The organism is uncultured Veillonella sp., from assembly GCF_963522475.1.
Classification (GTDB): Bacteria; Bacillota; Negativicutes; order Veillonellales; family Veillonellaceae; genus Veillonella.
This window is the reverse complement of record NZ_CAUQYW010000007.1, coordinates 1-57671: the sequence shown is the minus strand read 5'-3', so window position 1 is coordinate 57671 and position 57671 is coordinate 1. Positions and strand designations below refer to the sequence as shown.

Genomic DNA, 57671 nt, shown 5'->3' with positions numbered 1-57671 from the left:
GCAAATAAAGCTCAAATCGATACAAATACAGCAGCTATCGCTCGTAAGATTTCTTTAGGTGGTAACACTGGTTCTACTGATGAAAAATCCTTGAGCACAGACAATGTGAAATTCAACATTAAAGGCGACAACGGTTTAACAACTGTAGCTAATGGTGAAGACGTAACTGTTAAGATTGATGATGCAACTAAAGCAAAAATCGATAATGCAGGAAACCAAGATTTGAGTAACTTAACAGATGCTGGTAAACAACAAGTTAAAGATCTTTCTGCATGGAATGTAACTGCAGCTGGCGGTACTGTAGAAAAAGTACAAGGTGGCGATACTGTTAAATTCCAAGCTGGTGATAACCTTGAAGTTAAACAAGATAAAGCTACTTTCACATACAGCTTGGCTAAAGACTTGAAAGGTCTTAATAGCGTAACTGTAGGTGATGAAAATGGTGAATCCACTAAGATTACTCCTGCAGGTACAACTGTAAAAGATGCAGCTGGTAACTCTACAACAGTTAACGGTGCAGGTATGACTATCACTCCTGCAAATACGGCAGCTAGCCCTGTATCCCTTACTGTAGACGGCTTGAACAACGGAGGCAACCAAATTCATGGTGTAGCACCTGGTACAGCTGATACAGATGCAGTAAATGTTGGCCAATTGAAAAATACTCAAGCTGGTTTACAAGAAGCTATTAACCGTGTTGGTGTTGAAACACAACGTGTTGGTGCTCATGCGGCGGCTATGGCAGCATTGAAACCAATCCAATATGATCCATTAGAGCCAACACAAATTATGGCTGGTATTGGTAATTATCGTGGTGAAACGGCTGGTGCAATTGGTATTGCTCATTATAAAACTGAGGATACTATGTTCAATATAGGTGTTACTCTTGGATCCAATCATAATATGATTAATGCAGGTGTAACTCATAAATTTGGTGGCAGTCGTGAGAGAAAAGATGCTATTCCTGAGCGCTACAAAGCTGGCCCAATTAGCTCTATCTATGTAATGCAAGATGAAGTAACTCAATTGCGTTCTGAAAATGAACAACAAAAATCTAAACTTGATGAACAACAACTCAAATTAGATCAACAACAATCTGAGATTAATGACTTAAAAGCTATGGTAAATCAATTACTTACTAAAATGTCTTAATAGATAGTACTATTTTAATAGAGTACTGTTACTATAGTAGAGTATAATTACATTAGAGAGCGTGTTAGGTTACAGTCTAATATGCAAACTAAAAACCCCCTATGTCATTATTGGCATAGGGGGTTTTATATAAGAAAAGGACTAGAACTTTAGTGTTCTAGTCCTTTTGTCATATGTACTAGTATTACACTAGTTTTTACAATTATTTTTTTAGGCTTGGTTTTAGTAGCGCTAAGATAATACAAGCTATAACAGAACCGATTGCGATGGATGCAAGGTAAAGAAGAGGGTTACCGATTGTAGGTACTACGAAGATACCGCCATGTGGAGCGCGTAGTGTACATTCGAAGAACATGGATAACGCACCAGCTGTACCAGCACCGATGATGCAAGCTGGTAATACGCGAACTGGATCAGCCGCTGCAAATGGGATAGCGCCTTCTGTGATGAAGGAGAGGCCCATGATGTAGTTTGTGATACCAGATTTGCGTTCAGCCTCTGTGAAGCGGCTAGGGAAGAATGTAGTACATAGAGCGATTGCCAACGGAGGAACCATACCACCTGCCATTACAGCAGCCATGATACCGTATTCACCAGTCGCAAGCGCACCTGTACCGATAACGTAAGCTGCCTTGTTTACAGGACCGCCCATATCAACGGACATCATAGCACCAAAGATGAGACCTAACAATACGCGGCTAGTAGTGCCCATGGATTGTAAGGAGTCCATTAACCAGTGGTTAAGTGCGGATACAGGAGGGTTAATTACGAAGGTTATGGCTAAACCAATGAATAATACGCCGAGTACAGGGTAGAAGAGAACTGGTTTTGTGCCTTCTAATGCTTGCGGCAAACCAGAGACTAATTTTTTAACTAATAATACCAAATAACCTGCAGCAAAGCCGGCAATCAATGCACCAAGGAAACCAGAGCCGCCTTGGTTAGCCAATAAGCCACCAACAAAACCAGCTACAAGACCTGGACGGTCAGCAATACTCATAGCGATGTAACCAGCTAATACTGGTAACATGAAACCAAAGGATGCGCCACCGATTTGCATTAAGAATGCAGAAAGAGGATTGCCGGAGCCAAAGTTTTTAGGATTCGCAGGATCTAATGTATCGAATAAGAATGCAAGGGCAATCAAGATACCGCCACCAATAACGAATGGCAACATGTGAGATACACCATTCATCAAATGTTTGTAGATTTGACGACCTACACTGTCAGATGCGCTAGCAGCGATTTCTGCAGCTTTGCGGTCTGCCGCAGATGCTTGGTATACAGCTGCTGTGCCAGCCATGGCTTCTGTTAAAAGCTCTTCTGCTTTATTGATACCGTTTGCAACCTTAGTTTGAATCATAGGCTTTCCGTTGAAGCGCCCCATTTCTACTTGGCGGTCAGACGCGACGATAATGCATTTAGTATGAGCAATTTCTTCTGCTGTAAGAGCATCTTTAACACCAGAAGCACCATTTTTCTCAACCTTTAAGGAAATGCCCATTTCTTTGGCTTTCCGTTCTAAAGATTCAGCAGCCATGTAGGTATGAGCAATACCAGTAGGGCAACCAGTTACAGCCAATACATCGTAATGTGGGTTGTCTACAGTGACTTTTTCAACTGCTGCAGCTGCTGTACTAGCATCAGATGCTTCAGTTTCCTCTGCTGGCGGTTCTGCAGTTTTGATGAAACCTTCAACGGAAGGGTCAAAGTTACCTTGCTCTTTAGCTGTTACGAGTTCCAAGAAACGTTCTACAGTAGGAGCAGCGATGAGGGCTTCTTTGAAATCAGGGTCGATAACCATCATAGCTAATTGGCTCAATACCTCTACATGAGTGTCAGCTGCGCCTTCAGGGGCAGCAATCATGAAAAATAATCGAGATGGCTGACCGTCAAGTGCTTCAAAGTCTACGCCGTGAGGTACAACCATAGCTGCGAGGCCTGCTTCTTTTACGCCTGCGGATTTAGCATGTGGTGTAGCGATGCCGTCACCAAGACCAGTAGAGCCAGATTCTTCACGAGCAAAAACGGCTGATAAGTACTCACCTTTATCGATGAGGTTGCCGCCTTTTTCCATTAACTCGCCCAAGGTGTAAATGGCGTCAGCCTTTGTAACAGGGTCTGCATTCAGCAGGACGGATTGAGGTTTTAATAAATCAGTGATTTGCATATATAAACTCCTTGATGCAAATAAAATATAAAACTAGTTAACTCGTACTTGTGAAAGTAGCGCTTCTACTTCTACGAGTGTAGCGAGATTTTCAGAGTAAGCGGAGGCAGAGCCACTGGAGATGCCCCAGTAGAGGGCTTCTTGTAAATCGCCCGTTTTCTCAAAGCCTGTAATAAACCCAGCTACCATAGAATCGCCAGCGCCTACAGAATTTACAAGGGTTCCTTTAGGGGCAGGGCTCGTATATACAGTGCCATCAGCTGCGACCAAGATAGCTCCATCACCAGCCATAGAGATAAGCACATGTTGTGCGCCTTTCTCTTGCAAGGCCTTAGCCGCCGCTACAAGGTCATCCTGAGTAGAGAGTGTGCGACCAAAGATTTCGCTAAGTTCATGATTATTAGGCTTAATCATGAATGGTTTGTATGGTAAGACCCGTGTCAGCAGGTCTTTTGTAGCATCTACGACAATGCGAATTTTTTTATGTTGTAAGCGCTCCATAATGAGCTCGTACATATCACTTGGTAAGCTAGCAGGAATACTGCCAGCAAGGATTAATGTATCTTGTTCAGTTAATGTATCAAGCTGTTTGTAGAGGGATTCTAATTCGTCATTAGAGATGATTGGGCCACGACCGTTAATTTCTGTTTCCTCATCAGAGGCTTTCACCTTAACATTGATGCGAGTTAAACCTTCTCGGAGGCGAATGAAATCTTCTTTTACGCCGAACCTATTGAGCTGCGTAACGATTTCTTCACCTGTAAAGCCGGCAATAAAACCGAGTGCCGTTGTATCCATACCCAGATTGTTGAGTACGATGGATACGTTGATGCCCTTGCCACCCCCAAGAACGTACTCTTGAGTGGTACGATTAATGCTTCCCGTCTTGAGGTGATTAAGACGTACGATATAATCGAGGGCTGGGTTAAAGGTAATGGTGTAAATCATACAAATTCCCCTTGATAAGATAAATGAATTAGCCTATGGTTGGCTGATCTTGCTTCCGTAATCGTAACCAATACATGATTGGCAAGAGATATAGAAAGAAGGCGAATGGTACATAGCCTGCTATACTAGTACCCATCATAACTATAGGTACGTAAGCAGCGATATTCCATGGTAGTAAGGGGGCAATGACTATGCCGCTGTTTTCAAAGTCGAGCATCACATCTTCATCTTGAATACCCCGTTGTGCGTAGGTAATGCGCATAATAGAATGTGTCATCACAACCGCAATAGCTTGACTACAACCTACAGCGCCAGTTAAGAGTGCGAGGCCTACATTGGCAGCAAATATATTGCTACGCGTTCTAGCACGTTCTAATAGTTGTCTAACATCATTCCAGAAGCCAACCCCTTCGAGCATACCTGAAATGGCAGTTGCCATAAAGATTGATAGGGTAGGAATGAACATTGTTTGCAGCCCACCGCCATGAATGATATCTGCTAGTGGATTATAATGTGGTAGTTTAAAGCCTGTTAAGGTATACCAGCCTAAATCGGAAGGGGTAGCCCCTTGATTAGTATAAGCCAGAATGGCTGCGGCTAATGCGCTGAGGCCAATAGGCCAACGGATAGATACTTTCAAAGGCAATAAAGCGATGACGATAATCACTGGAATCCACAATGTCCAATCAATATTGAAGATAAAGTGGATTGTATCGGATAACAAACTATTTTCATAGTTTAGAGGGAACCACTGGGACAGTATTAGGTAGAGCACTGTAGAAATAACAAGTGCAGGTAGTCCCGCTTTAAACATAATTGGTATATTACTAGAAACCTTAGTATGTGTTAAGGCTGCTACCAGTGATGCGCTAGATGACAATGGGCCGTTGCGATCACCAAAGTATGCACCGGCTATAATGGCACCAGCTACGATATTCTCTGGAATATTACCGGCTCTTGCCATCGTGATGAGTACAATGCCTATGGTGCCTACAGTACCGAAAGCTGTACCTAATAGCATGCTAACAATCGCTGTTAATAAGAAGGCACAAGCAATAAAGAGGGACGGATCAATCAAGTCGATGCCGGTGGCGATAATCATAGGGATGATGCCTGCTGCTTGCCACATAGCAATAAGCCAACCGATAAGCAAGAATATTTGCATTACCACAATCGAGCTTTTAGCACCTGTCCATGATAGGTTTAGCAGTTCTTTTGGTTGGTATCCTTTGCGATAGAATACATAGGCCATGATACACCATACCACTATCAAGGCGTAACCAATAGCAATACCGTTAGCTACGGCGATGATAATGACGAGGATAGATATGAGTAAACCTATGAGCGACTCCGTATTTTTCGGCATTAGAGAACGGCCTTGTTGATACTTTAGAAATGCATTTAATATGAGTTGTAACCACTTCATCTTAATCGATAGGAAGTTCTGTTTCGAAGACTTCCTCAGCAGGGCCAGTCATGAGCACCGTGCCATCCTCCAAGTATGAAATATGTAATGTTCCTAAATAAAGCTCTACATCTACTTCGCGACCAGTTAGGCCTTTTTCAAAGGACATAACAGCAGAAGCACAAGAGCCTGTACCACATGCTAGTGTAGCACCTGCACCGCGTTCCCAAGTACGAACCTTGATGTGCTTGTCGTTGACTACTTCTATGTAGTTAACATTTGTGTTGGATGGGAATGCATCGTGTTTTTCAATGATAGGACCTTGTGTCGTTACAGGTGCCTTTGTAATGTCATTGATATACACCTCTGTATGAGGCACGCCGAGTAATACGGAGCTTACCGTTACTGTTTCGCCGTTTACATCGAGGTCTACGTCGATAACCTTATCCATATTTATATCCATCGGAATGTCTTGGGATGCAAAGAATGGCTTGCCCATGTCTACAGTCACTTGTGTGACTATACCATTTTCGATAGTTAAGGTAGGTTTCATTACACCAGCCAAGGTTTCGATGGTGAAAGTTTCTTTAGTAATTTCACCGTGTTCATAGGCATATTTGGCAAAACAACGAATCGCATTGCCGCACATTTCTGCTTCACTACCATCAGAGTTGATAATGCGCATGCGTACATTACAGTTTTTTGACGGAACTAGAATGGCAAGACCATCAGCGCCAATGCCTGTACGACGATCGCAAAGTCGAATAGCGAGGTCTGTGTAATCTTTTTCAGTCCCTTGTGGGTCAGCAAAGAGGATGAAGTCATTGCCAAGACCATGCATTTTAGTTAATTTCATAAAGTCTCCTATCAATAAGTAAGACTTTCACCATGAATCCCGTGAAAGTCTCATAAATATATTATTATATATATTCTATATTATATCATAAATGGGTGATGAATTTGAGTTGTAATATCATTTGCTTTATTGTTTACCAGAGAAATGATAGAATATAAAGTAATGTAGTTTATCGTAATAGAAAGAGGAACACACATGCGAATTCAAGGGATTTCTGGATCTCGTGGCGTTGCTGTAGGCAATGTATATAGATATATTCAAGAAGAAATTGTTATTCCTGACTACACTGTAGCAGAGGACAAAGTAGAAGCGGAAATTGGTAAGTTTGCTGCTGCTATGGCATCTACTTTAAAACAATTGGATATTATCCGCCAAAAGGCTTTAAAAGAAATGGGACCAGACGAGGCCGCTATTTTCGAAGCACATATGCAAATTGCTCAAGACCCATCCTTATCTGATGGTATTAAATCCCTTGTTGAGAGTAGCCATACTAACGTAGTGGCAGCTACTGCTCAAACCATTGACACCTTTGCTAATATCTTTCTTGGCATGGATGATCCATATATGCGTGAACGCGGTGCAGATATTAAGGATATTGGTGACCGCTTAATACGTAACATGTTAGGTATGAATCCTCGTGGTTTGTCCCATATTTCTGGAGAGGTTATCTTGGTGGCTCATGATTTGGCTCCATCTGATACGGCTTCTTTAGATAAAAATGTTGTGAAAGGCATTGTAACAGCGGCAGGTGGTCCTACATCTCATGCGGCTATCATGGCACGTACCTTGGAAATTCCTGCCGTTATGGGGGTAGGCGATATTGAAGGCTTTGTTGATGGCGAGAAGGCTGTTGTACTTGGTTCAGAGGGTATCGTTGAAATAAATCCATCTGATGCGGATTGGTCTGAGTATACAAATCAGGCGGATGCATACCAAGAAGAGTTAAAACGCTTGCGCGAATCTGCTAATCTTGAAGCTACAACAACTGATGGTCATCATGTAGAACTATTTGGTAATATCGGTAAGTCTAAAGATGCTAAACATGCTCTTACAATGGGAGCACAAGGTATTGGCTTATACCGTACAGAGTTCTTGTACATGGAAAATGATGAATTACCATCAGAAGATGTACAATTTGAAGAATATAAAAAGGTTGCGGAAGATATGCAGGGGCAATCTGTTATTATCCGTACCATGGATATCGGTGGGGATAAGGAGTTGAAATGCCTTGATTTGCCAAGTGAAATGAATCCATTCCTTGGCTATCGTGCGATTCGTATTTCCTTACATCGTCCAGATATTTTCAAAGTACAATTACGTGCGTTATTGCGTGCTAGTGCTTTTGGTAATATTCACATCATGTACCCTATGATTGCTTCCGTAGAAGAAGTGAAACAAGCGAATGCTATGCTTGAGGAATGCAAGGCAGAACTTACAGAAGAAGGCCAAGAATTCAATAAGGATATTAAGGTTGGTATTATGATTGAAGTACCAGCAGCCGCTGTTATTTCTCCAATTTTGGCTAAATACGTAGACTTCTTCAGTATCGGTACAAATGATTTGTGCCAATATACACTGGCAGTAGACCGTATGAATGAATCCATTGGTTCTTTATATCAGCCATTGCATCCAGGTGTCTTACGTCTTATCAAACATGTTATTGATGCTAGCCATGAACAAGGTAAATTTACAGGTATGTGTGGTGAACTCGCTAGTGATCCTGTAGCTACCATGATTCTATTAGGTCTTGGTCTTGACGAATTCTCTATGACAGCGTCCTCTATACCACTTATTAAGAGAATCTTACGATCTGTTTCTAAAGTAGAATGTGAAGATGTGGCTAATAAAGCGCTTTCCATGGATACAGCTGAAGAAATTACCGAATATGCTAAATCTGTACTAGCTGAAAAAGGCTTACTATAATTTTGTATAGCTCTAAGAAAAGTATTAAGTTCATCAGTATATAGCAAAGAACTTTTAATATACTTGAATTAAAATGCTTTAAATTGATACAATATATCTATTAGAACGTATAGGATAGGCATTGCCTATCGAGATAGAAAGAGGTTATTATGAAAGAATTAACAGTAGAAATTACTAACGAATCTGGTTTACACGCTCGCCCTGCTACAGCTTTTACACAATTGGCTGCTAAATACGCTTCCAAAGTAACAATTGCTGCTAATGGTAAAACAGCTGATGCTAAATCCATTTTGACTGTATTGACTTTAGGAGCTACAAAAGGTACATCCGTTACATTGACTGCTGATGGTGCTGACGAAGACGATGCACTTGCTGCATTGAGCGAATTTTTAACAACTAACCACGACTAATTCCTTGTGGTAATAGAAAGGACTCTACGAATGTAGAGTCCTTTTTTGTTGATATGTACACAGTTTGTATTTTTATTAGACGAAATTTCTAATTTAATGTATTGTGGGTGATTCGTAAACTATTGCAATGTAGTTTTAGGTAAAAAAAAGAGGCTGTTTTGCCTCTTCTTTATTTTCCCATGTTTGCAAAGCGCTCTACAGCTTTTGTAAAGTCGCTAATAGTTTTTTCTACGTCACCGTGTTCGATACCATCGCGTACACAGTGATTGATGTGTCCTTCTAGAACCACTTGTCCTACTTTGTGTAGGGCAGACTTAGCTGCATTGATTTGGCTTAACACATCTTCGCATGGAATGTCTTCTTCAATCATTCGATCAATAGCTTGCACTTGACCAAGGATTTTACGTAATCGACGATGTAGATTTTCTGAATCCATACATTGTTTCATAATACTCCTCCAATGGGCATGTTTTTATCATCTTCATTATTATACTCTATATAAAGTTTATAATACAACTTAATAAGTATACCTAATATGCATAAATCTGTATATATAGATTTACATAGTATCTGGCAGTATATCTTCAAATATATTTTAAATGTATTATTAAATACATTTTATACTATATATATCTATTTAAACCTTGTAATATATGTATCTTCTTCTTAATTGATGTGATACAATACATTTAATACACAATGTGTTTGTATATGTATATAAGGTTCTGTAGTACTTAATAGATCTTAAGTTGTATTATAGATATTACTGTTACAGGCCTTTATGAAATAGGTGAAAGCAATGAAAGTATTTCGCTATCTTAGGAATTTAGTGGTATTTGTGGTAGTCATTGTATTGGCTATATTTGTATATGATGGATACCATAGCTTTCAAGGTACAAATCATGAAAGTAAGGCTCACACAACTGTTGAAAAACGGATAGAACAAAGTGAAGACACCCTCAGTCGTACGGATCGTATTATACGACTATTTACTTTTAAAGAAAAGGTAGAAATGGCCCTCAACCAACGTGTTTCTAAAGAACATTGGGTAAAGGGTGATGTGATTCCAGAATATACAAAAAATGCACTCATCGCTATAGAGGATAAGCGGTATTATAAACATGGGGCTATTGATGTGCTCGGTATTATTCGTGCCTTTTATACCAATACTATAGCAGGTGAAACCGTAGAGGGGGGCAGTACCATAACACAACAAGTGGTAAAAAACCTCTTTCTCTCATCCAAACGTATTATGAGTCGTAAGGTAGAAGAAGCTATTCTTGCCAGTGAAATGGAACATTATTATACGAAGGAAGAAATACTCACTATGTATCTAAATACCGTATACTATGGTCATGATTACTACGGTATCTATGAAGCAGCGCACGGCTACTTTGGAACAAGTCCAAGTCGATTGACATTAGGTCAAAGTGCTATGCTGGCGGCCTTGCCTAATGCACCATCCTATTTGGATCCCTATACGAACTATAAAGGGGCTAAAGCTCGACAAAAATTGGTGCTTGAACAAATGGTAGACCAAGGTATGATTACACAAGCGGAAGCGGACTATGCATACCAACAAGACTTGGAACTTGTGGATGAATAATTGAATATATTTTATAATCTCTGTTTGCTAATGAATAATTAATTGGCGAACAGAGATTTTTATAAAAAGTTACGCTCCGAAATATATTACTAAATTGAATAAAAATAATGCTTGCATCTATAATTATACAGGTGTATACTATTTTTTGTCAGAAAGAGGAAATGACTGTTAGGTTAGATGCCACTGCGTTTTCATAATTTTCTGATATAATATATGATTATATAAGTTTAAATACATAGTAAGTTTTTAATGAGGTGTTATCATGGGTAAAGCAAATAAAGTAGTACTCGCATATTCTGGTGGCTTAGACACATCCGTTATCATTCCTTGGTTAAAAGAAAATTATGGTGCTGAAGTTATCGCAGTGTGCGTAGACTTGGGCCAACCTGAAGATTATGATGCGGTTGAAAAGAAAGCAATTAAATCTGGCGCTTCTAAAGCATACATTGTTGATGCTAAAGAAGAATTCGTAAAAGATTATGTGTGGCCAACAGTAAAAGCTGGTGCAATTTATGAAGGAAAATATTTATTAGGTACATCCTTCGCTAGACCTTTGATTGGTAAAATCCTTGTAGATATTGCTAAAAAAGAAGGCGCTGATGCTATCGCTCATGGTGCGACTGGTAAAGGTAATGACCAAGTTCGTTTTGAACTTACTATCAAAGCATTGGCTCCTAACATGAAAATCATTGCTCCTTGGAGAGAATGGGATTTGAAATCTAGAACAGACTGCATGGAATACGCTGCTAAACACGACATTCCAGTTGTAGCTACAAAATCTCATCCATATTCCATGGACCAAAACGTATGGCATTTGTCCCATGAAGGCGGCGATCTTGAAAATCCAGCAAATGCTCCTAAAGATGATGTGTACTTGGTAACACATACTCCTGAACAAGCTCCAGACGAAGCTGGTTATGTAACTGTATCCTTCAAAGATGGTGTACCTGTAGCGGTAGACGGTCAAGAAGGTACTCCTTTACAATTGTTAGAAAAACTTAACGAAATTGGTGCACACTATGGTGTAGGCGTTGTAGATATCGTTGAAAATAGATTAGTAGGCATGAAATCTCGTGGCGTTTATGAAAACCCAGGTGGATCCATCATCATGTATGCTCACAGAGAACTTGAATACCTTTGCCTCGACAGAGCTACATACCACTACAAAGAACTTATTGCTAACAAATACGCTGAACTCGTATATGATGGCATGTGGTTCGCACCATTGATGAACGCTTTGCAAGCATTCGTTGATGAAACTCAAAAAACTGTAACTGGTGAAGTAAAACTTAAATTGTACAAAGGCAACATCATTTCTGCTGGTGCAACTTCTCCATACTCTTTGTACAGCGAAGATTTCGTAACATTTGAAGAAGATGATGTATACAACCAAGCTGATGCGGCTGGTTTCATCAACTTGTTCGGTTTACCTCTTAAAATTAATGCATTAATGAAAGAAAAGGCAGGTAAATAATGGCTAAATTGTGGGGCGGGCGTTTCACAAAAGGCACAGATAAAGCGGTAGAGGATTTTACATCCTCTATCGCTTTTGATGCGCGGATGTACGCCGAAGATATTGCAGGTAGTAAAGCACATGCGACTATGCTAGCAAAACAAAATATTATCTCCGACGCAGATAGAGACGCTATTGTAGCGGGCTTAACAAAAATTAAAAGCCAAATCGATAAAGGCGAGTTCCCATTCTCCGTGGCGCTTGAAGACATTCATATGAATATTGAAAAACGCTTAACAGATGATATCGGTGAAGCGGGTGGTCGTTTGCATACAGGTCGGAGCCGTAATGACCAATGTGCAGTAGATTTACATATGTATGTGCGTAAAGCCGTTGTAGAGATGGGCGAGCTCATTGTCGATATGCAAAAGGCACTCATTGAAACCGCTGAAAAATACAGCGATGTTATCATGCCTGGCTATACGCATTTACAACGAGCTCAACCTGTTTTGTTTGGGCACCATATGATGGCGTACTTCTCCATGTTAGAACGAGATTTTGATCGTTTGTTGATGGTATTCAAACATGCTGATATCATGCCACTTGGAGCTGGTGCACTAGCTGGTTCTACATACGGTATTGATCAAACCTATACGCAAAAACTATTAGGCTTCTCCCGTATTTACGAAAATAGTATGGATGCTGTATCCGACCGTGATTATGTAGTTGAATTCTTATCCTTTGCATCTCTTGTGATGATGCACTTGAGTCGTCTTAGTGAAGAATTAATTTTGTGGTCTACAAATGAGTTTAATTTTATTGAACTTGATGATGCTCATTGTACAGGCTCTAGTATTATGCCACAAAAGAAAAATCCTGACGTATGTGAACTCGTTCGTGGTAAAACAGGCCGTACTTATGGTCACCTATTAGGCTTATTAACTACATTAAAAGGCTTGCCACTTACCTATAATAAAGATATGCAAGAGGATAAAGAGGGCATTTTTGATGCTATTGATACAGTACATTTTGCATTGTCCATTAATGCAGCTATGATTCGTGGTATGAAAGTTAATGGGGCTCATATGAAAGCTGTCCTCGATGATGACTTCTCTAATGCTACTGATATGGCAGATTACCTTGCGAAAAAAGGTGTACCATTCCGTGAGGCTCACGAAATCGTAGGTAATGCTGTGCATCATTGTATTGAAAAAGGTTGTGTATTGCTTGATTTATCTGTAGAGGACTTCAAAGCAATTTCGGAACACTTTGATGCAGATATTCTTGATGCTATTTCCATTGAAGCCTGCGTAGCAGGTCGCAATAACTACTCTGGTACAGCTCCAGAATGTGTGGAAAGACAACGTAATAATGGTAAAGCTATTATTACTGCAGAAGAAAAACAAATTGCTGAGTGGAAAGCAATTGTTGAATCTGTACAAGCATAAGGTTTTCAATAAGAACGGACTTTTAATGAAGAGCTCAAATCAGCATAACTGTAACCATCTTTGAAATCTGATATAATCCTTATCATAAAACCTAAAATAGAAGATCGATATACATATAAGTGTTATATCAAAGACTATAGTAGTTTTCTTTGATACTTATGTGTATGTCGATTTTTTGTTTAAATCCTAGATAGTATATAGAAAAAGAGATTTTTAATTGATAAATTACTAGTAAAATGGTATAAATTTATGTTCACATACAATGGACTATGTAAAAATAATAGTCTTGTAGTACGAAACTATAACTGTGATAGATAGCAAAAATTACATATATAGGCAGAATAAAATAGGATAAAAATATACTCTGTCATCATTAAAATGAGTTCTGTTCGTTTTAGATATTAAAATAACTATAATTTATTCAATTCGTGTAATATAGCTTGTCCGCCAATAAAGTACTTTCATTTTGGGTTCACAGGTGTTATTATTTAAATCGTAATAAGAATAACAACAGTAAATTCACATTCAAGCCCATCACAGCACGAACTGAATTTACTTAGCGGTATATTATATTTAAGTGAATTATGGACGAGAAAAAATTCACCTTTTGAAAGGGGATTGATACATGAAAACCACCGCTAAAAAAATGTCTGTATTCCAGCTAACCACAATGGTAGCAGCCAATATGCTAGGAGCTGGGATCATTATGTTACCAACTAATTTGGCTCAAGTTGGTACTATTTCAGTTTTATCTTGGCTCGTAACAGCTGTGGGTGCGCTTTTATTAGCGTATATTTTTGCTCAAGCGGGTATGTTCTCCCAGATTAAGGGCGGCATGGGCGGTTATGCAGAACACCGCTTCGGTAGAACTGGACATTTTATGGCGAGCTATGCTTACAGCATATCTCTCATTATTGCTAATGTAGCTATTGCAGTTTCAGCAGTAGGTTATGGCTCTGAATTATTTGGTGTCGATTTAAATGCTGTTCAGACGAGTCAAGTAACAATCGTATTGCTCTGGTTTGCGGCAATTCTGAATTTCAGAGGAAACCGCTTTACAGGGCGACTTAGTAATATAACAGTTTGGGGATCTATTCTTCCCGTTTTAGCAATTAGCACTATTGGGTGGTTTTGGTTTAATCCAGATACTTTTATTGCAGCTTGGAATCCAAATGATATTCCATTTTTTGATGCTGTTAAGCAATCAATTTCTCTGACCCTTTGGGGGTTCCTTGGTTTTGAATCGGCTGCAGCTAATGCAGATGCTGTAGAAAATCCAAGAAAAAATGTGCCTATAGCTACAGTAAGTGGCACATTGGCAGTAGCTGTAATTTATGTTTTGTCTACTAATGTTATGGCCGGTATCGTGCCTAACATCGACTTGTTAAATTCTAATGCACCATTTGGTTTAACCTTTATGCATATGTTTAATGGTGTAGTTGGTGATTTTGTTATGGCATCAATGGTGATTTCTTGCTGTGGTGCTTTACTTTGTTGGCAATTTACGTTGTCTCGCGTATTTAAAAGTGCTGCTGAAGCGGGGTATTTTCCAAAAGTATTTGCACGTGTTAATAGTAAAGATGCACCAGTTCGTGGCGTGTTGATCTTGTTAGTTATTGAGACTATATTGACTTTATTTACAGCTAATGAGGTATTACGTGAACAGTTTGAGAATCTTGTTAATCTAGCTGTTGTTACCAATGTGGTTCCGTATATCCTGGTTACTTTGTCTGTGCCAGTTATGATGGAACGTTCTAATGTCTCTAAATCTCATATTAATCATTTTAGAGTAATTGGTATACTTGGTGTTTTATATTGTGTATATGCAATTTATTCTTCTGGTGAGAGTGCTATAGTAGGTGGTGCTTTTGCACTGTTAATTGGTTTAGGTATTTGTACTGTTCGTAAAATTATTGCAGCTCGACGGGCACAAAGAAAATTACAACAAAGTATCGATTAATTGAATAACTCTCGTCTTATAAGAGGCTGTTACAGTGTAACAGCCTCTTTTTATATGATATATATACCTATAAGGGGTATATGTATTGTAAAGGAAATATTAATATAGTATATTTATAATCGTTAAAAATGAATAAATTGATGAGTGTCGGTATGTACCGAGCGTGAAAGAGGAAAATGGGTGTAAGTCCTATACTATGCAAATAGCTGTAATGAGGAGCAAGGTTTCATTATAGGGTCACTGGGAGACTGGGAAGGCCGAAATATTGCGATGAATCATGAGTCAGAAAGCCTGCTCTAAATGCACATGATAGTAATATATCGTGCTAAATTTAGGTTAGTCAGGTGGACTAACCTTTTTTGTTATCTTTATATGTATTTCTGCTATATGAAGAGAGCGTAGTATACTAGTTATTCATTTAGATTATTGTAGTTTTTTAGAGAGTATAGGAGGCGCCTATGGGCAAACGATTTGCTAAACAGCTAGGGCAATTCATTGTTACCTTGTTTGGCATTACATTTTTGACATTTTGTCTGACCTATCTAGCTCCAGGTGATCCAGTAACGATGCTACTGGAGACAGCGGATACGATTGTGTCTCAAGAGACAATCGATGAAACACGGGCACAGTTAGGGCTAGATAAACCATTTTTGGTACAATATGCCAATTGGGTTGTAAATGCGGCACAAGGAGACTTAGGGATGAGTTACTCTGCTAAGAAGCCAGTAGTTGACCGTATGTTAGAGGCGTTGCCAGGAACAGTAGCGCTTGCTGGAACTGCATTAGTGTTTACAATACTTTATGCATTGCCAACGGGGATTCTTAGTGCGTTGAATCGCAATAAATGGATAGATTATGTATTGCGTACGTTATCGTTTGTAGGCGTATCTATGCCAACATTTTGGTTAGGTCTTGTACTGATTTACATCTTTGGTCTAAAACTGGGTCTTGTACCAATTGCATCCTCTCGGGTAACAGCCACTGGCGTTATTTTGCCTGCTATTACATTAGCTGTTGTAGTAGGGTCTAAGTACATGCGCCAAGTACGTCTCGTTATTCTTGAAGAAATGCAAAAGGATTACGTAATTGGTGCTCGAGCACGTGGTGTCAGTGAAGTCAAAATTTTATTTGGTCATATTTTACCTAATGCAGTATTACCGCTTATCACTATTTTAGGTGTTTTGATTGGCTGGTTATTAGGTGGTGTGGCAGTCGTTGAAATGGTATTCTCCTGGCCAGGTCTTGGGAATATGGCAGTATATGCCATTACTATGCGTGATTATCCATTGATCGAAGGCTTTGTGTTGTGGGTTGCTTTAGCATATATGTGTATTAACGCATTGGTTGATGCATCATATATCTTATTAGATCCTAGATTGAAAAGGGAGAGAGCATAATGGCAGAATTTATTCAAAAACATAAATTGTTCTCTTTCTACAGTACATTAATGATTATCGTAGTCCTCATTGCCATTTTTGCACCGTGGCTCGCACCAGGTGATGCTTTCACCTCCAATATGAGCCAAGCATTACAAGCGCCAAGTAGCCATCATTTATTTGGTACAGATAAGCTAGGTCGCGATGTGTTATCTCGGGTCATTTATGGTACACAGTTATCCTTGTTTATGGGGGTCAGTATCGTTGTTATCATGGTAAGCATTGGTACTATTATCGGTGCGGTGGCCGGTTATTTCGGCGGTAAGATTGAGATTATCCTCATGCGTCTTGCAGATATTATGTTATCCTTCCCAGGTGTTGTGTTAGCTATTGCCATTGCCGGTATTTTGGGCGGTAGCATTTTGAATACGATTATAGCTTTATCTGTAGTTGGTTGGGCAAAATATGCTCGTCTTGTACGTTCTATGACCTTGAAAGTTCGGGGCGAAGAGTATGTAACAGCTGCCGTTATGATGGGGGCATCTACGACGACTATCTTAAGACGTCACATCATTCCCAATATCCTTCCTCTTGTAGTTACAACTGGGGCACTTGATATTGGGGCTATCATGATTGAAGTAGCCGGTCTTTCCTTCCTCGGCTTTGGTGCACAACCACCAACACCAGAATGGGGCCTTATGCTTAATGAAGGTCGTCAATATTTACAAACTAGCCCATGGCTCATGGCCTTCCCTGGTATGTCTATCCTTATTGTAGTTGCTATCTTTAACCTTTGGTCTGATTCTCTACGGGATGTAGTAGATCCTAGAAATCAAGGTTAGTTTAGTGCGATGCTTATTTATAGATGGTTTTGTGAAAGTTGTCGGATAAATAAGCAATACTATGGTTTTTCATTATGATTATTGTAGATTTAGTAGTCATAATGTGTATATTTTATGGTTATATGTAATTGTACGAGGAGATTTTACATGAAAAAATCTTGGAAAAAAGCCCTCTTAGCAGGTCTTAGCATTGTAATGATGGGTTCCTTCATCGCTGGTTGCGGCTCTGATAATAATGGCGCTGCTAATAAGGATGTTTTAAAAGTTGGTGTAACTAACTTCGCCTCCACATTAGAACCTACAGAAAACTTCTTCGCATGGGTTGTCATGCGCTATGGTGTAGGCGAAACATTGGCTAAGTTTGACGAACAAATGAAACCTCAACCATGGATTGCTTCTAAATGGGAAGTATCTCCAGATAAGAAGACTTGGACTTTCACAATCAACGATAAAGTTAAGTTCTCTAATGGTAAAAAAGTTGATGCTGCAGCGGTAAAAGCATCCATTGAACGTACTTTTGAAAAATCTAACCGCGCTAAAACATTCTTCCAATATGAATCTATTGAAGCAAATGGTCAACAATTAGTTATCAAAACAGATAAAGAATATCCTAATATGCCAGGTCTTTTGGCGGATCCATTGTTCTTGATTGTTGATGTACAAGCTGAAAAAGATGGCCGTAACTTCGCTAAAGAAGGTCCTATCGGTACAGGCCCATACGTAGTTAAATCTTTCACAAAAGAACGTGCTGAAATGGCTGCCAACGAAAACTACTGGGATGGTGCAGTACCATTCAAAACTGTAGAAATTCCTTCTATCGATGACCCTAACACTCGTGCTATGAGCTTACAATCTGGTGACGTAGACATGGCTGTTAACATCGGTCCTGGTGAAATTGGTTTATTCCAAGGCAATGATAAATTCAAAGTAGATGAAATCGCATCTCTTCGCGTAGTATTGGCTCGTATCAACCAAAAAGGTGTTCTTGGTGATGACAAAGTCCGTGCTGCAGTTATTTCTGCAACAGACCGTAAAAACTATGCTGATGTATTGTTAAAAGGTACATTCATTCCTGGTTCTGCTCCAATTCCACCATCCATGGACTATGGATTCAATGATTTAAAAGATCCTAATGCGTATAATCCTGAACGTTCTAAACAATTATTGGCTGAAGATGGTTGGAAAGATACTGATGGCGATGGTATCCTTGATAAAGATGGCAAACCATTAACATTCAACTTCGTAGTATACAACTCTCGTGCAGAGTTACCACTTTATGCAGAAGCTGTTCAAGCAGATCTCAAAAAAGTTGGTATTGACATGAAAATCAAAACAGTTGACTATAACTTGATCGATAAAATGGGTCAAGAAGGCGACTATGACATGCTTATCTCCAATATCGTAACAGCTAATACAGGCGATCCAATCTGGTTCTTGGCTAACTACTGGCACACTAATAACAATGGTTCCAACCCTCAAAACGGTTCTGGTTACTCCAACCCACAAGTTGACCAATTGTTAGACGCAGCTGAAACTGAATTCGATCCTGCAAAACGTCGTGACTATGCAATCCAAATTCAACAATTATTGATGAATGATGGTGCTGCATTATTCTTAGGCTACCCTAAAACTAATATCGTTACTGGTTCTTACTTGAAAGGTGCTGTCATGTACCCAAGTGATTACTACTGGATTACTAACAAAATTACAAAATAATGAGGAGCTATAATGGCAGAAAACATACTAACTGTAGAAAACCTTAATATAGCGTACCAAGGTGTACCTGCTGTTATGGATGTAAATTTAACCTTGGAACGCGGTAAGGTATTAACCATTGTAGGGGAATCCGGATCCGGTAAAACTACCGTGATTCGGGCCCTCATGGGTTTATTGCCTGTAGGTGGTGAAGTTACAGAAGGTTCTATGTTCTTTAATGGTTATGACCTTCGTAACCTGTCTAAATCCGAATGGAGATCTTTGCGTGGTAAAGATATGGCCATGATTTTCCAAGATAGTGGTAGTGCTTTAGACCCAATAGTTCGCATTGGTAAACAGTTTAGAGAATTATTCAAATCTCATGTGGAAATTACTAATGATGAATGTGATCGACGAGCAATTGAGTTATTGGAATCTGTTTCTCTTCCTAATGGGGCAGATATATTGCACCGTTATCCTCACGAATTATCTGGTGGTCAACGCCAACGTGTGGGCATTGCTATGGCATTAGCGCTGGATCCTGCGTTATTAATTGGTGATGAACCTACATCTGCTTTAGATGTAACAACACAATCACAAGTTGTTATGCAAATGCTAGAACTTGCTAAAGAGCATAATTCTGCTATTGTAATGGTTACGCATAACCTTGGTGTAGCGGCCTATATGTCCGACTATATCATAGTTATGAAAAAGGGTCGTGTTGTTGATGCTGGCACACCGCAAGATATTTTAGAAAATCCATCTAATGAATATACGAAGCAATTAAAAGATGCAGTACCAACATTGGGAGGAGGTCGTTACATTGACTAACTACGCTGTAGAATTAAAAAATGTATGTAAACGATTCCCACTTCCTACTGGTGGTGAGCTCGAAGCGTGTAAGAGTATTAATATTACCTTAGAAAAAGGCCAGTCCCTTGGAATTGTAGGGGAGTCTGGCTCTGGTAAAACTACATTGGTTCGTATGATCATGAAGATGCTTCCTATAACAGAAGGCGAGATTTATGTAGATGGTGTAGAAATCCAACATATGGACGCTGCACAAACAAAGGAATACCGTAAGAAGATTCAAATGGTATTCCAAGATCCATCGGCAGCATTCAATCCACGTATGAAGGTAAAGGATATTATCCTTGAACCGTTATACAATTTTGGGCTTCTTGAAAAAGGAAAAGAAGAACAAATCGCAGGTGATTATCTTGAAATGGTAGATTTACCTCGTGAGTTTATGCATCGCTATCCTCATGAAATGTCTGGTGGTCAACGCCAGCGTGTGGCCATTGCTCGGGCCATCGTACTTGAACCTGAAATTCTTGTGCTAGATGAGGCGACAAGTGCTCTAGATGTATCTGTACAAGACTCCATTGCCTATTTATTGGCGCGTTTACAAAAAAAGAAAAATTTAACATACCTATTTATTGCTCATGATATTGCGTTCATTCGTACCATGTGCCACAAGGTGGTCGTAATGTACAAAGGCGCTATTGTTGAAGAGTTAGATGCATTCCACTTAGCAGATGCTAAGCATCCTTATACGAAGGTTTTGTTGAGTTCCATCTTTGAAATTGGTAAAGAGCATAAGCCTCTTACATTGGAAGACGCGACTAGCAAATTATAAGCATTCAAATTGGCTACTGTTTTAGTATCGGTGCGGCCTAAGCTAAATTGCTTAATGTAATAGGAAAATAATGAGTATCTAAAATAGCGGTTAGCCAACTGGCTGACTGCTATTTTTTTTATATAGATTTACTCAGATGCATATATATTGAAAGATTTCTCAAAAAGATTGTATTAATAATTAATATATAGTATAGTTGACTAGGTAATATACCCCCATAGGTATAAGTGAAATATGCTCATATGATGTGATATACATACAGAGAAAGGATAGGTGTGTGAATGAACGGATTACGTAAGGCGTTACTGATTGGTATGACCCTTGGTGTTGCAGTGTTTGGCACTGTAGGTTGTATGAATCAATCATCCGATTCATCTAATGATGTATTAAAGGTAGGAGCGATTAGCTTTGCTGGTACCTTGGAGCCAACAGAAAATTATTTTAGTTGGGCCGTTGTACGGTACGGTGTTGGTGAAACATTAACCAAGTTTGATGATCATATGAATGCCAAACCATGGTTAGCATCCTCTTGGAAACAAAGTGATGACAAGATGACTTGGACTTTTACCATTAACGATAAGGTTAAGTTCTCTAATGGTAATCCTCTGACAGCGGAGGCCGTAAAAGCATCTTTGGAGAGGACTTTCACAAAAAGTAAACGAGCAAAGACGTTCTTTAATTACACAGAAATGGCGGCTAATGGTCAAGAGCTCATAATTAAGACAGATAAGCCTTATTATAATTTGCCAAGCTTGTTAGGCGATCCATTGTTCTTAATTATAGATGTGACTGCAGAAGCAAATGGTCGTGATATAGCAAAGGAAGGTCCTATAGGGACGGGCCCTTATGTAGTATCCTCTTTTACAAAAGAACGGGCTGAGCTAGCACGGAATGATAATTATTGGGATGGTAAACCTGGTTTTAGTAAGGTTGAAATTCCATCTATTAATGATGCAAATACACGTGCTATGGCGCTCCAGGCCGGCGATGTAGATATGGCTGTTAGCATTGGACCAGGTGAATATGGTATCTTCCAAAATGATAAGAAATTTACTATTTATGAAGATGCCTCTTTGCGTGATGTATTTGTTCGTATGAGTCAAAAAGGAAAACTTAAAAATCCTAATCTTCGAGCGGCTCTCATTGCAGCAGCAGACCGTGAATCTTATGCGAAGAATTTGATGAAGGATACCTTTGTAGCTGGTAAGGCTCCGCTACCACCATCTATCGACTATGGATTCAATCAATTGCGCGACCCTAATACATATAATGTAGAACGAGCCAAAGAATTATTGAAAAAAGAAGGGTATGTTGATACAAATGGGGATGGCATTGTAGATAAGGATGGGGAAAATTTAGTGTTGAATTTCTATGCCTATACATCTCGTCCTGAACTACCACTATATGCTGAGGCGCTGCAAGCGGACTACAAGAAAATCGGTGTAGATTTACAAATTAAGATTGTGGACTATGCTGTCATTGATACATTGGCGCAATCGGGGGATTATGATATGTTAATCTCTAGTGTGGTAACTGCAAATACTGGTCAACCAGTATGGTTCTTGAAACAATATTGGGGGACAGGTGCTGAGGCAAATGGTTCTGGATTCTCCAATCCACGTTTTGATGACTTGTTAGCTCTTGGTGAAAGTGCCAACGATCCAGTAGTACGCCGTAATGCAGTAATTAATGCACAACAATTGATGCTTGATGACTCCGTAGCACTTTTCCTTGGGTATCCTAAGATTAATATTGTAGGAAATAACCATATTGATGGTATTAAGATAACTCCATCTGAATATTACATCATTACGAAAGACCTAAAGCGTAAATAATTAAAATGGGACTAGCCTTGAGCTAGTCCCATTTTTGTAAGTTCTTTATTTTTTCTTTTGTTCTGTAGCATCAAGCTCAGCCATATTCACCAGATTAGCTTTACCTACCATTTTGTTGTATTTATTAAATAATTGGGTATATGCTTCACCGTAAGAAGAGTTAATGATGATATAGTTACGAGCTTCTGCGACAAATTCCTTTGCAGCATCTTGGTATTCTCGTACTGCATTTTGCGTTTCAGATGTTGTACCAGGTTGCAATTTATTAATACGTTGTGTAATTTGTTGCAAGTTTGATTCAACCTTTTGTGTATCTGTATTTCCATCTGGGTCGATAAGATCGATAGTTTGTGCAGTCATGAGATTTAACTCAATGAAGTTAACTGCATTATCGCGTTTTTCACCTTGATACTCGTTCATGCGTTCTGTATAGAGCTCATTATTGCGATTATCTAAGGCCAAATCTAATGCGTTGTATGTAGCATAAAACTGTTCAGCTAAAGGCACATACTGTGCGGCTAACTCATCACTGCCTTTAAAGTTATCTTTTTCGAAACGACGTTCTACATAATATGCTTGTAATTGATCTGCAATAGGAATCAATTGATCAAGAACATTCAATACATCATTTGTAGCTTGGTTCACATCTTCATATGGTGTAGAACTATCTTGTTTTGCTGCTTCTAAGGCTGTTTTGAGGTCCTTGTATTTTGGTAACGTAATTGTTGTATTATGTGAACCATTGCGTAACTCTTCAAGAGTTGGTTGTAATTGGTTCGCATAGGCTACACTGTACGAGTTATATGTGTCTAATGCGACAATGTAAGGACGAATAGCGTTGATTTTGTCGTCAACTGTTGATCGATATAAAATTGTCGTTGTGTTGGATGACAAGAGTGTATACACCCCGTAGATCCCACCACCGATAATAGCAATGCCAAGTACGATGGCTGCTATTAACTTGATGTACCCCTTTTTCAACTGCGCACGCTCCTTGAAAACACACTAACTCTTTTTGGATCCGTTTGGGCGGACTACGCCCTTCAGAGTAATTAGTTATATTATAACATAAACTTACGTCCCAAAAAAGACGTGTCATGCAGAGAATCATAAGGAATAGATGAAGTTACATTATATGAATATATATTAATATTTATAATTAGTGATTTGTAGGTGGATAACATTAAAAGACTTTTACCTACACAAGTTATTTTGGATAAATCTATATTTCTCTAGACGATGCAGCTGCGGCTGGTATAATAGCAAGTATAGTATTCATTATATGGGGAGTTTTTTATGTCAGAATCAAATCGCTTGCTTAATTTTGCTATATCTTCAGAACTCATTGCAAATGGGGAAGGGCGCAATGTGTTATCTGCCATCGAAGATGGATTGCGTAATTGTGATGAGTTTTTAATATCTGTAGCATTTATAACACCAGAAGGATTACTAACATTAAAGCCAATACTTAAAGAGTTAGAAGATCGAGGTGTACATGGTCGCATATTAACAACAGATTATCTTGGTTTTAATAGTCCACAAGTTCTAGAAGATTTAGGGAATCTAAAGAATATTGATTTGAAGGTATATTGTACTACTCAAGGTAGTGGACATGGTTTTCATACAAAGGGATATATTTTTAGAAAAGATGAATTCTATCAAATTATAATAGGTAGTTCTAATTTAACTATTAATGCGCTAAAGAGCAATAGAGAGTGGAATACTCGTTCTGAAGTACATGGTAGCGACACTTATGCTCGAGAGATAAATGAGGAATTTGAACTGTATTGGAATTCGAAATTTTCTATTCCTTATGAAGAGTTTATACCTTGGTATAAGCCTAGATGGGTTCGTCCAGAACGTTCTTCTCAAAGGTCTGTAGCGGAACAGTTTAAGAAGGTAGATTTACCTACTTTGGAACCTAATATGATGCAGCAACAGTTTATTGCAAATTTTAATGAGTTAAGAGCGAATCATGCCAAAAGAGGGCTTTTAATTTCTGCTACAGGGACGGGAAAAACCTATGCAGCGGCCTTTGCAATGCGTGAAATGAATCCGAAAAGAATTCTATTTTTAGTACATCGGGAACAAATTGCAAAACAAGCAATGGCAAGTTTTTCACGGGTTTTTAATGATCCATCTATAACGTTTGGCTTGGTATCTGGTAATGTTAAAAAATATGATGCTACCCATGTGTTTTCTACAATGCAGATGATGGGACGCCATGATGTAATGAATCAATATGACCCAAAAGCTTTTGATTGTATTATTATTGACGAAGTACATCGTGCTGGTTCTGAAAGTTATCAACGTATTATCGACTATTTTAAACCACAGTTCCTATTAGGTATGACCGCAAGTCCGGAGAGGACTGACGGTTATGATTTATATGAGCTCTTTGATCATAATATTATTTATGAAATTAGACTTCAACAAGCATTAGAGGAAGATTTATTGTGTCCATTCCATTATTTTGGTATTAGCGATTTATGGGTCGATACAGATGAGCCGATTAGTGATATGGAGGTTACTTTCTCTAATTTATCTACGAAGGAGCGGGTAGATAAAATTATAGAGAAAATACGTTACTTTGGACATAGTGGTAGTCGAGTAAAAGGCTTAGTATTTTGTAGCAATCGAGTTGAAGCAAAGACTTTATCTGACGCTTTTAATGAGCGCGGTATCTATCGTACGGTAAGCTTGACTGGTGAGGATAGCCAAGAAATCAGAGAAAAAACAATTGCTCGCTTAACAGGTACAGGGGACTATCAAGGTAGACTTGATGAGCAGTTAGATTATATCTTTACTGTAGACATCTTTAACGAAGGTGTTGATATACCTGAAATTAATCAAGTTATTATGTTACGTCAAACTGAAAGCCCAATCATTTTCATTCAGCAACTAGGACGTGGACTCCGTAAGTTTGAAGATAAAGAATATGTAGTTATCCTTGATTTTATTGGGAATTATACAAATAACTTTATGATTCCCTTAGCGCTATCTGGTGATAGAAGTTATAACAAAGATACTTTGCGTCGATATGTACAAGCAGGTAATCGTATTATCCCTGGTAACTCAACAGTACATTTTGATAAAATTGCGAAACAACGTATTTACGAATCTATTGATACGGCTAAATTAGATAGTGCGGAATTAATTAAGTCTGCCTATTTTGACTTAAAATATAAATTAGGATATGTACCTAAGATTAAAGATTTTCGAGAATATGCTTCACTAGATATCGTTAAAATTTTCGATAAATATGGATCATATCATAATTTTCTTATTAAGATTAAAGACAAAGATTATGGCGTGAGCTTTTCTAATACGCAAGTACAAATGCTTCAATTTATATCTCAAAAGCTTGCAACTGGAATGCGTGTTAGGGATTTGTTAGCACTTAAATACTTATTATCTACAGATGGTAGGATTATTCAATCTGTTTCTGATGAACTGAGTAGTGAATATAATGTAAAATTAACAGACTTGGGAATAGTAAATTTAGTGAATATATTGACTAATCAGTTCTCTGTGTCTAAAAATAAAAAAAGTTTAAAGATTGTATTTTTATAAGAAAATATAGTAAAGACTATTGTATATCAGAACAGTTTGAAGAGGCGATTTCTGATTTAGAGTTTAAATCGAATATAGAGGAATTAATCGATTTTGGAATTACTCGATATAAAAATCAATATGAAAAGACGCTTGTTGAAAATACACCGTTTTCACTATATGAAAAATATAACTATGAACAAGTTTGTCAATTATTAGAATGGCCTAAAAATGTAGTAGCTCAAAATATGGGTGGATATAAATATAATAAGGAGACAAATACCTATCCAGTATTTATTAACTATCATAAAGCAGATGATATACAAGAGAGTATTAGATATGAAGATAGTTTTATTAATCCTTTTATATTAAAAGCAATTTCAAAAGCTCCTAGATATTTGCGTTCAAAAGATGTTAAGCGTATTCTACGAGCTAATGAACTAGATATTGCGATGCATTTGTTTGTAAGAAAGAATAAGCTTGATAAATCCTTTTACTATTTAGGACCAATTAGGCCTAAGGATCCCAAATATGCAAAAGAGATTATTATGTTAAGTGGTAAGCCCGCAGTAGCGCTAGAGTATCAACTTGAAGTGCCCGTACGGGATGATATTTATGATTATATTATTAATGGGTAAGGATATATGAGTGAAGAAAGAAAACATATTGAAGTTGTAGCAGCAATTATCAAAAAGGATAATACTATATTAGCTACTCAACGTGGTTATGGTGATCTAAAAGATGGTTGGGAGTTTCCAGGTGGTAAGGTTGAGTCTGGCGAAGCTCATGAGGTAGCACTAAAAAGAGAAATACATGAAGAACTAGAAGCCGAGATTACCGTTCTGGAACATATTATTACTGTTGAATATACAGGGTATGAGAAGTTTGATTTAACAATGCATTGTTATTTATGTTCTTTGGTAAATGATTCTGATATTACTCTATTAGAACATGAAGCGGCTAAATGGCTTTCAAAAGATACTTTGTACACTGTAGATTGGCTACCAGCTGATATTGAAGCCGTAGATGCAATCTCTAAACGTTTATAATGTTTCAGTAAAAGCATTTAAAAAATATTATAATGTGAAATTTTAATTGTGAAAGTCTCTATCTATGATAGAGGCTTTTTAGTCATAAAAATATTATAATTCTCATTGGTTTCTCATTAATTCTAAGTAGGATATAAACTATTATAGTATTTTGAGATATAATAGGAGAGAAATTTATGAGCGAGAATGCATATGTGTGTCCATATTGTTAATCTACAAAACATATCAACGTTATGTATGGAATAGAGACACATATCCAGAATTACGTCTCGATTGGGAGCATACCTATGTATGTTTACGTTGTGGGAATTCTTTTCTTTTATAATTAAAATATATTAATTTATCTAAAGGTATGCCTATCTATAATGATATATAGGCATACCTTTTATTTGTATGAAGAGTTTTTTGTAATGTAAAAGAACTACTAGAACATATTAGCGTATTGTTTAAATTATATGTTGATATTCATTGTCCATAGTTACATATCGGTATATAATAATATTATCAGATTTGTATTTTTCGATATAATAAAAAGAAAGGAGTACATATGTCCAATTTTATCACTCCTAAAGAATTATTATCTTGTCTCGATGAGGTCATCATTTTAGATGCACGAGGTTATCAAGATTATAAAAAAGGTCATATTCCCGGTTCTTATCCAGTAGATTTAGATAAAGATTTAACAGGTCCTTTAGGCGAGCATGGTGGGCGTCATCCATTGCCAGACATGGAACAGTTGGCCCATACGTTCGAGTCTTATGGCATTACTCGCAATTCCAAGGTCGTTGTGTATGATTCTTGGCTCTTTTTGGCGGGCCGCCTGTGGTGGACATTACGTTACATGGGCTTAACTGATGTACGCGTGTTGTCTGGCGGGATTGAACGTTGGGTTAAAGAAGGTCATGTGCTTACTAAAGATCCTACTCCGTTGCCTACAGAACCAACAGTTTTTAATTATGAATTGCAAACTCACATGGTTATGAGTCGTGATGAGGTTCTCAAGGCTAGTGAAAGCGGGGATCATGTTATCATTGATGCTCGTGCGCCGTTTCGCTACGATGGGTCTCAAGTAGATACGATGGATGGCATGACTGGTCACATTCCTGGTGCTGTTAATCATTTTTATGAAAGTGGTTATACCGTAGATGGCCCTAAGTCTGTAAAAGATTTAGAAGCCGAGTACTATAATGAAATCTACCAAAATAGACCTGTTGTGACTTACTGTGGCTCAGGGGTAACCGCTTGTAATGCGATGTTAACTATGAGCGAAGTAGGGCTTGAATCGGCTTTATATGTTGGTAGCTCTAGTGATTGGGTGACTTATGATGGGTTCCCTCTTAAGACTGGTGTAGAAACATTAAGATAATATGGGAGTCCAAATGAATATTTTAAAACATTTATTAACCCTTGTTGCTTTTGGCTATTTGTGTTATCACATCTATACCTTTGGTCCAGGCATGTTCAATGTTACTGTGTTGGTGATTCTCGTCTTGTCTACAGTGGCCAATTATTTCCGTGAAAAACGTGAAAGTGCTCTTAAGGCAAATGAGAATGCTAGAAAAGCTCGCGCAGAAGCAAGACATGCTAAGAAACACAAAAGTTAATCGTAAACAGAGTACTTTAAATATTTCATATTAAAGACTGCAATTACGAGTATAAATAAGAAAATGTTGAAAAAGGAGCTTTTACAAATTCTATTAGCCTGTAATAGTCCTATTAGTAGAATAAGGAGTAAGAATTGAAATTAATTTCTTGGAATGTAAACGGTCTTCGCGCCGCTGTAACTAAAGGGTTTATAGAATCCTTTAATGAACTTAATGCAGATATTTTTTGTCTACAAGAAACAAAATTACAACCTGATCAAATTTCTTTGGAATTACCAGGCTATGAGCAATATTGGAATAGTGCTGTAAAAAAAGGTTATAGCGGTACAGCTGTATTCACACGCATTAAACCGTTGTCTGTAACGAATGGTATCGGCATTGAAGAGCACGATCAAGAAGGTCGTGTTATTACTGCTGAATACGAAAACTTCTATTTGGTATGTTGCTATACGCCTAATAGCCAACGTGAATTAGCTCGTCTTGAATACCGTATGACTTGGGAAGACGCATTCCGTAACTACTTATTGGAATTAGATGAGAAAAAACCAGTTATTCTTTGTGGTGATCTTAACGTAGCTCATCAAGAAATCGATCTTAAAAACCCTAAGACGAACCGTAAAAATGCGGGCTTCTCTGATGAAGAACGTGCAAAAATGACTGAGCTCTTAGGTGCTGGGTTTACAGATACATTCCGTCATCTCTATCCAGATGCTATTGAAGAATACAGCTGGTGGTCTTACATGGGCAAAGCTCGTGAACGGAATACAGGATGGAGAATTGATTACTTCATTACATCCAAACGTCTTGACGATAAAATTCAAGAAGCGAAGATTCATCAACAAATCTTTGGTTCCGATCATTGTCCAGTAGAATTGGATATCGATTTATAAAACTTGCCTACAAAATTAACAGCCTCATCTACGGGTGAGGCTGTTATAATTAGATTAAGAGATATTAATTTCTTTACCGATACATTTGCATTTATTTTTATATGTAGTGGATGTGCTTATAAAGGCTAATATTCAGGATGAGGAGATAGTATGGATCAAAAACAAAAGGCTGTCGTTCTATTTAGCGGTGGTGTAGATAGTACTACATGTTTAGCACTTGCTATTGAAAGGTTTGGTAAAGAGAATGTAGTACCAATATCGATTCTATATGGCCAAAAACATAGTAAAGAGCTAGAAGCTGCTAGAGCTATTCTCGGTTATTATGGAATGGAAGGTAAAACGATGGATGTCACTAAATTGTTTGCCTTCAGCAATTGTTCTTTACTAGAGAAATCCACGGAAGAAATTCCTCAAGGTTCATACAAGGAACAACAAGAAGCAGAGAGGGAAGGTACAGTTAGTACCTATGTACCATTTAGAAATGGTCTATTTCTATCTGTGGCCGCATCCTTGGCACTTTCTTTAGATTGTGGATATATCTATTACGGCGCTCATAGCGATGATGCGGCTGGTAATGCATATCCAGACTGCACAGAACACTTCTATCAATCTATGGGTGATGCCATCTTCGAAGGATCCGGTAAGGAATGTTTCTTAGAGGCTCCATTTATTAACCATAATAAAGCAGACGTCGTTAAAGAAGGTCTACGACTTGGCGTCCCATATCACCTAACATGGTCCTGTTATGAAGGTGGCGACAAACCATGCGGACACTGCGGCACCTGTATCGATAGAGCTGAAGCGTTCCGCGCCAACGGTGTTGAAGATCCTGCATTGTAGTTCGAGCCCTAGGCCGATGACCGTTTAGCCAGTGGAGCGATGAGGAAAGGTATCTCCTGCCACCTCGTCCTTACCAATTTAACACTAATAGTAGATTTACATATAAGTCCGCCTACAACCAAATTGATTGCGAAAATATTAGATATATGTTAATATTAGAAATGCCTAAAGGCGACAACTAAATAAGACAGTTTGAAACCATCCTGTCTCTAAACAAAACTACGGAAATTCATAAGTATTTATAGCATGGTAGTTTTGCCATGCTTTTTTATTTTGAGGAGGTGAGTGTTATGATTACTACACGTAAATTGACTATTTCTGCCATGGTTGTGGCATTATACATCGTTGTATTGTATTTAACGCAAAGCGTTTCCTTTGGAGCGTATCAAATTCGTATAGCAACATCATTATATGCACTTGCTTATGCCTTTCCGTTCTTGGTGATTCCTATGGGGATTGGTAACCTCATTTCTAACTTCCTATTCGGTGGACTCGGTATCCTTGATATGGTAGGTGGTTTTGGCGTTGGTATTTTAACAACAGGCATCATTGTTTGTATGCGTAAAATGGGTCTCAGCGCGTGGTGGGCCATCTTGCCAATTATCTTTGTTCCGGCTCTATGTGTACCATTATGGCTTAGTCCGTTATTGGGTATTCCATATTGGCCGTTGGTGTTGAATCTCGTTGTAGGTCAAACAATTCCAGCAGTCCTTGGTGCGATATTGGTAAAAGCATTGCTTAATCGTCCTAGTATGGCTGCATTACTAGGTGCTTTTAAATAAGACGAATCCTAAGTGTTTAGCTAATAAAACTAGGTAATTGAACATCTTTAAATCTTTCAATTACGATTTGCAGGTAAATAAAAAGGTTTATAGGCAAACAAAAAGGCGTAAGCTCAAATTGAGCTTACGCCTTTTTCATGGCTAAAATTTATGGAGAGATAGAAAACTAGTAGTTATAAAAGTCTAGCAGTTATAGCCGCGCCATTTTGTTTCGACCACGAGTCGTTCAAGGGCAACCATGTATGCTGCTTGGCGTGGTGGTACATTGTATTTATGTTGCATTTCCCAAACGGCTTCAAAACTATTTTTCATATTCTTAGTTAATCTTTCGTTAACTTCCTCTTCAGTCCAGTAGAAGCTAGCTTTGTTTTGTACCCATTCATAGTAGGATACAACTACACCGCCGCCGTTAGCAAGAACGTCAGGGATAATATCGATACCTTTTTCGTAAAAGTATTTATCGGCATCGTTAGTAGTAGGACCATTGGCACCTTCTAAAATGATCTTAGCTTGGATATTTTCCATGTTGTCTTTGTTCAATTGGTTTTCAAGAGCTGCCATGTATAGTACATCGACTGGTTGAGCTAATAGTTCTTGAGCACCAATTGTAGTCATACCAGGCTCACTATACCCTTTAAGGGAGCGTCCGTTGGAGTTAGCATATTCATATGCTTTTTCTACATCTAGACCGTTCGGGTTGTAAATATTAACGCTTGCGTCACCAATTGCTACAACTTTAGCACCTGCCTGCGCCATGAGACGAGCACCTACGGAACCAACATTGCCGAAACCTTGAACTGCTACAGTAAGATTCTTAATGTCTAAGTTTTTCTTTGCGAGGTAGCTTTGTAATGCGATAAGACAACCGCGACCAGTTGCTTCGTTACGCCCTAGAGAACCGCCTACTTCGATAGGTTTACCAGTAACGATACCAGGGCTCCATTCTCCTTTTAAAGTGCTATATTCGTCAGCAATCCAGCTCATGATTTGAGCGTTTGTATTTACGTCTGGTGCAGGAACGTCAGTATTAACCCCAATAATAGGTGCAATACGACGAACAAAATTACGAGTTAGTCGTTCTAATTCGCGAGGGGTTAATGTTTTAGGATCAACTTTGATACCACCTTTACCACCACCATAAGGGATATTAGCTATGGCGTTTTTTATAGTCATCCAAGCAGCTAATGCACGAACTTCGTTTTCATCGGAATCTGGATGGAAGCGAAGACCACCTTTAGCACTGCCGCGTAATGTGGAGTGTTGGCAACGATAACCTTCATATACACGAACTTCACCATTGTCTAGTTGAAGAGGTACTGCTACCTTCAATTCTCGTTCTGGATGACGTAATACTTCGTACTCGCTACGAGTATAGCCGAGTTTTTCAGCTGCTACGTCTAACGTATTTAACATATTTTCGTATGGGTTATATGTACTCATAATTACCTCCTGAATATCAGAGTGAATGAAATATTGTTAATTTTACACATACTGTAATATTCGACATTGTATACATAATACCCTTTATAATTTAATAACTATATTCTATAGTTTTTGGTGTTAAAAAACATAAAAATATGGGAAATTACTGTGATAATTATCACTTGTAACGTTGGTTAGATAATATAGTTGTAGTTCTAACAATGTATACTTTTACAAAAAAGAGACTATTGAAATATATTTTCAATAGTCTCTTAGGAATACATATTTTATTTTTCTACAGTGTTTTCAACTGGAGTTGGAGGAACGGAGGAGTCTGTAGTTTGGCCGTCACCCCACCATACGATACCATATGTATGGTTAAGAACGGATCGGTTGAATACAGGACTTTCGATACCGGCCTTACGTTGTTTAATATAGTCATCAAGGGCAAGGCCAGCTGTGCGGCCCATACGTACGATAGAGCTGATATTAGTCAATACTAGGAATGCCATGAATAAATCAGCTAAATTCCATACTAGATCAAGAGAGGCGATAGAGCCTACAAATGTCATAATAATTACACCGATGCGGAATAAATGAAGATAGAATCTTTTTTCAGTTAAGTGGCTAATATTGATTTCACCATAGTAATAGTTACCAATTAAGGAACTGAAGGAGAACATTACGATAAAGATTGCTACCGCTGTTGGTGCCCAAGAACCAAGTTGTTGTTCTAGATTATGTTGTACTAGTGCAACACCAGTTAAACCCGTTGTGCTATAGTCGCCAACCATGAGTACAATGAATGCTGAAGCTGTACAAATGATGAAAGTATCAAGGAATACACCAAATGCTTGTACAAGACCTTGTTCTACAGGGTGATTAACAGCTGCAGTAGCCGCTGCATTAGGAACAGAGCCTTCACCAGCTTCGTTAGAGAATAAGCCACGTTTAATACCATTCATTACAGTAGCGCCTAGTAGACCACCGCCTGCAGCAACTGGTTCAAAGGCTGAGGTAATAATAGTATAAATAACATGTGGGAACTGGGTGATGTTCATAATGACTACGAATAATGCAGTAGCAATATATAGTACAGCCATAATAGGAACGATGATTTCAGATGCTTTTGCAACACGATGAATACCACCAAAGATAATGAGGCCAAGAAGTATTGCTACAACTGCACCGGTGTAGGATACATCAAAGTTAAATACTTGTAGTGATGCAGCTAATGTGTTCGCTTGTACGGAGTTGTAAATCCAACCATACGTAATACTGATTAGAATAGCAAATAAAACAGATAATGCTTTGTTGTTTAAACCATAACGGATGTAGTAAGCTGGACCGCCGTAGAAACCGCCTTTAGCAACAGGTTCTTTATAAATTTGTGCTAATGTAGATTCAATGAAACCTGTGGCAGCACCGATGAGTGCGATAATCCACATCCAGAAGATAGCACCAGGGCCACCAAGTACAACGGCAATGGCAATACCTGCGATGTTACCAACACCTACACGAGAGGCGGTACTAACACAGAATGCTTGGAATGAGGATACATGATTTTTTTCAGTAGAACTACCTGCACCGTTGACTACGAGACGAATCATTTCTTTAATCATACGAATTTGTACAAAATTCGTTGTCATAGTAAAGAAGAGACCTGCGCCGATGAGGATAAAAATGATGAAATAACTCCATAAATAGTTATTAATGGTAGAAATAGCATCATTGAGCATTGCTTCCATAAAAAAACCCCTTTCTCATAAAAAGAATTCATATAATTATTAATGATATTGTATCAATTTCTATAGACTCTGTAAAACAAAAATCCTTCACGAAAGTGAAGGATTTTATTAATGATTTATTATTGTATATGAAATAGGATATTTCATTAAGATTTAATGAATTCCTGGGATTCTTCCATGCCTTGAAGTAAGGTTTGTTCAGAATGTTCCATATGAATTCTGGCTAGCTTTCGGGCTTGTGTAGCGTTATGCGAAGCAATGGCTTCTACTAATTGGCGATGTTCTTCCCAAGTTTTTCTGAGACGGCCTGGTTGGTTCATAGAAAAACTACGGAACCGATAGGTTTGCTCCCGCAAGTTGTGAACAATATCTGCAAGTCGTTCATTGCGAGATGCTCGGTATAGAACTTCGTGAAATTCCACGTCCGCTGCTACGACGGATTCCATATCTTTGTTTTCCATATGATCGCCAATTTCTACAAGCATTCGTTCCAAGGTTTCGATTTCTTCCTCCGTAATGCGCTCCGCTGCAAGACCTGCAGCTAGTTCTTCGAGAGCAGATCGGATTTCAAATACTTGAGTAATATCCTTTAAAGATATATTAGCCACATATGTGCCACGGCGAGGCACCATGACAACAAAGCCTTCTAGTTCAAGCTTACGAATGGCTTCGCGAATTGGGGTACGGCTTACACCAAGCTCTTCTGCTAGAGGAATTTCCATAAGGCGTTCGCCAGGTTTTAAAACACCATCTTGAATGGCTTGTCGCAATGTTTCGCTTACAACTTCGCGTAGAGGTTTATACGCATCTAAGCGTATAGGTTGCAACCGTTTTGTCATGGTAAGTCCTCCTGTGTACATGTTTTTGTAATGAGAGAAAGCCAATCATGGCCTGCTGCTTTAATCTCTTCTTGCAGTTGTAATGCCTCCATCGGCTTATCGAGTAATACTACCATTGTAGGACCACTGCCGGTCATGATAGTTGGATACCCACGACTAGTAAAGAAATCTTTACAAATAACGAGCTCTTCATGGTCAGGGAAGAGTAGCTCTTCAAAGGTGTTCGCACTAGCTAGGAAGGCTGACTTTAGATTATTGTGCTCTAAGTGCTTGTGGACAGTATCTATGGTTTGTTTGGTAGCTATTGATTTACCGTTGAAGCGACCGTAGGCAACTGCAGTAGATACAGACACCTGTGGTTTTACGAGTAATAGCCAATGTGGATCTGGTGATTTGCCGTAGGTTAATATTTCGCCACGCCCCGTGCCGCGTGCAGTACCACCTTGTAATAAGAATGGTACATCAGACCCAAGAGTAGCACCGATTTTTAATAGTTCATCTTTAGTAAGACGTAAATCCCAGAAACGATTGAGGCCTACTAACATAGCTGCTGCATCAGCACTGCCACCACCAAGTCCTGCTTGGATAGGTACGCGTTTTAAAAGGTGAATTGCGGCTCCTGCTTTACATCCCGTATAGGCTTGGACAGCCCGTAATGCTTTGAGGGCAAGATTCTCTTCCCCGTAAGTAACTAGTTTTTGCATATACTCTGGTAATTCTGGAGCACCACCAGAAAAAACTACGGAATGATGTTTAGCAAAATAAATGGAATCGCTAAGGCGAATGGATTGGAAGATAGAGTCGATATCGTGATATCCATCTTCACGCTTGCCTGTAATAGCAAGACCAATATTGATTTTACTGCAACCGAGTTGCTCAAAACTTTTACTCATAATAGCCTCGTTTGTAACGTACATAATATATGCAGTATATATGTTTATTTTATACTCTTATAAAGTGATTGAAAATAACCATTAAGTGGTTTATGATGAATTTGTATACGCATATTGTTTTATTCTTACATGGATTGTAAATAGCGTATATTTTAGTTAGTTCATTATAGAATATTTATAGTGAAATGGCAATTTGGAGGAAGCTATGTTCGCTAAGTATAAAACCGTTGTTTATGAAAGCCTCATGGTTATCCTTGGATGTGCCATATTTGGTGCTGGCATTGATGCCTTTGTATTACCACACAAACTGGTTAGTACTGGTATTAGTGGGGTAGGCTTGATTTTGTATTACTTAACGGGGTTATCCGTTGGTTCTTGGAATATGATTTTAAATATTCCTATATTCTGGGCCGCTTGGAAGTGGCTAGGTACTCGTGTTGTTATTAAGACCTTGTATGGCACGTTGATGTTATCTTGGATGGTTGATTTATTTAACTTTTTGCAATATGACATGATTATTAGGGATCCTTTATTAAGTTCTATGATGGCCGGTATTACGACTGGCGTAGGTCTTGGTATTGTGTACCGCGTTGGTGGTAATACAGGTGGCCTTGATCCGATAGCACTCATAGTACGTAAGTATTATGGACTTCAAATGGGGTCTATTAATAGTGCCATAAACTGTGCTATTCTTGTTGCCGCAATTGGTGTTGTTGGCCTTGAAGCAGTAGCAGTAACGCTTATTAGTGTGTATGTGTATACTATTATTACGAATAAAGTGGTTATCGGCTTTAATCAGCGAAAGGTAGCTTTTATCATTACCTATCGTACCAACGAGGTATGTGCATGTATCATCAATAAGGTTGGTCGTGGAGCTACTATCATTAATGGTATCGGTGCCTATACGCGGACACCGAAGCAAATCGTTATGGTAGCAGTTAATCTACTGCAGGTAAATAAGTTGAAAGAGGTAATTCAAGAGGCTGATCCGAATGTGTTCATCTTAATAACTGATGCGCAAGAGGTTATTGGTCAAGGTTTTACGCAGCCTATTATACCGACTGAAGTATGTGAACAGTTAAAGGATAAGAGTGTTACTGAAGAGGATAATACACAAACTGTACATAATCAGTAGATAAAGTTAAAATTATGTATTTGTCATCTCATATTAATTATGTGTAAATATAATATTTTATGAATGATATATACAGTTGAAATTAGGAGGTTCCTATGGCTCATGCATTAGCAGGTATGCCTGTACAAGAACAAGATATTATAGATGTACAAACTCTAGTGGATGCTTATTTTGATAATACACCGGATGTTACTGATTCGACACAACTCGTATCCTTTGGTACCTCTGGGCATCGTGGTACCTCTTTAAATGGTACTTTTACAGATTTACATGTAGCAGCTATTACACAGGCTATCTGTGATGGTCGAGGTCAATTTGGTGCAACAGGTCCAATTTTTGTGGGCCAAGATACACACGCTTTATCTCAACCTGCATTAGTAACAGTGCTTGAGGTACTTGCTGGTAATGGCGTGGTTGCAATGGTTGATGCGGATATGGACTTTGTGCCTACACCGTCAGTGTCTCGTGCTATCATTCGGTATAATGAAAGTCATTTTGATAAGGCTGATGGTATCGTTATTACACCATCTCACAACCCTCCGGACAATGGGGGGATTAAGTATAATGCTACCAACGGTGGTCCTGCGGATACATTAATTACAAAATGGATTGAAACTCGTGCTAATGAGTACGTTCGGGCTTATTGTGAATTAGAAGGGTTCAAACGTATTAGTATTGATAATATTGAGCCAGATCAACAAGTGCCTTATGATTACAAGGGGCTATATGTTGAGGAATTATCTTCTATCATTAACATGGAAGCCATTCAAAGTGCTAAACCGAAGGTTCTTGTCAATGCATTAGGTGGTAGTGGCCTCGGTTACTGGCGTGCTATTAAAGAGCGATATAATCTCAATATGGATATTATCAACGATGAGTACGATCCGACATTTAGTTTTATGACCTATGACCATGATGGCAAGGTGAGAATGGATTGTTCCTCTGAATATGCTATGGCTGATGTCATTAAACAAATTGGCAATTATGATCTCGCTGTTGGGAATGATCCAGATTATGATCGTTATGGCATTGTCACTGCAGAGGGGCTTACTTCTCCCAATGCGTTCCTTACGGTTGCTGCAGATTATTTGTTTACAACCCGTGGTTGGACAGATAAAGGGGTAGGAAAAACAGTTGTTTGTACTACGATGATTGATAAATGGGCTGCCGTTAAAGAGATTCCTGTTTATGAGGTTCCAGTAGGCTTTAAATATTTTAGCTCCTTATTATTTGATGGTGAGATTGGTATCGGCGGTGAAGAATCTGCCGGTGCATCGTTCCTTAAAAAGGATGGTACTGTATGGACTACTGATAAAGACGGCATGGTAATGGCGTTGTTGGCGATGGAGATGTACGCCGTAATGGGCGCCACAGTTGATAGACTGTATAACAATATTGTTGAAGGTTGTGGGGATCCTCGTTTTGGGCGTATTGATGCGGCGTGTACAAAGGTGGCAAAAGCTAAGTTGAAACAGTTGAATGCAAGTTCAATTACAGCTACAGAGGTAGACGGAGATCCTATTACTAATATACGTACTACATCTTTGTATAAGGAGATGCCAATCGATGGCGTTCGGGTAGAAACTGAAACAGGTTGGTTTGTAGCGCGTCCATCTGGCACGGAAGATTTGTATAAAATTTATGGTGAAAGCTATAAAGGTGATAAAGGGTTAGTGGCATTATTGACAGCAGGAGAGGCTATCGTGACGGCCGCATTATCCGACGAAGTATAAAATACTGTTTTCGGGTGAAAACTCATGAAGATTTCACCGTAGAAAAGTAATAAATGTGATATAATATATTAATATAGTTTATTGAATGCCCTATATGGGTTAAATAGTCTGTAGTGCTCAGAAAAGGTGATGTTATGAAATTAGTTGTTACCGTAGTCGGTGTTGACCGCGTTGGTATCATCGCAGGTGTTAGTACTGTACTTGCTAACCATGGCGTAAATATTATGTCTATTAATCAAACCATTCTTGATGGCGTTTTTAATATGATTATGATGTGTGAAACTAAGTCTGAAAATGTGAAAGACTTAACATCTATTCAAGAGGCTTTAGCTACACTTGGTAAAGAACTTGGTGTTGAAATCCGTGCACAACATGCTGATATTTTCTTAAGCATGCACCGTGTGGGATAGGAGGCACTATGTTATCTATCGACAATATTTTAGAAACGAATCAGATGATTCATGATAATAAGCTTGACGTACGTACTATTACAATGGGTATTAGCTTGCTTGAATGTGCGTCTAGCTCTGGCAAAGAGTTATGTGATCGTATTTATGATCGTATTACAAAAGAAGCAGAACACCTTGTTTCTACTGGTGAGGATATTGAATGTGAGTTTGGTATTCCTATCATTAATAAACGTATTTCTGTAACGCCTATTTCTCTTATAGCCGGTGGTAGTGATTTAATATCTTATGTGCCTATTGCAGAAGCAATGGATCGCGCTGCAAAAACGGTAGGGGTAAACTTTATTGGTGGCTTCTCTGCACTCGTAACAAAGGGTGCTACAAGAGCTGATCGTATTTTGATTGATTCTATTCCAGAAGCGTTGGCAACTACGGATATCGTATGTAGCTCTGTAGGCGTTGGATCTACTAAAACAGGTATCAACATGGATGCGGTTCGTGACATGGGGATTATCGTTAAAAGAACTGCAGAACTTACAAAGGATAATGATGCTCTTGGTTGTGCTAAGCTTGTTATCTTCTGTAATCCTGTAGAGGATAATCCATTCATGGCCGGTGCCTTCTTTGGTGTTACTGAAGGTGATAGTGCTATTTCTGTAGGCGTATCTGGTCCAGGCGTTGTTAAACACGCACTAGAGTCTGTACGTGGTCAATCCTTTGATGTTGTAGCCGAAACGATTAAACGTACTGCTTTTAAGATTACTCGCGTAGGCCAATTGGTAGCGCAAGAGGCATCTCGCCGTCTTGGTAAACCATTTGGTATCATCGATTTGTCCTTGGCTCCAACACCAGCTGTAGGTGATTCCGTAGCTCACGTTCTTGAAGAAATGGGTTTATCCTCTTGTGGTTGTCACGGTACTACTGCAGCACTGGCATTGCTTAATGATGCAGTGAAAAAAGGTGGCCTTATGGCATCTTCGCATGTAGGTGGCCTTAGTGGTGCATTCATTCCAGTATCTGAAGATGCCGGTATGATTGATGCTGTATCTTGTGGCAGTTTATCCCTCGATAAATTAGAGGCTATGACTTGCGTATGTTCTGTTGGCCTTGACATGATCGCTATCCCTGGAGACACAACAGCAGATACAATTTCTGCAATTATTGCCGATGAATCTGCTATTGGTATGATTAATAATAAGACTACTGCGGTTCGTGTAATTCCTGTACCTGGTAAGACTGTAGGAGAGGTTGTTGAATTTGGTGGCTTGTTGGGCTATGCTCCAATCATTGAAGTGAGCCCATATAGTGCCGCTGAATTTATCGCTCGCGGTGGTCGCATTCCTGCACCTATTCGTAGCTTGACTAACTAATATTGTTTTCAACCTAGTTGTTGGAGGTGTCTTATGAGTGATTATGTGCTCGATTATGTATGGGCCTTTGCTCTGGCGCTCATCATAACTTTTGCACTTACCCCTTTGGTAAAACGCTTTGCCGTTGCTGTTGGGGCAATAGATAAACCTGATGCCCGTAAGGTACATCATGGTGCTATTCCACGACTTGGTGGTTTAGCAATCTTTCTCGGTTATATAGGATCGGTTCTTTTTAATGGATCTATTCCACATGACCATAAATTATTTGGATTTGTGCTTGGTACAGTTATTCTTGTGCTCGTTGGCATATGGGATGATATTAAACAGATTGAGCCAAAAACTAAGTTAATGGGCCAAATTATAGCAGCAGCTATTTTGGTGGCTTACGATATTCGGGTAGACTTCATCAATCTTCCTTGGGGTGGTGTAGTGTACCTTAAATATTGGTCTGCTCCGTTGACTATTTTCTGGATTGTAGGCTTTACGAATATCGTAAACCTCATCGATGGACTTGATGGCTTGGCAGCAGGGATTTCCTTTATTGCTTATATTGCTGTTGGCGCTATGACATTACAACTTGGCCAAACTGATTTAGCATGTATATCCCTTGCACTAGCAGGTGCAACAGTAGGTTTTTTACGGTATAACTTTAACCCAGCGAAAATCTTCATGGGTGATACGGGCTCTATGCTCCTTGGTTATACTTTAGCAGCTATTTCTGTAATGGGTGCTGTCAAAACGGCAGCTACTATTGCATTAGTAGTGCCAGCAATCGTGTTAGGCTTACCAATCCTTGATACATTATTTGCTATCGTACGTCGTAAAATTAGCGGCCGACCAATTTTCAAGCCTGATAAAGGCCATGTGCATCATCGATTATTGGCTCAAGGTTTATCTCAAAAGCAAGCGGTACTAATGATGTATGCCGTTACTGCTCTGTTTGGTGGCGTATCTGTCATCGTGGCAGAGGTTAATGCTTGGATTGGCATTGCGTTGGTATTCGTTATTTTCTTAGGTAGTATTTTTGTGGCTCGTCGTCTCGGGGTTATTACTCACAGTGACGCAGCTGGACATCCACTACCACGTCCTACAATTGAACGTAGCGATTCAGATGAAACTATTTCTTTTGATCGTGAAGAATTGGCAAAAGCTTTAGAGGAATCTGAGGATTCCCATAAGAAATAACCATATGTGGGGCGCTTAGCGCCCCATTTTTTCTATCCTACTATGTTGGAGGCAACTATGTTAAAAGTTATGACAATCTTTGGTACAAGACCTGAGGCTATTAAGATGGCTCCTCTTGTAAAAGCATTAGAAGCAGCACCAGATATGGAGCCGATTGTAACCGTTACGGCACAACATCGTGATATGCTTGATCAAGTACTAAATTTATTTAATATTACCCCTGATTACGATTTAAATATTATGAGCCAAGGTCAAACGTTGTACGATGTAACAAATCGTGCATTGATGGGTCTTAAAGCTGTATTAGAAGAAGCTAAACCAGATGTAGTTCTTGTACATGGTGATACTACAACAACCTTTGCAGGTGCTTTGGCGTCCTTCTATCAAGAAATTCCTGTAGGTCATGTAGAGGCAGGCCTCCGTACAGGTGATATTTACTCTCCGTTCCCAGAGGAAATGAACCGTAAGCTAACAGGTTCTATTGCAACATATCACTTTGCACCAACAGCTAGTTCTGAAAGTAATCTTAAAAAAGAAAATATTAATACAGAACATTTATATGTAACTGGTAATACTGTTATTGATGCTCTTGATACAACTGTGCAAGAAAGCTATGTATTTGATGATGCGGCTATTAATGCATTAGATTCTGAAAAACGTACGGTTCTTGTTACAACACATCGTCGTGAAAATTTGGGTGAGCCTATGCGCCATGTATACCAAGCTATTCGCGATTTGATTAATGAATTTAAAGATATTCAAGTGGTATTCCCTGTACATAAGAATCCTAAGGTTCGTCAAGTTGTACAAGAAGAACTTGGTTCTGTAGAACGTGTTATCTTAATTGACCCACTTGATTATGAACCATTCGCTAACTTAATGGCTAAATCCTATTTGATTCTTACTGATTCTGGTGGGATTCAAGAGGAAGCACCAGCCCTTGGTAAACCAGTACTCGTATTGCGGGATACTACAGAACGCCCAGAAGCTGTGGAAGCTGGTACAGTGCGTCTTGTAGGTACTGATAAAGAGGCTGTACATGCAGCGGCTCATGAATTATTGAGTAATGCAGAAGCTTATAAATTGATGTCTAATTCCGTTAATCCTTATGGTGATGGGAAAGCATCTGAACGCATTATCCAAGCGTTGCGCCATGAGTTCTTAGGCGATCCTAATCGTCCTGAACGCTTTGGTAAATAATATGGATAGGGACCTTGTGAAAGCTCTCGCCATGGCGACATCGGCGGGGCTCACACTCGTTTTCTGTATAGGTGGTTTCATTTGGGTCGGATATATATTGGATGGTTGGTTTAGAACTCAGCCGTTATGTATGGTTATATTTGGTCTTATTGGAGCTATAACAGGTTTTTATATGTTATATAAACAAGTTAAGTAGTGAGGTATATATGAATCAATATATTAAATTCATAATGCGTGTGCTACTAACTTGTTTTTTTATTGCTTTTTTAGGCAGTATAATACAAGTTTTATGTGGCTTAGAACAATATTTATGGGGATGGCTTTGGGGTATATTTATAATGGTTCTTTACTTACTTAGCCTAGCTTTGCACGGACAATCTATTGTGTCAGGAGATCCTTATAAAGCCGTACGTAAATCTCGGAGACAGATGATTTGGCGTCTTATGTTAGTAGGTTCTCTAGTGGTCTTAGGTCTGAAAATTCCTGGTGTAGAGGCTGTTAGTATGTTTATAGGTATCGCGCTTATTCAGCCTGCATTATATGCTGTGTACTGGTGGCTCAGTCGTCATTTCTAATCTCGAGATACTAGTAAAAATAGAAATATTCAAATAATGCATTATACACAAAGCATCTATGAGTAATTAGAATTGTTTACCTTTCAAGTGTTGATTATATATCTATAACGATGTATGATGATACATAGATGTTATATTTATATTAATTGTAAATATATTAGGTTTTTATTATATCTATGAAAGGGGTTGAGAACGTGGAATTACATGCGGGACACCATGAGGTCGTGCAGTGGTTAGGGTTGACATTTAATATAGATACCTTGATTGCTACATGGGTTACTATGGCTATTGTAATACTAATAACAGTACTAGCCACCCGAGGACGTAAATTGGTGCCTGTAGGCTTGCAAAATATAGTGGAATCTATATTAGAAGGCTTAGAGGGGCAATTAGCTCCGAACTTGGGTCGTCATTGGCCGATGGTGAGTTCCTTGTTATTTACGTTTTTCTTATTTATTTTTGTAGGAAATGAATTAGGCTTAATGCCCACACTTAAGGCGCTAACATCACCAACATCTGATATCAATACTACAGTTGCATTGGCCTTATGTAGTACGTTAGTAGTATGGGTTATGGGGATTAAAGTTAAAGGCTTATCCTACTTTAAGCATTTTGTACGACCTTATAAGGCGTTGCTAGTACTTAATATCTTTGAAGAGATTGCTAGACCTGTTACGCTTGCTTTCCGTCTATTCGGCAATATCGTAGCTGGTGAAATTTTGTTAGAAGTATTATATAACTTGCCTTGGTTTGTACCTGTACCATGGGTTTGGATTGCTTTTAGTTTGTTTATCGGCATTATTCAAGCCTTTATTTTTACCGTTCTTACAGCATCCTATTTAGGGATGGCTCTTAGTGAGGAACATTAATTATTATATATGGAGGATATATTATGGAAGCTCAAGGTTTATTCGCATTAGCAGCAGCAATCGCAGTAGGTTGTGGTGCCATTGGTGCAGGTATCGGTGACGGTCTTGTATCTAGTAAAGTAATCGAAGGTATTACACGCCAACCTGAATTGCGTGGTCAATTGATGTCTACTATGTTCGTAGCGATTGGTTTGATCGAAGCGATGCCTATCATCGGTGTAGTAGTTGCGTTTATTTTGTTATTCAGATAATAACGAGGAGGAATAACCTTGGTTGACTTAAGCCTTGGAACGATTCTTGCTCAAATGTTGAACTTTTTTATATTAGTTTGGCTATTGGCGCGTTTTGCATATAAACCATTATTGGCTATGATGACAGAACGTAAAGAACGAATTGCTAAAGATTTAGAAGCTGCTGAAGAAGCCCGTGCAGAGGCAGAAAAGTTTAAAGCTGATTATGCAGCTCAAATTTCTAATGCTCGTGTAGAAGCACAACAAATTGTTGAAAAAGCAATTCAAGAAGCAGAAAATACAACACGGGAACAATTGGCAACAGCTCGTGAGCAAATTGAACAAGAAAAAAATCGTGCTCGTCAAGATATTGCCATCGAACGTGATCGTGCTATGAATAGCTTGCGTAATGAAGTTGTTTCTTTGTCTGTAGCTATGGCTGGTAAAGTTGTTGCAAAAGATATGAACAGCGAAACTAATACAAAATTGATCGAAGACGCTATTCGTCAACTTGATAGTAAAACGATAGGGTTGTGATACGATGAGCATAGAAATTGTAGCAGATAAATACAGTTCGGCTATGTTTGAATTAGCTCAAGAACAAAATAAGTTGGAACTCATGGAGGAGCAACTAGGCTATGTAGCATCTGTGTTGGATGAGCAGCCTGAATTACGATCATTCCTTGAGAATCCAATTGTTACAGAAGATGCAAAGATTAAGCTGATTGGTAAAATATTTGAATCGAGCCTAGACAAGGTTGCATTGCATTTTATTTATGTGATGATTAAACGTGGTCGTTATCGCTATATAGCATCAGCTATTACTGCGTTCATTCAAAAATCACGTGCGGCTCGTGGTATTCTAGAAGCTACTGTCACTGTAGCAGAACCAATCACAGCTGATGTAGAAGCGTCTGTACAAGCTAAATTACGAGAAGTTACAGGTAAAGATGTCATTTTATCTGTGCGTCAGGATCCTTTGATTATGGGTGGTATTATCATTCAAGTAGGGGATAAACGCATTGATGGCTCTGTATCTCGTCGATTGCAAGAATTAGAAAAATCTTTATTAAGAACGAACTCTATTAGATAGGGGTGAATGGGTATATATGAAAATGAAGCCTGAAGAAATCACTGCTATAATTAAACAGCAGATTCAGGACTATGATGTTGACCTTAATGTCGATGACGTGGGTACTGTTCTCGACGTAGGGGATGGCATCGCCCATATTTATGGTCTTGAAAGAGCCATGGCCGGTGAGTTGTTAGAATTACCTCACGGCGTATATGGCTTGGTTTTGAACTTAGAATTAGATAATGTTGGTGCCGTACTATTAGGTGATGACTTCTTGATTAAAGAAGGTGACCAAGTACGCCGTACTGGCAAAATTATGGACGTTCCGGCAGGGGATGCCTTGATTGGTCGTGTAGTAAATCCTCTTGGTCAACCTCTTGATGGCAAGGGTGCTATTCAAGCTACTGAACGTCGGCCTATTGAACATCCAGCTCCTGGTATAGCGGACCGTCAATCTGTAAATGAACCTTTACAAACAGGTCTTAAAGCGATTGATGCGATGGTACCAATCGGTCGTGGTCAACGTGAGCTTATCATCGGTGACCGTGGTACTGGTAAAACTGCGATTGCATTAGATACAATTTTGAATCAAAAAGGCAAAGATGTTATTTGTATTTATGTTGCCATTGGTCAAAAAGAATCTACGGTTGCTCGCGTAGTGCAAAAACTTGAAGAAGCAGGCGCTATGGAGTATACAATCGTAGTATCTGCTAGTGCATCTACTGGTGCTCCTCTTCAATATATCGCTCCTTACGCTGGTGTTGCCATGGGTGAATACTTCATGTACCAAGGTAAACACGTATTATGCGTATATGATGATTTAACAAAACAAGCGGCTGCATACCGTGCTATGTCCCTATTGTTACGTCGTCCACCAGGGCGTGAAGCGTATCCAGGCGATGTATTCTACTTACACAGCCGTCTATTAGAACGTGCGGCGAAACTTTCGCCTGAACTTGGTGGCGGTTCCATTACAGCATTGCCAATTATTGAAACACAAGCGGGTGACGTATCTGCATACATCCCAACAAATGTAATTTCCATCACTGATGGTCAAATTTTCTTGGGTACAGATATGTTCTACTCTGGTATTCGTCCAGCTGTTGACGTAGGTTTGTCCGTATCTCGTGTAGGTGGTAGTGCCCAAACTAAAGCGATGAAACAAGTAGCAGGCCAGTTGCGTTTGGACCTTGCTCAATATCGTGAGTTGGCCGCCTTCGCTCAGTTTGGTTCTGACCTTGATGCGGCTACACGGGCACAACTTGATCGTGGTGAACGTTTGACTGAAATGTTGAAGCAAGGGCAATATGAGCCTATGAGCGTAGCGGAAATGGTTATCAACCTTTACGCTGGTACAAAAGGGTATTTAGCAGATATTCAAGTGGCTGATGTATTAGCATTTGAGGCTGAACTTTTACGTTTTGTAAAAGCTAACTATCCTGATATTATTCGTAATATTGAAACGTCTAAGAAAATTGACGAAGAAACTGAAAATCTATTGAAACAAGCAATTCCAGAATGTGTAGAAGCATTTGGTTCTACGCATACATTAGTGTCTCATAAGGAGGCGTAATGTATGGCTAGTGCACAAGATTTGCGAAAACGCATAAAAAGTGTTACCAATACGCAACAAATTACAAAAGCGATGAAGATGGTTGCTTCTGCTCGTCTTCGTAGGGCACAAACAAAAGCTGAAGCTACGCGTCCTTACGCAGAGAAGATTGGGCAAATCTTGCGTCATATGTCTAATAGTGATTTAGAAGGCTTTAGCAGTCCTTTACTAGATGTACGCCCTATAAAACGTACGTGCTATATTGTAATAGGTGCTGATAAGGGTCTCGCAGGGGCATTTTCTGCCAATGTATTGAAATATGCTATGGAACAATTACATGGCAAAGATTCCGATACATATCGTGTAATCACAGCTGGCAGAAAACCTAGAGATAGCATGAAATCTCGAGGAATTCATATCGATAAGTCTTATGCAGGCTTTTCTGATAAACCTTCCTATGAACATGCACGTGCTATCATGCATGAAGCGCTTTCACTATACGAACATCATGAAGTTGACGAAGTCATCATGATTTATACACGTTTTGTAAATTCTATGACGCAAATTGCACAGGCTGAACGCTTGTTGCCAATAGAGCAACCGCAGGATGAGGTAAAAGGGGAAGAATATGACTTTATGCCTTCCGCTGTATCTGTCTTGGAGGCGTTGCTACCAAAATATTTAGAAATTACTGTTTATAATGGATTATTGCAATCTGCAGCAAGTGAGTTGGGTGCTCGTATGACGGCTATGACATCTGCTACAGATAATGCAGGTGAACTTATTGATTCGTTAGGACTTGAATACAATAAGTTGCGTCAATCTAGCATTACGAACGAAATTTCTGAAATCGTTGGTGGCGCTAATGCCTTGCAATAAATAAGGAGATATCTGTCGATGAGTAATAATATTGGTAAAGTTGTGCAGGTCATCGGCCCAGTTGTAGACGTGCGCTTTGATGCTGGTCATTTGCCAAGCATCTATAACGCCATCAACATCTACCATGATCATAAGGCACATGATAGACAAAAAATTGTAGTAGAAGTTATGCAACATTTAGGCGACGATACTGTGCGTTGTGTTGCGATGAGCTCTACTGACGGTATGACACGTAATATGGAAGCGGAAGATACTGGCGCTCCAATTTCCGTTCCTGTAGGGGAAGGTGTATTGGGTCGTATTTTCAACGTACTTGGTGAAACCGTAGATCATGATCCAGCTCCTGTTGTAGCTGATGAAAAATGGCCTATCCACCGTCCGGCACCTAAATTTGATGATCTTTCTCCAGATACAAAAATTTTGGAAACAGGTATTAAAGTCGTTGACCTTATCGCTCCATACGTAAAAGGTGGTAAAATCGGCCTCTTCGGTGGTGCTGGTGTAGGTAAAACTGTATTAATTATGGAATTGATTCACAATGTTGCTACAGAACATGGTGGTTATTCCGTATTCTCTGGCGTAGGTGAACGTACTCGTGAAGGTAACGATTTGTGGAACGAAATGAAAGAGTCCGGCGTTATCAACAAAACAGCCCTCGTATATGGCCAAATGAATGAGCCACCAGGGGCTCGTATGCGCGTAGGCCTTACAGGACTTACAATGGCTGAATATTTCCGTGATGTGAAAAAACAAGACGTTCTTTTGTTTATTGATAATATCTTCCGTTTTATTCAAGCGGGTTCTGAAGTATCTGCCCTCTTGGGTCGTATGCCATCTGCCGTAGGTTACCAACCTACATTGGCTAATGACGTAGGAGCATTACAAGAACGTATCACATCTACTAAAGAAGGTTCTATTACATCTGTACAAGCTGTATATGTACCAGCCGATGACTTGACTGACCCTGCTCCAGCAGCGACATTCGCTCACTTGGATGCAACAACAGTATTGTCTCGTTCCATTGCAGAACTTGGTATTTATCCAGCCGTAGATCCTCTTGATTCTACAAGCCGTATCTTGGATCCACATGTACTTGGTGAAGAACACTATGCAGTAGCTCGTGGTGTACAAGAAGTATTGCAAAAATATCGAGACCTTCAAGATATTATCGCAATCCTTGGTATGGAAGAATTGTCTGATGAAGATAAATTGACTGTATCTCGTGCTCGTAAGATTCAACGTTTCTTGAGCCAGCCATTCTTCGTAGCTGAAGTATTTACAGGTTCTCCTGGTAAATATGTACCATTGTCCGAAACATTGAGAGGCTTTAGAGAAATTCTTGATGGTAAGCATGATGATTTACCTGAAGGTGCATTCTATATGGTTGGTACCATTGATGAAGCCGTTCAAAAAGCAAAGGAAATGCAAGAGAAGGGGGAATAATCCATGGCGGAACCTATGTCCCTACAGATAATTACACCTGATGCAATTGTGTTTGAAGGCCAATCTACATTCTTTGTAGGTAAAGCTATCGATGGTGCCTTTGGTGTTTTACCAAATCATGCACCTATGATTATTGCATTAGATTTAGCACCGTTACGCATAGACCAACCAGATGGAACATCTCGTGAACTTGCTGTATTTGGTGGCTTCTGTGAAATTGAACATAATAAGGTGAGTATTGTAACTCCAGACTGTCAGGATCCAACATCTATTGATGTGGAACGTGCTCGTCGAGCTAAAGAACGAGCTGAAAAGCGTTTGGCTAATCCTACTCCTGATATTGATGTGGAACGAGCAGAAGCAGCATTACAACGTGCCTTGTTGCGCTTGCATGTAACAAAAGAGTTATAAAGAAAAAGGCTAGCTGAATGGCTAGCCTTTTTAGCAACAACTTAGTAACTCCAATTAGTTAATTGGAGTTACTAAGTTATTTATTATTATATTTTAATACAAAAAGACCGTTAAGTTATAGCTTAACGGTCTTTATTGTTGAGAGCTTATAATACGCTAACACCTTTTAAGGAATACGCTGTATTCTTAGGTTGTTCTACTTGGAAATCAAGTACAACTGGAGATTCAGAGTTAATACCAGGTGCTTGATAACGGTCACGATCTGTAGGAATGCGTTTGTATGGCAATTTATCAAGTAATACAGTTACAACTTTATTCCACACGGCTTTATGTGTTGGCATTGTTAAGGAGTCATCAGTTTGGTTGAATCCGCTACGTATAGTGTGAATCACTTGATCATTAACATCATAGTAATATAAAAGTGCATTTACTTTGGCAGCAATATACATTTCTTGACTATCATTGTTATACGCGTATGGGCTATGTGCGCTATCAATTTGAATATATATATCTTGTAATGGTACCGGCATAATAACAATTTCAGAGTTTTGTGCAGACGCAATTTGCGCAAGGTCTACAGCTCTGATTTCAGCTGTTGGAGTGTTAGTACTTACAATAGCTGTATCATAGTACGGATATTTAAGTGTATTAGATAGGCGATCTGTCATATATCGACCCAATTGAGCTGTGTTTTCGTTACGTAATTTTGCAGGTACAACAATAGTTACCTTGCGACTAGGAAAATTTTCTAAGTGGCCATCATAATTAGAATTAGATGTGTTGATAGTCGCTTTTTCAGGTGTTCCTACGATTGGAGTAGCAACAGGAGCGTTGGCTACTTTCAAAATAGGTTGGCCGTTATTTTCAGATTGTAATGTAGGTGTCGTTACAGCTACATTAGATGGAATTGAATTAATAATTACTGGTTGAGTCGTATTTGATGTTAATTGACTCATATTAATCGTGGCAGCACTTGCTGTGGCAAGTGTAGATGCCAATAGTACACCTAGTACAGTAAGTAGCGAACGTTTACAGCGTCCGAATTTATGAAACATAGTTCCTCCTCTTAATAAAACTCTTTAAAATTTTCAAACAAAACAACTGATATTATTATATCACATATACAAAAAAAAGAAGCAAGCTTTATGCTTACTTCTTAGTCTGGTGGACGATGACAGGATCGAACTGCCGACATCCTGCTTGTAAGGCAGGCGCTCTCCCAGCTGAGCTAATCGTCCATATGGTGACCCGTCCGGGAATCGAACCCGGGATACCGCCGTGAAAGGGCGGTGTCTTAACCGCTTGACCAACGGGCCAAAATGGCTCCTCGAGTAGGACTCGAACCTACGACCGATCGGTTAACAGCCGATTGCTCTACCAACTGAGCTATCGAGGAATGGTACGTTTGTTATTATATGTTAGATTAATTATAAAAGCAAGCATTTTTTTTAAATTACTATAAATTAAAATGTGTTAACTATGACTAAAACACATAACTTTATATAAAAAACAACTTATCAAAATTATTGATAAGAAAGTTATTAAAATTAATATAGTTTATATAAATGAATAAACATAGATGAATACTGTGTTTATAGAGATATCTTGAGGATTATTTTACTAAGAGTTAGCAATATAAGTATATTGAATATAATCGGTATACATATGCAAAATAAAAAAGTTTAAACCTTTTATTTGAAAAACAATATCAAGTAGTCTGGAAGCGTATTTATCATCTTAGATATATTCTGCATTTATACAGTGATTCCAACCTAATTTTGGCCTCTAAAAGTGAATTAAGATATAGGGTATAAAAATTCTTTCAACCTATGATTAACTATGACTTTTATCACATTGAAAATATGTTTTTTATAGTCGAAAATATGATGAAAAAGAACTATTGAAATACCGAAATATATACAGCGGTATTCATGAAAGTAATTCTCAAAATATAGAAAAGCATTGAGAAAACTGTATAGTTAAGCCGTTGAAAGCATGCATGTTGTGTGTTACGATTGATGCATAGAGTTAATCTCGATGTGTATGAGAAACATATGTCTTATACACTTGAGAGTTAAAAGTTATCTCACGGTAATTTAGAATTAATATTCAACTATGTTCCTGAGGAGGGATTATCTTGCGCGAGATTCAAGTATCTGAAATCACAAAAACAGTCCGTCAAATGTGTATGGACGCAGCTTACCACTTGCCAAAAGACATCTATGAAGGCTTGAAAAAAGGCCGTGAAACAGAAGAGTCTCCAGTTGGTTGCATCGTTCTCGATCAAATCATCAAAAATGCAGAAATTGCTGATGCTGAAGATCGTCCATACTGCCAAGATACTGGTATGACATTGGTATTCGTAGAAGTAGGTCAAGATGTTCATTTCGTTGGTGGCGATCTTAAAGAAGCTATCAATGAAGGTGTTGCACAAGGTTATGTAGAAGGTTACCTTCGTAAATCCGTTGTAGCAGAACCATTGTTCAACCGTAAAAACACTCAAAACAACACACCTGCAATCATCTATATCGATATCGTTCCTGGCGATAAAGTAGAAATCAACGTAGAACTTAAAGGTTTCGGTTCTGAAAACAAATCTGACGTAGCTATGTTGGTACCTGCAGATGGTGTTGAAGGCGTTAAAAATGCAGTTCTTGAAATCGTAAAACATGCTGGCCCTAACCCATGCCCTCCAATCGTACTTGGCATTGGTATTGGTGGTACTATGGACCAAGCAGCTGTTATGTCCAAAAAAGCTTTGCTTCGCGATATTAGCACTCCTCACAAAGATCCTGAGTATGCAAAATTGGAAGAAGAAATTTTGGAAATGGTTAACAAAACTGGTATCGGTCCACAATTGGGTGGCACAACAACTTGTATCGGTGTAAATATCGAATGGGGTGCAACTCATATCGCCGGCCTTCCTGTTGCTGTTACTATTATGTGTCATGCTGCTCGTCATAAACACGTAGTACTTTAATCGGTAGGAGGTAATTACAATGGCTGAAACAATTCGCATTAATACTGAAGAATATAATGAAGAGTTTTCCCGTAAATTAAAAGTTGGTGATAGCGTTCTTATCACTGGCAAAATTTACTCCGCTCGTGACGCTGCTCATAAAGTTATGACTGAAGCTTTAGCACGTGGCGAAAAATTACCAATCGATTGGAATAACAAATTCGTTTACTACCTTGGCCCAACACCTGCAAAACCTGGTGACCCAATTGGTTCCGCTGGTCCTACAACTTCTGGTCGTATGGATGCTTATACACCAACAATGCTTGATCAAGGTATCAAAGGCATGATCGGTAAAGGTTCCCGTAAACCAGCAGTAGTTGAATCCATGAAGAAAAATGGTTGCACATACTTCGCAGCAGTTGGTGGCGCTGCAGCATTGATTGCAAAATCCATCAAAAAATACGAAGTACTTGCTTATGGTGAACTTGGTCCAGAAGCTTTGGCTGAATTGACAGTTGAAGATTTCCCTTGCATCGTAGTTGGCGATACTGAAGGTAATAACTTCTACGAACAAGGCCAAAAACCTTATAGAAAAATCTAATATCACCGTTGAGTGATTGAAAGAGGCTTGCTAATGCAAGCCTCTTTTTTATCTATAGATATTCAATAATTATCACTGTACATGTATATAATTAATGATTATTACATTGTTTATTAGTATGATAGTAATATATGAACTTACATTTATAGTTTATATATTATTATGTTAGATTCACCTTTTGCTTAGTAGAGTAAAGTCTACCGATTCTGTCCATTTTGTGATAATATACATATAGATTTATACATTCAAAGTGAGTGAGGCGATATCATGACTTCTGTAGAAACTATTCGTCAGTCAGTGCGCACAGCGATGGCTGAATTACTAGATTTGGCAAAGGTTCGAGAAGGTCAATTGTTCGTGGTGGGCTGTTCCACTAGCGAAGTTATGGGTAAGAAAATTGGCACTGATTCCCACATTGATGTGGCTCAGGTCCTATTTGATGAAATATATAAAGCTGTTAAAGCTAAAGGTCTTAATTTGGCCGTTCAATGTTGTGAGCATATTAATCGAGCTCTTGTTATGGAACGTAGTGCAGTAACTTGGGAGGAAGAGGTCAATGTAGTACCTCAACGTCATGCAGGTGGGGCTATGGCTGTAACTGCTTATGAACGTTTTGAAGATCCAGTGATGGTTGAATTTATCAAAGCTGATGCAGGTATCGATATTGGTGATACTTTTATAGGTATGCATATGAAACATGTTACAGTACCAGTGAGACTCAGTATAAAAGAGATTGGTGGAGCTCATGTAACAGCTTGTCGAGTTCGACCAAAGAGCATCGGTGGGGAACGTGCTGCATATAATGAAGCGTTGATGTAGGGGGATAGTATGTCAAACGTAATACCGTATTTTGTATTAGCTGTTGTGGCGCTTGGATTTTTTGCTATTTGTTACGCTGTTTTTAACCGTACTGATAGTGAAAGCCAATCAAAACATGAGCATCGTGATAAGGCTTTTCCTAAGTTTGATGGTGAACATCATAAAGATAAGTCGGTTTCGGTTAATGAATCTAAGGTAGGGGATGTAACAGTTACACATGAAGGTGGAACCAATGTGTATACCGCTTCCATTATGGATAATTATAAGGACACTAATTCTTCTGAATCTATGGTAGTCCATGAAGATACATCGTATAATCGACGAGATGGTAAGCAATTACATGTAGAAAATTCGACTACGGGATATTCCTTATCCTTGGAACATCATGCAGAATCGACCCAGTCAGATTCAAATCAATCAGCTATAGAAGAACAAGAATCTATTACAGATGAATCTATTCAGGCGAAATCTATTGCACAAGAGAATCTAGGATCTAATACGACAAAGCATAGTATAGATGAAACTATCGTTATGACCGCTGTTTCAGATGAGGAGTCCTCTAGTGGTAAGCCTCATGCTACTCCGATGATGGATAAGACAATTATTCTTGATGCTGTAACAGATGAACTTCGTAATCGTAATAAATCTGTAGAGGATACGATTGCAATGGGGGAATCTGTAGAGGCTTTTGAAGCTAATGCAGTTGAAAATATGGATGCTACGCAAATGATGGGTGGCGCCGATGAAGTGGAAGCAGCTGAAGGTCCATCTGTATTGGATGAAACGCGCTTGTTTGATGCTTCTGAAATAGAAGCACAATTGGCGGCAGCTAGTATGATTGAAGAAGAGGTTCCAACAGGACAATGGGCTAAAGCGGCACATGAAGATAAATGTATTGAATTAGCTATTGCGCCATTTGTACATGCTTTTGGCATCTTACATGGAGATACACAACATTATGTAGAATCCATAACGAGAGATGCTTTAGCAGCGCTTAATATTACGAAGCTGGCTGAAGTAAATGCATTACTTGATAATATCGTTATTCAAGAAGCGTTGATGGCTATGCAGAAGGCTTATGCTGCAACAAATACAGAGTGGATGAAGTCCGCTGCACTTGGTGCTTTCTTAGATGTGGTACAATCTCCTAAATCTAGCACACCTTATCTCGTAGCGTTTGATGCACTACGGGTATTGCCACATTTAACACTAGGACATTTCCAAGTGATGGCATTAACTCTATTGTTACAATACTCTAGAAATTCCAACAACTATGGATTAATTCATTTCCAACATTATGTAGAGAAGTATATTGAACCGTTCATTTCTGATTTGCCACAAAATAATTCCTTCTATGGTCAGCTTGATTATTTGCGCTGTACTCAGGAGGAAAATGAACCTATTACATTGGCTCAAGTATTATCCAATTCATATCCATTTGTATTTAATTATCGCGGTTTTTCTAAGGAGGAATTGTTCCGTGCTACCGATGGCCATGGCGTTGATCCTCGATATGTAGTACGTAGCTTGAATTCTAATCTTTATAAATTAGCCTTAGTAGATGAGTCCTTGGCTCCTAGGTTCTTCAGACAAACCCGTATTTCTGATTCGATGGTGCAACGAGATCTTATTGCACTTATGAAGAGCAAACCGACTGCTTTTAGAGGACAAGAAGCACGTGATATTATGGATGACATTTCTCCAATTCTTTTAGATTTGGCTGATGTATTTGATCATACGCCAATGTCTAAAATTAGTTTAACCTTGCTTGGCTTATATTTAGGTCGTGCTCATGTTAAAGCTACGATTGGTGAAGAGTTTGATTTGTCTCACTGGTTCTAATGTATACAGAAAACAACTAAACAATTATAAAAGGTCTCCCTAGAGTGTCTAGGGAGACCTTTTTTTGTCTTATATGTTAGAAGTTATATTATGTTTTAAAAACTATTGAAACCGAATTCTTCGATTCCTTCAATATCTTTTACGGTGACAGTGCGCCCTGTAATATCGATAATACCTTCATCTCTTAGGCGACCGAGTTCACGACTAAGTGCTGTACGAGATACGTTGAGTACCTCTGCCATTTGCTCTCGGTTGTGTGGTAAGTGAATTGTCGTAGATTGTTGCCGTTTGTATATATCTGATAGATAGGCAAAAATCTTTTCACGCATGCCCTTTAGTGTAAGATAGTGAACCTTTTTTGTTAACAGAATAGCTTTTTCTGATAAATCCTCTAGTAGATTTGATAAGATCTTTGTTTGACATTGTTGGCATTCCGGCAATGTATCGATAAATGTTTCAAGAGGGATGAACATAATTTTAGATGCTTTCATAGCCTTAATGGTAGCAGGCCACAACGGTTGTTTACTAAATAGTAAAGCTTCTCCAAAAATGTCAGACTGATCAAGGTTGGCCATGATGACACGTTGGCCCATCACATTTTCTCGCGTTAATAATGCACTACCTTCGAGGATGACTCCTATGCCTTCCATTGGATCGCCGGAGAGGGCGATGAAGTCATTTTTCTTATAACTATGAATAATAACCTTTGCATTATTTAAATAGCCTCTTAATTCAGGTTCACCTAACTTATTGAATAGAGGACAATGTATAAGGGTGGGGAGATATTGGTTGATAATATCATTAGAAAGTATTTGCTTCATGAGGACCTCCGGTGTGACGAAGTCTATAGTAAATTAAAATGATTATTGTATAATAATAGTATAAGGTCAAATGACCTACCTGTTCCACAAGGGGAGTCAGGTAAAATTTTTGAAAAAGTTTTTATTTGTTGCTCAAGCTACAGAAATTGTATCACCTTTACGTTATACTTTCAAATGTAATCAATCAGACACCTGATAATTCATCAGTGTAATGTATAGGTTTTATAT

At 38.8% G+C, this 57671-nt stretch carries 53 protein-coding genes, 3 tRNA genes and 1 riboswitch (1 of these 57 running past the window's edge); of the genes, 41 read left to right on the top strand and 15 right to left on the bottom strand.

Features of this window, described 5'->3' with window-relative positions:
* Window positions 1–1152 carry the 3' portion of an ESPR-type extended signal peptide-containing protein gene (locus RWP19_RS05585; RefSeq protein ID WP_314356789.1) on the top strand. Its footprint begins 5367 nt before the window's first position, so the window shows 1152 of its 6519 coding nt (coding positions 5368–6519); its start codon lies off the left edge, out of view; its stop codon occupies window positions 1150–1152.
* Window positions 1153–1354: 202 nt separating this feature from the next.
* On the opposite strand, the gene RWP19_RS05580 is transcribed toward RWP19_RS05585, so the two are convergent.
* From RWP19_RS05580 to dapF, 4 genes are all read right to left on the bottom strand, one after another.
* On the bottom strand, window positions 1355–3322 hold the full coding sequence (locus RWP19_RS05580; RefSeq protein WP_314356788.1) for a fructose-specific PTS transporter subunit EIIC: 1968 nt from the start codon (window positions 3320–3322) through the stop codon (window positions 1355–1357).
* Between the two features lie 33 nt (window positions 3323–3355).
* Window positions 3356–4270, bottom strand: a complete 915-nt coding sequence (gene pfkB, locus RWP19_RS05575) for a 1-phosphofructokinase (RefSeq protein ID WP_295209703.1) — start codon at window positions 4268–4270, stop codon at window positions 3356–3358.
* 28 nt (window positions 4271–4298) lie between these two features.
* On the bottom strand, window positions 4299–5636 hold the full coding sequence (locus RWP19_RS05570) for a Na+/H+ antiporter NhaC family protein (protein WP_314356787.1): 1338 nt from the start codon (window positions 5634–5636) through the stop codon (window positions 4299–4301).
* Window positions 5637–5697: 61 nt separating this feature from the next.
* Window positions 5698–6531 (bottom strand): diaminopimelate epimerase, encoded by an 834-nt coding sequence (gene dapF, locus RWP19_RS05565; RefSeq protein ID WP_314356786.1) that lies wholly within the window; start codon window positions 6529–6531, stop codon window positions 5698–5700.
* A 195-nt stretch (window positions 6532–6726) separates the two neighbouring features.
* Between dapF and ptsP the strand changes: the two genes are divergently transcribed.
* A complete protein-coding gene (gene ptsP, locus RWP19_RS05560) occupies window positions 6727–8454 on the top strand; it encodes a phosphoenolpyruvate--protein phosphotransferase (RefSeq protein ID WP_314356785.1) in 1728 nt (575 codons plus the stop codon).
* Window positions 8455–8603: 149 nt separating this feature from the next.
* Window positions 8604–8864, top strand: a complete 261-nt coding sequence (locus RWP19_RS05555; RefSeq protein WP_009352491.1) for an HPr family phosphocarrier protein — start codon at window positions 8604–8606, stop codon at window positions 8862–8864.
* Window positions 8865–9033: 169 nt separating this feature from the next.
* Here the strand turns inward: RWP19_RS05555 and RWP19_RS05550 are convergent, their stop codons facing one another.
* Window positions 9034–9312 (bottom strand): metal-sensing transcriptional repressor, encoded by a 279-nt coding sequence (locus tag RWP19_RS05550; protein WP_004695033.1) that lies wholly within the window; start codon window positions 9310–9312, stop codon window positions 9034–9036.
* Window positions 9313–9663: 351 nt separating this feature from the next.
* On the opposite strand from RWP19_RS05550, the gene RWP19_RS05545 reads away from it, so the two are divergent.
* The 10 genes from RWP19_RS05545 (at window position 9664) to RWP19_RS05500 (ending at window position 22718) form a co-directional block, all read left to right on the top strand.
* The gene (locus RWP19_RS05545) at window positions 9664–10470 is read left to right on the top strand and encodes a biosynthetic peptidoglycan transglycosylase (protein ID WP_314356784.1); all 807 of its coding nucleotides are present in this window, start codon (window positions 9664–9666) and stop codon (window positions 10468–10470) included.
* A 262-nt stretch (window positions 10471–10732) separates the two neighbouring features.
* The gene (locus RWP19_RS05540) at window positions 10733–11944 is read left to right on the top strand and encodes an argininosuccinate synthase (protein ID WP_314356783.1); all 1212 of its coding nucleotides are present in this window, start codon (window positions 10733–10735) and stop codon (window positions 11942–11944) included.
* Window positions 11944–13371, top strand: a complete 1428-nt coding sequence (argH, locus tag RWP19_RS05535) for an argininosuccinate lyase (protein WP_314356782.1) — start codon at window positions 11944–11946, stop codon at window positions 13369–13371. Before RWP19_RS05540 ends, argH begins: the two co-directional genes overlap by 1 nt.
* A gap of 625 nt (window positions 13372–13996) precedes the next feature.
* A complete protein-coding gene (gene potE, locus RWP19_RS05530) occupies window positions 13997–15331 on the top strand; it encodes a putrescine-ornithine antiporter (protein ID WP_295210703.1) in 1335 nt (444 codons plus the stop codon).
* Between the two features lie 125 nt (window positions 15332–15456).
* Window positions 15457–15645: riboswitch (cobalamin riboswitch) on the top strand.
* Between the two features lie 144 nt (window positions 15646–15789).
* Window positions 15790–16728 (top strand): nickel ABC transporter permease, encoded by a 939-nt coding sequence (nikB, locus tag RWP19_RS05525; RefSeq protein WP_314356781.1) that lies wholly within the window; start codon window positions 15790–15792, stop codon window positions 16726–16728.
* Window positions 16728–17549, top strand: coding sequence for a nickel transporter permease (gene nikC / locus RWP19_RS05520; protein WP_314356780.1), 822 nt, complete (start codon window positions 16728–16730; stop codon window positions 17547–17549). Before nikB ends, nikC begins: the two co-directional genes overlap by 1 nt.
* A gap of 147 nt (window positions 17550–17696) precedes the next feature.
* Complete coding sequence (locus RWP19_RS05515; RefSeq protein WP_314356779.1) at window positions 17697–19265, top strand: ABC transporter substrate-binding protein; 1569 nt, start codon at window positions 17697–17699, stop codon at window positions 19263–19265.
* A gap of 12 nt (window positions 19266–19277) precedes the next feature.
* The gene (locus RWP19_RS05510) at window positions 19278–20075 is read left to right on the top strand and encodes an ABC transporter ATP-binding protein (RefSeq protein ID WP_314356777.1); all 798 of its coding nucleotides are present in this window, start codon (window positions 19278–19280) and stop codon (window positions 20073–20075) included.
* On the top strand, window positions 20068–20883 hold the full coding sequence (locus RWP19_RS05505; protein WP_314356776.1) for a dipeptide/oligopeptide/nickel ABC transporter ATP-binding protein: 816 nt from the start codon (window positions 20068–20070) through the stop codon (window positions 20881–20883). The genes RWP19_RS05510 and RWP19_RS05505 overlap by 8 nt, the downstream gene beginning before the upstream one ends.
* 281 nt (window positions 20884–21164) lie before the next feature.
* On the top strand, window positions 21165–22718 hold the full coding sequence (locus RWP19_RS05500) for an ABC transporter substrate-binding protein (protein WP_314356775.1): 1554 nt from the start codon (window positions 21165–21167) through the stop codon (window positions 22716–22718).
* A 45-nt stretch (window positions 22719–22763) separates the two neighbouring features.
* On the opposite strand, the gene RWP19_RS05495 is transcribed toward RWP19_RS05500, so the two are convergent.
* Window positions 22764–23699 (bottom strand): DUF3829 domain-containing protein, encoded by a 936-nt coding sequence (locus tag RWP19_RS05495; protein WP_314356774.1) that lies wholly within the window; start codon window positions 23697–23699, stop codon window positions 22764–22766.
* A gap of 315 nt (window positions 23700–24014) precedes the next feature.
* Between RWP19_RS05495 and RWP19_RS05490 the strand changes: the two genes are divergently transcribed.
* The 8 genes from RWP19_RS05490 to RWP19_RS05455 all read left to right on the top strand — a co-directional run bounded on the left by RWP19_RS05490 (window position 24015) and on the right by RWP19_RS05455 (window position 31435).
* On the top strand, window positions 24015–26291 hold the full coding sequence (locus tag RWP19_RS05490; protein WP_314356773.1) for a DEAD/DEAH box helicase family protein: 2277 nt from the start codon (window positions 24015–24017) through the stop codon (window positions 26289–26291).
* The gene (locus tag RWP19_RS05485) at window positions 26282–26908 is read left to right on the top strand and encodes a DUF3427 domain-containing protein (protein WP_314356827.1); all 627 of its coding nucleotides are present in this window, start codon (window positions 26282–26284) and stop codon (window positions 26906–26908) included. Before RWP19_RS05490 ends, RWP19_RS05485 begins: the two co-directional genes overlap by 10 nt.
* 6 nt (window positions 26909–26914) lie before the next feature.
* Entirely contained in the window at window positions 26915–27319 is a 405-nt protein-coding gene (locus tag RWP19_RS05480) for a (deoxy)nucleoside triphosphate pyrophosphohydrolase (RefSeq protein WP_314356772.1), read from the top strand.
* Between the two features lie 547 nt (window positions 27320–27866).
* Window positions 27867–28685, top strand: a complete 819-nt coding sequence (locus RWP19_RS05475; RefSeq protein WP_314356771.1) for a sulfurtransferase — start codon at window positions 27867–27869, stop codon at window positions 28683–28685.
* A gap of 13 nt (window positions 28686–28698) precedes the next feature.
* Window positions 28699–28923 carry a hypothetical protein gene (locus tag RWP19_RS05470; RefSeq protein WP_314356770.1) on the top strand — a complete coding sequence of 75 codons (225 nt, stop codon included), beginning with the start codon at window positions 28699–28701 and terminating at the stop codon, window positions 28921–28923.
* Between the two features lie 134 nt (window positions 28924–29057).
* A complete protein-coding gene (locus RWP19_RS05465) occupies window positions 29058–29813 on the top strand; it encodes an exodeoxyribonuclease III (protein WP_314356769.1) in 756 nt (251 codons plus the stop codon).
* Window positions 29814–29963: 150 nt separating this feature from the next.
* Window positions 29964–30653: a 7-cyano-7-deazaguanine synthase QueC gene (gene queC, locus RWP19_RS05460; RefSeq protein WP_314356768.1), complete on the top strand. Its 690-nt coding sequence runs from the start codon at window positions 29964–29966 to the stop codon at window positions 30651–30653.
* 290 nt (window positions 30654–30943) lie between these two features.
* Window positions 30944–31435, top strand: coding sequence for a QueT transporter family protein (locus RWP19_RS05455; RefSeq protein WP_314356767.1), 492 nt, complete (start codon window positions 30944–30946; stop codon window positions 31433–31435).
* 183 nt (window positions 31436–31618) lie between these two features.
* On the opposite strand, the gene RWP19_RS05450 is transcribed toward RWP19_RS05455, so the two are convergent.
* From RWP19_RS05450 to ispE, 4 genes are all read right to left on the bottom strand, one after another.
* Complete coding sequence (locus RWP19_RS05450) at window positions 31619–32875, bottom strand: Glu/Leu/Phe/Val dehydrogenase (RefSeq protein WP_295208840.1); 1257 nt, start codon at window positions 32873–32875, stop codon at window positions 31619–31621.
* Between the two features lie 269 nt (window positions 32876–33144).
* Window positions 33145–34605, bottom strand: a complete 1461-nt coding sequence (locus RWP19_RS05445; protein WP_314356766.1) for an alanine/glycine:cation symporter family protein — start codon at window positions 34603–34605, stop codon at window positions 33145–33147.
* 146 nt (window positions 34606–34751) lie between these two features.
* Window positions 34752–35444 carry a GntR family transcriptional regulator gene (locus RWP19_RS05440; protein WP_314356765.1) on the bottom strand — a complete coding sequence of 231 codons (693 nt, stop codon included), beginning with the start codon at window positions 35442–35444 and terminating at the stop codon, window positions 34752–34754.
* Window positions 35441–36337, bottom strand: coding sequence for a 4-(cytidine 5'-diphospho)-2-C-methyl-D-erythritol kinase (ispE, locus tag RWP19_RS05435; RefSeq protein ID WP_314356764.1), 897 nt, complete (start codon window positions 36335–36337; stop codon window positions 35441–35443). The genes RWP19_RS05440 and ispE overlap by 4 nt, the downstream gene beginning before the upstream one ends.
* 205 nt (window positions 36338–36542) lie before the next feature.
* Between ispE and RWP19_RS05430 the strand changes: the two genes are divergently transcribed.
* The 16 genes from RWP19_RS05430 (at window position 36543) to atpC (ending at window position 50401) form a co-directional block, all read left to right on the top strand.
* Window positions 36543–37472, top strand: a complete 930-nt coding sequence (locus RWP19_RS05430) for a YitT family protein (protein WP_295257740.1) — start codon at window positions 36543–36545, stop codon at window positions 37470–37472.
* 95 nt (window positions 37473–37567) lie between these two features.
* A complete protein-coding gene (locus RWP19_RS05425; RefSeq protein ID WP_314356763.1) occupies window positions 37568–39205 on the top strand; it encodes a phosphoglucomutase in 1638 nt (545 codons plus the stop codon).
* Window positions 39206–39339: 134 nt separating this feature from the next.
* A complete protein-coding gene (locus tag RWP19_RS05420) occupies window positions 39340–39615 on the top strand; it encodes an ACT domain-containing protein (RefSeq protein ID WP_295208858.1) in 276 nt (91 codons plus the stop codon).
* 8 nt (window positions 39616–39623) lie between these two features.
* Window positions 39624–40982: a PFL family protein gene (locus tag RWP19_RS05415; protein WP_314356762.1), complete on the top strand. Its 1359-nt coding sequence runs from the start codon at window positions 39624–39626 to the stop codon at window positions 40980–40982.
* 33 nt (window positions 40983–41015) lie between these two features.
* Complete coding sequence (locus RWP19_RS05410; protein ID WP_295208862.1) at window positions 41016–42167, top strand: glycosyltransferase family 4 protein; 1152 nt, start codon at window positions 41016–41018, stop codon at window positions 42165–42167.
* Between the two features lie 57 nt (window positions 42168–42224).
* A complete protein-coding gene (wecB, locus tag RWP19_RS05405; protein WP_314356761.1) occupies window positions 42225–43367 on the top strand; it encodes a non-hydrolyzing UDP-N-acetylglucosamine 2-epimerase in 1143 nt (380 codons plus the stop codon).
* 1 nt (window position 43368) lies between these two features.
* Window positions 43369–43563, top strand: a complete 195-nt coding sequence (locus tag RWP19_RS05400) for an AtpZ/AtpI family protein (protein WP_314356759.1) — start codon at window positions 43369–43371, stop codon at window positions 43561–43563.
* 142 nt (window positions 43564–43705) lie between these two features.
* Window positions 43706–43942, top strand: coding sequence for a hypothetical protein (locus RWP19_RS05395; RefSeq protein ID WP_295208868.1), 237 nt, complete (start codon window positions 43706–43708; stop codon window positions 43940–43942).
* A gap of 194 nt (window positions 43943–44136) precedes the next feature.
* Entirely contained in the window at window positions 44137–44811 is a 675-nt protein-coding gene (atpB, locus tag RWP19_RS05390; RefSeq protein ID WP_295208870.1) for a F0F1 ATP synthase subunit A, read from the top strand.
* A gap of 23 nt (window positions 44812–44834) precedes the next feature.
* Window positions 44835–45062: a F0F1 ATP synthase subunit C gene (gene atpE, locus RWP19_RS05385; protein WP_004695064.1), complete on the top strand. Its 228-nt coding sequence runs from the start codon at window positions 44835–44837 to the stop codon at window positions 45060–45062.
* 18 nt (window positions 45063–45080) lie between these two features.
* Window positions 45081–45578 (top strand): F0F1 ATP synthase subunit B, encoded by a 498-nt coding sequence (atpF, locus tag RWP19_RS05380; protein ID WP_295260066.1) that lies wholly within the window; start codon window positions 45081–45083, stop codon window positions 45576–45578.
* Between the two features lie 4 nt (window positions 45579–45582).
* Entirely contained in the window at window positions 45583–46134 is a 552-nt protein-coding gene (atpH, locus tag RWP19_RS05375; RefSeq protein WP_295210736.1) for an ATP synthase F1 subunit delta, read from the top strand.
* A 16-nt stretch (window positions 46135–46150) separates the two neighbouring features.
* The gene (gene atpA, locus RWP19_RS05370) at window positions 46151–47689 is read left to right on the top strand and encodes a F0F1 ATP synthase subunit alpha (protein ID WP_295210734.1); all 1539 of its coding nucleotides are present in this window, start codon (window positions 46151–46153) and stop codon (window positions 47687–47689) included.
* Between the two features lie 3 nt (window positions 47690–47692).
* Complete coding sequence (gene atpG / locus RWP19_RS05365) at window positions 47693–48547, top strand: ATP synthase F1 subunit gamma (RefSeq protein WP_295210732.1); 855 nt, start codon at window positions 47693–47695, stop codon at window positions 48545–48547.
* Between the two features lie 18 nt (window positions 48548–48565).
* Window positions 48566–49990: a F0F1 ATP synthase subunit beta gene (gene atpD / locus RWP19_RS05360; protein WP_295210730.1), complete on the top strand. Its 1425-nt coding sequence runs from the start codon at window positions 48566–48568 to the stop codon at window positions 49988–49990.
* A gap of 3 nt (window positions 49991–49993) precedes the next feature.
* Window positions 49994–50401 carry an ATP synthase F1 subunit epsilon gene (gene atpC / locus RWP19_RS05355; RefSeq protein WP_314356758.1) on the top strand — a complete coding sequence of 136 codons (408 nt, stop codon included), beginning with the start codon at window positions 49994–49996 and terminating at the stop codon, window positions 50399–50401.
* Window positions 50402–50547: 146 nt separating this feature from the next.
* Here atpC and RWP19_RS05350 read toward each other — a convergent pair whose 3' ends face one another.
* The 4 genes from RWP19_RS05350 to RWP19_RS05335 form a co-directional block, all read right to left on the bottom strand.
* Entirely contained in the window at window positions 50548–51456 is a 909-nt protein-coding gene (locus RWP19_RS05350; protein WP_314356757.1) for a hypothetical protein, read from the bottom strand.
* Between the two features lie 107 nt (window positions 51457–51563).
* Window positions 51564–51639 (bottom strand) — tRNA-Val (locus RWP19_RS05345).
* Window positions 51640–51642: 3 nt separating this feature from the next.
* Window positions 51643–51717 (bottom strand) — tRNA-Glu (locus RWP19_RS05340).
* Window positions 51718–51721: 4 nt separating this feature from the next.
* A tRNA-Asn gene (locus tag RWP19_RS05335) sits at window positions 51722–51797 on the bottom strand.
* A 741-nt stretch (window positions 51798–52538) separates the two neighbouring features.
* Between RWP19_RS05335 and RWP19_RS05330 the strand changes: the two genes are divergently transcribed.
* From RWP19_RS05330 to RWP19_RS05315, 4 genes are all read left to right on the top strand, one after another.
* On the top strand, window positions 52539–53381 hold the full coding sequence (locus RWP19_RS05330) for a fumarate hydratase (protein ID WP_105084939.1): 843 nt from the start codon (window positions 52539–52541) through the stop codon (window positions 53379–53381).
* Between the two features lie 19 nt (window positions 53382–53400).
* Entirely contained in the window at window positions 53401–53961 is a 561-nt protein-coding gene (locus RWP19_RS05325; RefSeq protein WP_314356755.1) for a Fe-S-containing hydro-lyase, read from the top strand.
* 267 nt (window positions 53962–54228) lie between these two features.
* Window positions 54229–54780, top strand: a complete 552-nt coding sequence (locus RWP19_RS05320) for a TIGR01440 family protein (protein WP_005385443.1) — start codon at window positions 54229–54231, stop codon at window positions 54778–54780.
* A 9-nt stretch (window positions 54781–54789) separates the two neighbouring features.
* Window positions 54790–56622: an LPO_1073/Vpar_1526 family protein gene (locus RWP19_RS05315; RefSeq protein ID WP_314356753.1), complete on the top strand. Its 1833-nt coding sequence runs from the start codon at window positions 54790–54792 to the stop codon at window positions 56620–56622.
* Window positions 56623–56717: 95 nt separating this feature from the next.
* Here RWP19_RS05315 and RWP19_RS05310 read toward each other — a convergent pair whose 3' ends face one another.
* A complete protein-coding gene (locus RWP19_RS05310; RefSeq protein ID WP_295210825.1) occupies window positions 56718–57443 on the bottom strand; it encodes a Crp/Fnr family transcriptional regulator in 726 nt (241 codons plus the stop codon).
* Window positions 57444–57671 lie beyond the last annotated feature (228 nt).

What these genes read in the sequence shown, in the direction of transcription:
- RWP19_RS05580 (WP_314356788.1), bottom strand. Translation starts at nt 3,322, where the DNA reads ATGCAAATCACTGATTTATTAAAACCTCAATCCGTCCTGCTGAATGCA.
- pfkB (WP_295209703.1), bottom strand. Translation starts at nt 4,270, where the DNA reads ATGATTTACACCATTACCTTTAACCCAGCCCTCGATTATATCGTACGT.
- RWP19_RS05570 (WP_314356787.1), bottom strand. Translation starts at nt 5,636, where the DNA reads ATGCCGAAAAATACGGAGTCGCTCATAGGTTTACTCATATCTATCCTC.
- dapF (WP_314356786.1), bottom strand. Translation starts at nt 6,531, where the DNA reads ATGAAATTAACTAAAATGCATGGTCTTGGCAATGACTTCATCCTCTTT.
- ptsP (WP_314356785.1), top strand. Translation starts at nt 6,727, where the DNA reads ATGCGAATTCAAGGGATTTCTGGATCTCGTGGCGTTGCTGTAGGCAAT.
- RWP19_RS05555 (WP_009352491.1), top strand. Translation starts at nt 8,604, where the DNA reads ATGAAAGAATTAACAGTAGAAATTACTAACGAATCTGGTTTACACGCT.
- RWP19_RS05550 (WP_004695033.1), bottom strand. Translation starts at nt 9,312, where the DNA reads ATGAAACAATGTATGGATTCAGAAAATCTACATCGTCGATTACGTAAA.
- RWP19_RS05545 (WP_314356784.1), top strand. Translation starts at nt 9,664, where the DNA reads ATGAAAGTATTTCGCTATCTTAGGAATTTAGTGGTATTTGTGGTAGTC.
- RWP19_RS05540 (WP_314356783.1), top strand. Translation starts at nt 10,733, where the DNA reads ATGGGTAAAGCAAATAAAGTAGTACTCGCATATTCTGGTGGCTTAGAC.
- argH (WP_314356782.1), top strand. Translation starts at nt 11,944, where the DNA reads ATGGCTAAATTGTGGGGCGGGCGTTTCACAAAAGGCACAGATAAAGCG.
- potE (WP_295210703.1), top strand. Translation starts at nt 13,997, where the DNA reads ATGAAAACCACCGCTAAAAAAATGTCTGTATTCCAGCTAACCACAATG.
- nikB (WP_314356781.1), top strand. Translation starts at nt 15,790, where the DNA reads ATGGGCAAACGATTTGCTAAACAGCTAGGGCAATTCATTGTTACCTTG.
- nikC (WP_314356780.1), top strand. Translation starts at nt 16,728, where the DNA reads ATGGCAGAATTTATTCAAAAACATAAATTGTTCTCTTTCTACAGTACA.
- RWP19_RS05515 (WP_314356779.1), top strand. Translation starts at nt 17,697, where the DNA reads ATGAAAAAATCTTGGAAAAAAGCCCTCTTAGCAGGTCTTAGCATTGTA.
- RWP19_RS05510 (WP_314356777.1), top strand. Translation starts at nt 19,278, where the DNA reads ATGGCAGAAAACATACTAACTGTAGAAAACCTTAATATAGCGTACCAA.
- RWP19_RS05500 (WP_314356775.1), top strand. Translation starts at nt 21,165, where the DNA reads ATGAACGGATTACGTAAGGCGTTACTGATTGGTATGACCCTTGGTGTT.
- RWP19_RS05490 (WP_314356773.1), top strand. Translation starts at nt 24,015, where the DNA reads ATGTCAGAATCAAATCGCTTGCTTAATTTTGCTATATCTTCAGAACTC.
- RWP19_RS05480 (WP_314356772.1), top strand. Translation starts at nt 26,915, where the DNA reads ATGAGTGAAGAAAGAAAACATATTGAAGTTGTAGCAGCAATTATCAAA.
- RWP19_RS05475 (WP_314356771.1), top strand. Translation starts at nt 27,867, where the DNA reads ATGTCCAATTTTATCACTCCTAAAGAATTATTATCTTGTCTCGATGAG.
- RWP19_RS05470 (WP_314356770.1), top strand. Translation starts at nt 28,699, where the DNA reads ATGAATATTTTAAAACATTTATTAACCCTTGTTGCTTTTGGCTATTTG.
- queC (WP_314356768.1), top strand. Translation starts at nt 29,964, where the DNA reads ATGGATCAAAAACAAAAGGCTGTCGTTCTATTTAGCGGTGGTGTAGAT.
- RWP19_RS05455 (WP_314356767.1), top strand. Translation starts at nt 30,944, where the DNA reads ATGATTACTACACGTAAATTGACTATTTCTGCCATGGTTGTGGCATTA.
- RWP19_RS05450 (WP_295208840.1), bottom strand. Translation starts at nt 32,875, where the DNA reads ATGAGTACATATAACCCATACGAAAATATGTTAAATACGTTAGACGTA.
- RWP19_RS05445 (WP_314356766.1), bottom strand. Translation starts at nt 34,605, where the DNA reads ATGGAAGCAATGCTCAATGATGCTATTTCTACCATTAATAACTATTTA.
- RWP19_RS05440 (WP_314356765.1), bottom strand. Translation starts at nt 35,444, where the DNA reads ATGACAAAACGGTTGCAACCTATACGCTTAGATGCGTATAAACCTCTA.
- ispE (WP_314356764.1), bottom strand. Translation starts at nt 36,337, where the DNA reads ATGAGTAAAAGTTTTGAGCAACTCGGTTGCAGTAAAATCAATATTGGT.
- RWP19_RS05430 (WP_295257740.1), top strand. Translation starts at nt 36,543, where the DNA reads ATGTTCGCTAAGTATAAAACCGTTGTTTATGAAAGCCTCATGGTTATC.
- RWP19_RS05425 (WP_314356763.1), top strand. Translation starts at nt 37,568, where the DNA reads ATGGCTCATGCATTAGCAGGTATGCCTGTACAAGAACAAGATATTATA.
- RWP19_RS05420 (WP_295208858.1), top strand. Translation starts at nt 39,340, where the DNA reads ATGAAATTAGTTGTTACCGTAGTCGGTGTTGACCGCGTTGGTATCATC.
- RWP19_RS05415 (WP_314356762.1), top strand. Translation starts at nt 39,624, where the DNA reads ATGTTATCTATCGACAATATTTTAGAAACGAATCAGATGATTCATGAT.
- RWP19_RS05410 (WP_295208862.1), top strand. Translation starts at nt 41,016, where the DNA reads ATGAGTGATTATGTGCTCGATTATGTATGGGCCTTTGCTCTGGCGCTC.
- wecB (WP_314356761.1), top strand. Translation starts at nt 42,225, where the DNA reads ATGTTAAAAGTTATGACAATCTTTGGTACAAGACCTGAGGCTATTAAG.
- RWP19_RS05400 (WP_314356759.1), top strand. Translation starts at nt 43,369, where the DNA reads ATGGATAGGGACCTTGTGAAAGCTCTCGCCATGGCGACATCGGCGGGG.
- RWP19_RS05395 (WP_295208868.1), top strand. Translation starts at nt 43,706, where the DNA reads ATGGTTCTTTACTTACTTAGCCTAGCTTTGCACGGACAATCTATTGTG.
- atpE (WP_004695064.1), top strand. Translation starts at nt 44,835, where the DNA reads ATGGAAGCTCAAGGTTTATTCGCATTAGCAGCAGCAATCGCAGTAGGT.
- atpH (WP_295210736.1), top strand. Translation starts at nt 45,583, where the DNA reads ATGAGCATAGAAATTGTAGCAGATAAATACAGTTCGGCTATGTTTGAA.
- atpA (WP_295210734.1), top strand. Translation starts at nt 46,151, where the DNA reads ATGAAAATGAAGCCTGAAGAAATCACTGCTATAATTAAACAGCAGATT.
- atpG (WP_295210732.1), top strand. Translation starts at nt 47,693, where the DNA reads ATGGCTAGTGCACAAGATTTGCGAAAACGCATAAAAAGTGTTACCAAT.
- atpD (WP_295210730.1), top strand. Translation starts at nt 48,566, where the DNA reads ATGAGTAATAATATTGGTAAAGTTGTGCAGGTCATCGGCCCAGTTGTA.
- atpC (WP_314356758.1), top strand. Translation starts at nt 49,994, where the DNA reads ATGGCGGAACCTATGTCCCTACAGATAATTACACCTGATGCAATTGTG.
- RWP19_RS05350 (WP_314356757.1), bottom strand. Translation starts at nt 51,456, where the DNA reads ATGTTTCATAAATTCGGACGCTGTAAACGTTCGCTACTTACTGTACTA.
- RWP19_RS05325 (WP_314356755.1), top strand. Translation starts at nt 53,401, where the DNA reads ATGGCTGAAACAATTCGCATTAATACTGAAGAATATAATGAAGAGTTT.
- RWP19_RS05320 (WP_005385443.1), top strand. Translation starts at nt 54,229, where the DNA reads ATGACTTCTGTAGAAACTATTCGTCAGTCAGTGCGCACAGCGATGGCT.
- RWP19_RS05315 (WP_314356753.1), top strand. Translation starts at nt 54,790, where the DNA reads ATGTCAAACGTAATACCGTATTTTGTATTAGCTGTTGTGGCGCTTGGA.
- RWP19_RS05310 (WP_295210825.1), bottom strand. Translation starts at nt 57,443, where the DNA reads ATGAAGCAAATACTTTCTAATGATATTATCAACCAATATCTCCCCACC.